This is a genomic window from Arenibaculum sp., assembly GCF_035998295.1.
Classification (GTDB): domain Bacteria; phylum Pseudomonadota; class Alphaproteobacteria; order Azospirillales; family Azospirillaceae; genus DASYHS01.
On record NZ_DASYHS010000173.1, the window covers coordinates 1 to 56507 of the forward strand.

Annotated in this window: 51 protein-coding genes (1 of these 51 running past the window's edge); 17 read left to right on the top strand and 34 right to left on the bottom strand. The window is 69.4% G+C overall.

Features of this window, described 5'->3' with window-relative positions:
- Nucleotides 1-270: 270 nt before the first annotated feature.
- Entirely contained in the window at nucleotides 271-636 is a 366-nt protein-coding gene (locus tag VGO20_RS28625; protein ID WP_414639838.1) for a transposase, read from the bottom strand.
- A 283-nt stretch (nucleotides 637-919) separates the two neighbouring features.
- Between VGO20_RS28625 and VGO20_RS17065 the strand changes: the two genes are divergently transcribed.
- Nucleotides 920-1195, top strand: coding sequence for a hypothetical protein (locus VGO20_RS17065; protein ID WP_327503572.1), 276 nt, complete (start codon nucleotides 920-922; stop codon nucleotides 1193-1195).
- Here VGO20_RS17065 and VGO20_RS28630 read toward each other — a convergent pair.
- The 3 genes from VGO20_RS28630 to VGO20_RS17075 form a co-directional block, all read right to left on the bottom strand.
- Nucleotides 1143-1670, bottom strand: a complete 528-nt coding sequence (locus VGO20_RS28630) for a tyrosine-type recombinase/integrase (protein ID WP_414639839.1) — start codon at nucleotides 1668-1670, stop codon at nucleotides 1143-1145. The two genes, VGO20_RS17065 and VGO20_RS28630, sit on opposite strands and share 53 nt — an antisense overlap.
- Before the next feature lie 34 nt (nucleotides 1671-1704).
- Entirely contained in the window at nucleotides 1705-2922 is a 1218-nt protein-coding gene (locus VGO20_RS17070) for a tyrosine-type recombinase/integrase (protein ID WP_327503573.1), read from the bottom strand.
- A gap of 197 nt (nucleotides 2923-3119) precedes the next feature.
- Nucleotides 3120-4139, bottom strand: a complete 1020-nt coding sequence (locus tag VGO20_RS17075; RefSeq protein WP_327503574.1) for a 1-aminocyclopropane-1-carboxylate deaminase — start codon at nucleotides 4137-4139, stop codon at nucleotides 3120-3122.
- A gap of 140 nt (nucleotides 4140-4279) precedes the next feature.
- Here VGO20_RS17075 and VGO20_RS17080 point away from each other — a divergent pair, with 140 nt between their 5' ends.
- A complete protein-coding gene (locus VGO20_RS17080; protein WP_327503575.1) occupies nucleotides 4280-4756 on the top strand; it encodes an Lrp/AsnC family transcriptional regulator in 477 nt (158 codons plus the stop codon).
- A 414-nt stretch (nucleotides 4757-5170) separates the two neighbouring features.
- Entirely contained in the window at nucleotides 5171-5959 is a 789-nt protein-coding gene (locus VGO20_RS17085) for a hypothetical protein (RefSeq protein WP_327503576.1), read from the top strand.
- Between the two features lie 66 nt (nucleotides 5960-6025).
- Here the strand turns inward: VGO20_RS17085 and VGO20_RS17090 are convergent, their stop codons facing one another.
- The 15 genes from VGO20_RS17090 to VGO20_RS17160 all read right to left on the bottom strand — a co-directional run bounded on the left by VGO20_RS17090 (nucleotide 6026) and on the right by VGO20_RS17160 (nucleotide 23204).
- Nucleotides 6026-7144, bottom strand: coding sequence for a TRAP transporter substrate-binding protein (locus VGO20_RS17090; RefSeq protein WP_327503577.1), 1119 nt, complete (start codon nucleotides 7142-7144; stop codon nucleotides 6026-6028).
- 101 nt (nucleotides 7145-7245) lie between these two features.
- The gene (locus tag VGO20_RS17095; RefSeq protein ID WP_327503621.1) at nucleotides 7246-8820 is read right to left on the bottom strand and encodes a TRAP transporter large permease; all 1575 of its coding nucleotides are present in this window, start codon (nucleotides 8818-8820) and stop codon (nucleotides 7246-7248) included.
- A gap of 16 nt (nucleotides 8821-8836) precedes the next feature.
- A complete protein-coding gene (locus tag VGO20_RS17100) occupies nucleotides 8837-9385 on the bottom strand; it encodes a TRAP transporter small permease subunit (RefSeq protein ID WP_327503578.1) in 549 nt (182 codons plus the stop codon).
- A 175-nt stretch (nucleotides 9386-9560) separates the two neighbouring features.
- Nucleotides 9561-10208, bottom strand: a complete 648-nt coding sequence (gene mctR / locus VGO20_RS17105) for a two-component system response regulator MctR (RefSeq protein ID WP_327503579.1) — start codon at nucleotides 10206-10208, stop codon at nucleotides 9561-9563.
- Nucleotides 10205-11593: a two-component system sensor histidine kinase MctS gene (gene mctS / locus VGO20_RS17110; RefSeq protein ID WP_327503580.1), complete on the bottom strand. Its 1389-nt coding sequence runs from the start codon at nucleotides 11591-11593 to the stop codon at nucleotides 10205-10207. The genes mctR and mctS overlap by 4 nt, the downstream gene beginning before the upstream one ends.
- Nucleotides 11594-11769: 176 nt before the next feature.
- Nucleotides 11770-13785 carry an alpha-glucosidase gene (locus VGO20_RS17115; RefSeq protein ID WP_327503581.1) on the bottom strand — a complete coding sequence of 672 codons (2016 nt, stop codon included), beginning with the start codon at nucleotides 13783-13785 and terminating at the stop codon, nucleotides 11770-11772.
- An 11-nt stretch (nucleotides 13786-13796) separates the two neighbouring features.
- A complete protein-coding gene (locus tag VGO20_RS17120) occupies nucleotides 13797-14561 on the bottom strand; it encodes an SDR family NAD(P)-dependent oxidoreductase (RefSeq protein WP_327503582.1) in 765 nt (254 codons plus the stop codon).
- A gap of 16 nt (nucleotides 14562-14577) precedes the next feature.
- Nucleotides 14578-15468, bottom strand: coding sequence for an SMP-30/gluconolactonase/LRE family protein (locus VGO20_RS17125; RefSeq protein ID WP_327503583.1), 891 nt, complete (start codon nucleotides 15466-15468; stop codon nucleotides 14578-14580).
- Nucleotides 15465-16361: an aldose 1-epimerase gene (locus VGO20_RS17130; protein ID WP_327503584.1), complete on the bottom strand. Its 897-nt coding sequence runs from the start codon at nucleotides 16359-16361 to the stop codon at nucleotides 15465-15467. Before VGO20_RS17130 ends, VGO20_RS17125 begins: the two co-directional genes overlap by 4 nt.
- Nucleotides 16362-16371: 10 nt before the next feature.
- Nucleotides 16372-17178 (bottom strand): HpcH/HpaI aldolase family protein, encoded by an 807-nt coding sequence (locus VGO20_RS17135; RefSeq protein WP_327503585.1) that lies wholly within the window; start codon nucleotides 17176-17178, stop codon nucleotides 16372-16374.
- A 9-nt stretch (nucleotides 17179-17187) separates the two neighbouring features.
- Nucleotides 17188-18921: an L-arabinonate dehydratase gene (gene araD, locus VGO20_RS17140; protein WP_327503586.1), complete on the bottom strand. Its 1734-nt coding sequence runs from the start codon at nucleotides 18919-18921 to the stop codon at nucleotides 17188-17190.
- Nucleotides 18922-18925: 4 nt separating this feature from the next.
- The gene (locus VGO20_RS17145) at nucleotides 18926-19783 is read right to left on the bottom strand and encodes a carbohydrate ABC transporter permease (RefSeq protein ID WP_327503587.1); all 858 of its coding nucleotides are present in this window, start codon (nucleotides 19781-19783) and stop codon (nucleotides 18926-18928) included.
- Between the two features lie 3 nt (nucleotides 19784-19786).
- Nucleotides 19787-20653: a carbohydrate ABC transporter permease gene (locus tag VGO20_RS17150; protein ID WP_327503588.1), complete on the bottom strand. Its 867-nt coding sequence runs from the start codon at nucleotides 20651-20653 to the stop codon at nucleotides 19787-19789.
- 162 nt (nucleotides 20654-20815) lie between these two features.
- Complete coding sequence (locus VGO20_RS17155) at nucleotides 20816-22072, bottom strand: ABC transporter substrate-binding protein (RefSeq protein WP_327503589.1); 1257 nt, start codon at nucleotides 22070-22072, stop codon at nucleotides 20816-20818.
- A gap of 55 nt (nucleotides 22073-22127) precedes the next feature.
- Nucleotides 22128-23204: an ABC transporter ATP-binding protein gene (locus tag VGO20_RS17160; protein ID WP_327503590.1), complete on the bottom strand. Its 1077-nt coding sequence runs from the start codon at nucleotides 23202-23204 to the stop codon at nucleotides 22128-22130.
- A 272-nt stretch (nucleotides 23205-23476) separates the two neighbouring features.
- Between VGO20_RS17160 and VGO20_RS17165 the strand changes: the two genes are divergently transcribed.
- Together VGO20_RS17165 and VGO20_RS17170 are read left to right on the top strand one after the other, a co-directional pair.
- Nucleotides 23477-24529, top strand: a complete 1053-nt coding sequence (locus VGO20_RS17165; protein ID WP_327503591.1) for a LacI family DNA-binding transcriptional regulator — start codon at nucleotides 23477-23479, stop codon at nucleotides 24527-24529.
- A gap of 84 nt (nucleotides 24530-24613) precedes the next feature.
- A complete protein-coding gene (locus VGO20_RS17170) occupies nucleotides 24614-26098 on the top strand; it encodes a protein adenylyltransferase SelO (RefSeq protein ID WP_327503592.1) in 1485 nt (494 codons plus the stop codon).
- 12 nt (nucleotides 26099-26110) lie between these two features.
- Here VGO20_RS17170 and VGO20_RS17175 read toward each other — a convergent pair whose 3' ends face one another.
- The 3 genes from VGO20_RS17175 to VGO20_RS17185 all read right to left on the bottom strand — a co-directional run bounded on the left by VGO20_RS17175 (nucleotide 26111) and on the right by VGO20_RS17185 (nucleotide 28882).
- Complete coding sequence (locus VGO20_RS17175) at nucleotides 26111-27574, bottom strand: cryptochrome/photolyase family protein (protein WP_327503593.1); 1464 nt, start codon at nucleotides 27572-27574, stop codon at nucleotides 26111-26113.
- Nucleotides 27575-27644: 70 nt separating this feature from the next.
- Nucleotides 27645-28298 carry a pyridoxamine 5'-phosphate oxidase family protein gene (locus VGO20_RS17180; protein ID WP_327503594.1) on the bottom strand — a complete coding sequence of 218 codons (654 nt, stop codon included), beginning with the start codon at nucleotides 28296-28298 and terminating at the stop codon, nucleotides 27645-27647.
- Between the two features lie 41 nt (nucleotides 28299-28339).
- Nucleotides 28340-28882 (bottom strand): carboxymuconolactone decarboxylase family protein, encoded by a 543-nt coding sequence (locus VGO20_RS17185; RefSeq protein WP_327503595.1) that lies wholly within the window; start codon nucleotides 28880-28882, stop codon nucleotides 28340-28342.
- Between the two features lie 375 nt (nucleotides 28883-29257).
- Between VGO20_RS17185 and VGO20_RS17190 the strand changes: the two genes are divergently transcribed.
- From VGO20_RS17190 to VGO20_RS17205, 4 genes are all read left to right on the top strand, one after another.
- A complete protein-coding gene (locus tag VGO20_RS17190) occupies nucleotides 29258-29710 on the top strand; it encodes a cache domain-containing protein (protein WP_327503596.1) in 453 nt (150 codons plus the stop codon).
- 71 nt (nucleotides 29711-29781) lie between these two features.
- Nucleotides 29782-31536, top strand: coding sequence for a methyl-accepting chemotaxis protein (locus VGO20_RS17195; protein ID WP_327503597.1), 1755 nt, complete (start codon nucleotides 29782-29784; stop codon nucleotides 31534-31536).
- A gap of 69 nt (nucleotides 31537-31605) precedes the next feature.
- On the top strand, nucleotides 31606-32091 hold the full coding sequence (locus tag VGO20_RS17200; RefSeq protein ID WP_327503598.1) for a GAF domain-containing protein: 486 nt from the start codon (nucleotides 31606-31608) through the stop codon (nucleotides 32089-32091).
- 86 nt (nucleotides 32092-32177) lie between these two features.
- A complete protein-coding gene (locus VGO20_RS17205) occupies nucleotides 32178-33572 on the top strand; it encodes an alkaline phosphatase family protein (protein WP_327503599.1) in 1395 nt (464 codons plus the stop codon).
- Nucleotides 33573-33731: 159 nt separating this feature from the next.
- On the opposite strand, the gene VGO20_RS17210 is transcribed toward VGO20_RS17205, so the two are convergent.
- The 8 genes from VGO20_RS17210 to VGO20_RS17245 all read right to left on the bottom strand — a co-directional run bounded on the left by VGO20_RS17210 (nucleotide 33732) and on the right by VGO20_RS17245 (nucleotide 42467).
- The gene (locus tag VGO20_RS17210; protein ID WP_327503600.1) at nucleotides 33732-34790 is read right to left on the bottom strand and encodes an NAD(P)H-dependent flavin oxidoreductase; all 1059 of its coding nucleotides are present in this window, start codon (nucleotides 34788-34790) and stop codon (nucleotides 33732-33734) included.
- Between the two features lie 93 nt (nucleotides 34791-34883).
- A complete protein-coding gene (locus VGO20_RS17215) occupies nucleotides 34884-35771 on the bottom strand; it encodes a LysR family transcriptional regulator (RefSeq protein ID WP_327503601.1) in 888 nt (295 codons plus the stop codon).
- Nucleotides 35772-35820: 49 nt separating this feature from the next.
- Nucleotides 35821-36738 carry a TatD family hydrolase gene (locus tag VGO20_RS17220; protein WP_327503602.1) on the bottom strand — a complete coding sequence of 306 codons (918 nt, stop codon included), beginning with the start codon at nucleotides 36736-36738 and terminating at the stop codon, nucleotides 35821-35823.
- Nucleotides 36735-37667 (bottom strand): EboA domain-containing protein, encoded by a 933-nt coding sequence (locus VGO20_RS17225; protein WP_327503603.1) that lies wholly within the window; start codon nucleotides 37665-37667, stop codon nucleotides 36735-36737. The genes VGO20_RS17220 and VGO20_RS17225 overlap by 4 nt, the downstream gene beginning before the upstream one ends.
- Before the next feature lie 13 nt (nucleotides 37668-37680).
- Nucleotides 37681-38571, bottom strand: a complete 891-nt coding sequence (locus VGO20_RS17230) for a UbiA family prenyltransferase (protein WP_327503604.1) — start codon at nucleotides 38569-38571, stop codon at nucleotides 37681-37683.
- A complete protein-coding gene (eboE, locus tag VGO20_RS17235; RefSeq protein WP_327503605.1) occupies nucleotides 38544-39776 on the bottom strand; it encodes a metabolite traffic protein EboE in 1233 nt (410 codons plus the stop codon). The genes VGO20_RS17230 and eboE overlap by 28 nt, the downstream gene beginning before the upstream one ends.
- On the bottom strand, nucleotides 39773-41017 hold the full coding sequence (locus VGO20_RS17240) for a 3-dehydroquinate synthase (RefSeq protein WP_327503606.1): 1245 nt from the start codon (nucleotides 41015-41017) through the stop codon (nucleotides 39773-39775). The genes eboE and VGO20_RS17240 overlap by 4 nt, the downstream gene beginning before the upstream one ends.
- Before the next feature lie 229 nt (nucleotides 41018-41246).
- Complete coding sequence (locus VGO20_RS17245) at nucleotides 41247-42467, bottom strand: sensor histidine kinase (RefSeq protein WP_327503607.1); 1221 nt, start codon at nucleotides 42465-42467, stop codon at nucleotides 41247-41249.
- A gap of 120 nt (nucleotides 42468-42587) precedes the next feature.
- On the opposite strand from VGO20_RS17245, the gene VGO20_RS17250 reads away from it, so the two are divergent.
- Complete coding sequence (locus VGO20_RS17250; RefSeq protein ID WP_327503608.1) at nucleotides 42588-42776, top strand: hypothetical protein; 189 nt, start codon at nucleotides 42588-42590, stop codon at nucleotides 42774-42776.
- A gap of 49 nt (nucleotides 42777-42825) precedes the next feature.
- On the opposite strand, the gene VGO20_RS17255 is transcribed toward VGO20_RS17250, so the two are convergent.
- Entirely contained in the window at nucleotides 42826-43746 is a 921-nt protein-coding gene (locus VGO20_RS17255; protein ID WP_327503609.1) for a terminase small subunit, read from the bottom strand.
- Between the two features lie 214 nt (nucleotides 43747-43960).
- A complete protein-coding gene (gene acnA, locus VGO20_RS17260) occupies nucleotides 43961-46660 on the bottom strand; it encodes an aconitate hydratase AcnA (protein ID WP_327503610.1) in 2700 nt (899 codons plus the stop codon).
- 396 nt (nucleotides 46661-47056) lie between these two features.
- Here acnA and VGO20_RS17265 point away from each other — a divergent pair, with 396 nt between their 5' ends.
- The 6 genes from VGO20_RS17265 to VGO20_RS17290 all read left to right on the top strand — a co-directional run bounded on the left by VGO20_RS17265 (nucleotide 47057) and on the right by VGO20_RS17290 (nucleotide 54173).
- The gene (locus VGO20_RS17265; protein ID WP_414639841.1) at nucleotides 47057-47896 is read left to right on the top strand and encodes an ABC transporter ATP-binding protein; all 840 of its coding nucleotides are present in this window, start codon (nucleotides 47057-47059) and stop codon (nucleotides 47894-47896) included.
- Nucleotide 47897: 1 nt separating this feature from the next.
- Nucleotides 47898-49838 (top strand): long-chain fatty acid--CoA ligase, encoded by a 1941-nt coding sequence (locus VGO20_RS17270; RefSeq protein ID WP_327503612.1) that lies wholly within the window; start codon nucleotides 47898-47900, stop codon nucleotides 49836-49838.
- A 103-nt stretch (nucleotides 49839-49941) separates the two neighbouring features.
- Nucleotides 49942-50835, top strand: coding sequence for a branched-chain amino acid ABC transporter permease (locus tag VGO20_RS17275; protein WP_327503613.1), 894 nt, complete (start codon nucleotides 49942-49944; stop codon nucleotides 50833-50835).
- A 10-nt stretch (nucleotides 50836-50845) separates the two neighbouring features.
- Entirely contained in the window at nucleotides 50846-51913 is a 1068-nt protein-coding gene (locus VGO20_RS17280; protein WP_327503614.1) for a branched-chain amino acid ABC transporter permease, read from the top strand.
- A 52-nt stretch (nucleotides 51914-51965) separates the two neighbouring features.
- Nucleotides 51966-53240: an ABC transporter substrate-binding protein gene (locus VGO20_RS17285; protein ID WP_327503615.1), complete on the top strand. Its 1275-nt coding sequence runs from the start codon at nucleotides 51966-51968 to the stop codon at nucleotides 53238-53240.
- Between the two features lie 87 nt (nucleotides 53241-53327).
- On the top strand, nucleotides 53328-54173 hold the full coding sequence (locus VGO20_RS17290; protein ID WP_327503616.1) for an ABC transporter ATP-binding protein: 846 nt from the start codon (nucleotides 53328-53330) through the stop codon (nucleotides 54171-54173).
- Between the two features lie 15 nt (nucleotides 54174-54188).
- Here the strand turns inward: VGO20_RS17290 and VGO20_RS17295 are convergent, their stop codons facing one another.
- The gene (locus tag VGO20_RS17295) at nucleotides 54189-54392 is read right to left on the bottom strand and encodes a hypothetical protein (RefSeq protein WP_327503617.1); all 204 of its coding nucleotides are present in this window, start codon (nucleotides 54390-54392) and stop codon (nucleotides 54189-54191) included.
- A 151-nt stretch (nucleotides 54393-54543) separates the two neighbouring features.
- Between VGO20_RS17295 and VGO20_RS17300 the strand changes: the two genes are divergently transcribed.
- Nucleotides 54544-55782: a phenylacetate--CoA ligase family protein gene (locus VGO20_RS17300; RefSeq protein ID WP_327503622.1), complete on the top strand. Its 1239-nt coding sequence runs from the start codon at nucleotides 54544-54546 to the stop codon at nucleotides 55780-55782.
- Between the two features lie 9 nt (nucleotides 55783-55791).
- Here the strand turns inward: VGO20_RS17300 and VGO20_RS17305 are convergent, their stop codons facing one another.
- Nucleotides 55792-56507: the final stretch of a sensor histidine kinase gene (locus tag VGO20_RS17305; protein ID WP_327503618.1), read on the bottom strand. It continues 754 nt past the right edge of the window; only the last 716 of its 1470 coding nucleotides appear in the window; the start codon falls outside the window, past its right edge — the gene reads right to left on this strand; it ends in the stop codon at nucleotides 55792-55794.

Here is a 56507-nt window from a genome sequence, read left to right on the forward strand (position 1 = left end):
TCTCGTGCGCGACTACGAGGCCCGCCTCGATGTCTCCGAAGGCATGATCTACGTCGCCATGAGCAGCTTGTTGCTCAGGCGAATCACAACCTGAAGGAGATGATCTTCATTTCCAAACAGGCACTTAATGACGCGAACCGCTGTAGGAGTACCTGATGCAAGCGCGTGGGCGTCATGACGCCCACGCGAACTCAGGGCAGGGAGGCATGGGTCGCTGGTCGCGCATCACCACGTTGGTCTCGGGCATCACCGCGGGGACCTGGAGGTCCTTCAAGGTCGACGCCGCGCGCCGGGGACGGCGATGATCTTGGCGACGGACCGGCTCTCGACCACGGGCACCGGGCGCCTGGGTGGCCGTCGGCGGCCGGAGGGATGGGCCGCGGGCACGACCATGGCCTCGTCCGCGGGATAGACCTTCTGCAGTGGGCCGATGCCGACCGCGTAGAGCAGGCCACGCTCCGTCAGCCCGGCGCGGAACGCGGCCGCCTTGCCGTATTCGGCGTCGGCGGCCGCGCCAGCTGAACTCCGCCCCCGCGGCGCGCACGCGGTCGATCTCCTCGAGCGCCAGGCGCCACTTCGGCTGCCCGGTGACGCCGCTCGGCACGCGGGCGAGGAGCCGGCGGGCGCCCTTCGCAAGGTGTCGGAGACGGCCTCCTTCGACGGCTGGAGCGAGCACGGCGAGGCGCGCTATCGCATCGGCCTCGAGGAGGCCGCCGACCTCATGGGCGGGGACGCCGCCGCCATCGGGAGCGGTTCTAGCCGGGACAGCACCCCTGCATCAGATGCCACGAAGCCTATGGGACGCCGAGCCCAACCTGAGGGCGAACTGGGCCAGGAAGAAGGCCGAAGACGCCGATGAGCAACTCTCCCGGCTCCTCGATCAGCTCGGCTTGGGTATCGAAGGGCAGGAGGACCAGCGATGATGAGGTTCGGGTTCACCGCCCGTGGTCGATCTCGGATGCGCCAGCGCAGTTTGCGGGAGGATGACGTCGAGTTCATTCTGCGGCATGGAACGGAAACCGACGATGGCGTGCTCCTCACCGCCCGGGACGTCCAGGAGCTGGTCCGCGGGGCCAAGCGCCTCATCGAGACGGCCGAACGCCTCAGGTGCAAACGGGTCGCGACCCGCGACGGCGCGATCATCACGGCTTTTCACGCCGACCGCCGTCAGCAACATGCGTTGCTGCATCGCTGAGGGCCCGGAACTCAAGGATGTGAATGGACCCTGGTGTCCCCTGTCTTCGGCGCGTCGGACCGGTCGTGCTTCGGCCGGATCGCCCCAAGGCGGCGGAGACCCGCCCCGACACCGCGTCGGCCAGCTGCCGCAGCGGGTCGGCGTCCCGGCCGACGTATCGATCGCTCATTGCGAGTGTCCTGTGGCCCGGGGCCTCACGGACTAGGAACACGTTCGCGCCGGCCTGGCCCGCGCAAGTCCCCAACCCGTGCCTGAGGTCGTGGAGGCGGAGGCCCTCGATCCCGGCCCTCTCCCGGACCTTGCGCCACGCGTGCTCCAGGACGCTCGCCGACAGCGGACGGTCTGGGGCGTCCCTGGCCGGGACGAAGTCGCCGACGCGGGGGAGGGCGGTCATAATGTCCGCCGCCGCGGCGCCGATCACGTGCTCCGGCCAACTGCTGGCGCGCGGTGATCCTGTTCCGCGAAATTGTCGCATCTGCTCGTTTGCGCTCGGCGAGGCCTTGCTCGACCTAGCCCATCATCCCTCCGGTGATCGCAAAAACCGAGCATGACACGCTCCACGCCTCCATCAACTCACGGCGCTTGTCGAACAAGTCCCCCCGACGGTACGCGGCCTCGACCTTGTCCGACACCACGTAGGCCAGCGCCATCTCCGCGACCTCGCGCGGAAAGTTAGTCCGCTCCGCTGCCCAATCGCGGAACGTCGAACGGAAGCCGTGCACCGTCACGTCGTCGCGCCCCATGCGCTCCAGCACCTTGGCCATGGCCATGTTGCTGAGCGGCTTCCTCGCCTTGCCGCCGGGAAAGACGTGCTCGCCCTCGCGCAGATCCAGCATGCGTCGCAGGATCGACATCGCCGCCCCGCTCAGGGGCACGCGATGCTCCCTGCCCGCCTTGATTCGGGTCGACGGTATGGTCCATACCGCCTTGCCCAAGTCGATCTCGTCCCAGGTCGCCCCTATGGTTTCGCTTGTGCGCGTCGCAGTCAGGATCACGAACTCCAGCGCAGACGTTGCGACTCCCTCCTGCGCGCGCAGCCTCGCCATGAAGGCCGGCAACTCGTCGTAGGGCAGCGCGGCATGGTGTTGGACGCGGCGCACCTTGGCCCGTCGGGGCAGCAGGTTCTCCAGATGGCCTTTCCACCGGGCAGGGTTGTCGCCTCGTCGAAGATCTCGGCTCGTGGCCCAGTCCAACACCGCCTCGATGCGTTGGCGCACTCGGGTCGCCGTCTCGGTCTTGGTGTACCAGATCGGCTCCAGCGCCTTCAGCACGAGGTCGACCGTCACCGCCTGGACCGGCAGCGCACCGAACACGGGCGTGACGTAGGCCTTGAGCGTGTTACGGAATTGGTCGGCGTGCTTGGCGTTCCGCCACCCTGCCCGATGAGCGTTGACGTACCTCTCGGCCGCGTGGTCGAACGTGGTTGCGCTCGCCGCCAGCAGCCTTTCGTCGGCTCGTTCCTTCTTGCGTGCCTCGATGGGGTCGATGCCTTCCAAGCGCATCTTGCGGCAGGCCGTCGCCCGGTCACGTGCCTCGGCCAGCGCGATCGTGTGCACGGGACCAAGTCCCATCTCGCGTGCGCGCCCGTCGAGGGTGAATCGGTAGATCCACGACTTCGCGCCGCTCTCGGTCACCTGAAGGTAGAGGCCGCCCCCGTCCGGGTACATGCCTTTCGCTTTCGCCTTCGCGACGGCCAATGCGCTAAGCCGTCCGATCTGCCTCGCCATCTTGAACCCACGGTTCTACCCACATTCAGATCGCGGATTGTGGCGGTTGCGGGCGAACGGGTCCAGCATGATGAAGTCAAGATGCGTAGGCCTTCTGCGGATTTAAGGAATGAGAGCGGACCTGGGCGACACTCAGTTTGGCGGACACCCCGTCCGCCATTTCACTCCTTAGCTGACCACGCAAGCGACCACCGGCCTCAGCCGTCCTTGTAGTAGTAGCTGTATCCGTTGAGGGCCGGCGCGCCGCCGAGATGGGCGTAGAGCACCCGCGATCCCTCGGGAAAGAAGCCCTTGCGCGTCAGGTCGATCATGCCCTGCATCGATTTGCCCTCGTAGACGGGGTCCGTGATCATCGCCTCCGTGCGGGCGGCGAGCCGGATCGCCTCGTTGGTCTCGTCCGAGGGCACGCCATAGGCCGGATAGGCGTAGTCAGGATTGATGACAATCTCGTCCTCGCGCACGGCGCGGCCTAGGCCGACGAGGGTCGCCGTGTCGTCGACGATCCGGCGAACCTGCGCGCGGGTCCGGTCGAGCGTGCCGGATGCGTCGATGCCGATCACCCGATCCGCCCTGTCCTGCGCGGCGAAGCCGACGATCATGCCGGCCTGCGTGGAGCCCGTCACGACGCACACGACCACGTAGTCGAAGGTGAAGCCGAGTTCGGCTTCCTGCTTCGCCACTTCCTCGGCGAAGCCGACATAGCCGAGCGCGCCGAACTTGTGCACCGAGGCCCCGGCGGGAATGGGATAGGGCTTGCCGCCCGCCTCCTCGACCGACCGGATGGCATCCTCCCAGCTCTTGCGGATGCCGATGTCGAAGCCGTCATCGACGAGCCGGCTGTCGGCGCCCATCAGGCGCGTCATCAGGATGTTGCCGACGCGGTCATAGACCGAGTCGTAATGCGGCACCCACTTCTCCTGGATCACGACGCATTTCATGCCGATCTTGGCGGCCGTCGCCGCGACCATGCGGGTGTGGTTCGACTGCACGCCGCCGATCGACACCAGCGTGTCGGCGCCCGAGGCGATCGCGTCCGGCACGATGTATTCGAGCTTCCTGAGCTTGTTGCCGCCCATGGCGAGGCCCGAATTGCAGTCTTCGCGCTTTGCATAGATCCGCACCTTGCCGCCCAGCGCCTCGGTCAGCCGCGGCAGATGCTCGATCGGCGTCGGGCCGAAGGTGAGCGGGTAGCGCTCGAACTTTTCCAGCAGGGACATCGGGCCGGCTCCATGACGTTTCGTGAGCCAACGGTAGGGCAAGGCACGTGAAACGTGCTCTCTAATTTCGCGCCCCTTCTTCCTACTTCATCTACTGGCCAGTACTATCCCGCGGTATCGTCCCGGCGTACAGGCAAGAAATGGAAGATCCTTTCACCCATGCATTCGACCGCGTCGACGTCAAGATACTGCGCGCCCTGCAGGCCGAGGGACGGTTGACGAATGCCGAGCTTGCGGCGCGCGTGAACGTCAGCCCCGCCACCTGCCACCGGCGCACGCAGCGGCTGTTCGACGAGGGCTACATCACCGGGGTTCGCGCCGAGGTCGCCCCCGCGGCGGTCGGGCTCGGCGCGCTCGTGATGGTCGGCGTCGTGCTCGATCGCTCGACGCCCGAGAGCTTCGCCGCGTTCGAGGGGGCCGCGCTCGAGCTGAAGGATGTCCTCGACTGCCACCTGGTGGCCGGCGACTTCGACTACCTGCTGAAAATCCGCGTCCGCGACATGGCGGACTTCAACAAGCTGCACGGGCAGAAGCTGATCGCGCTTCCGGGCGTCAGGCAGACCCGGACCTTCTTCGTCATGAAGGAGGTCAAGGACAATGCGCGCCTGCAGTTCTGAGAGGAGCGGCCCCGGGTCGCCGGATCAAAGAAAAGATTTCCTCGCACCCGCTGCACGCGGCAGTTAGCATGCTCTCATGAAAAAGCAACTCGTTCAGCGCCTCGTCCACACCTTGACCGGGCACTCCTGATGCCGCCGCCGCGGCACGCTCCGCCGCCGGTCCCGGGTGGGTTCGTGCCGCTTGCGGCAGCCACGGGCCCGACCGTCCAGCGCGCAGCCGCGCCGGGACGGATGGCTCCGCCGCCGGTGGCGTGGCCCGGTCCGCGACCGCCGGGGGCCAGCACGGTCCAGGCGGCGATGCCGCCTTCCCGACCAGTGCAGGCGGCGATGCCGCCTTCCCGACCAGTCCAGGCGGCGATGCCGCCCTCCCGATCCGTGCAGACGGCCGCCCCGCCAACCATCCAGCGAGCCGGCGTGGGACTGATGATCGTGGGAAGGGGGCCGGCGCCACCCCGCCCGGCGGCCCGTGCCCCCTCCGGCGCCGGGCGCGGAAGCGTAATCCAGCGCCAGGCTGGGATCCTGACGCTGACGAACCCGCTGGACGAGAATGACCTGGACGCGATCACAGAAGAGCAGATCGACGCCGACATGGTGGTTTACGCCAACGTGAGCAGGCTGAAGAAGCTCCATCCGAGCGCGGTAGCGATCGACGCCGACCTCGGGACTTCCGCTCCGATTCCCGCCGCGCAGCTGGCGGGCCTGACCCGTCTGTTCATCGTCGCCCATGGCAGGCCGGGCAGCGTCGCCGACCTCACTCCCGTGGGCATGGTCATGAAGCTGCTGAAAGACGTCGCCGCCCAGGGATCGGGCATTCAGGACAAGGAAGAGAAGCGCCAGCGCCTGAGGCAGTTCTGGCAGATCGAGGAGATCGTCCTCGTGGCCTGCAGCAGCGACGTATCCGAGGGCCAAGCCCAGAGCTTCGCCAAGCAGATGCATGCCTCGATCATAAGAATGGTCAACCACCTGCTGCCCAAGCCGATCCGGGTCGTCGGGCTGAAGGGTATCGGCATCGTCGACCACCAAGGCCAGATCCGTGTGATCCCACCCGAAAAGAAGGGTGAGTACCGTGCGGCCAAGGCCAAACTGCCACCGGGCGGTGCTGAACGCCGGCAAGCACATGGCCAGTTGCTGGATGCCTTCGCCTATCCCAACGGCAAGGGCACCATGACCTACACCTCGGATCCGACTACCCTGAACTTCTGACGCCGCGCCCTCCCGGGCGGCCGGCGGGTGGCTGGCGCCGAAGCCCCAGCCACCCCGGCACCGGCCTCAGCGGCCGGCGGCCTGCGCACCGTAGACGTAGCTGTCGTAGCTGTACTCGGCGACGCGGAACCATTCGAAGGACTCGTCGCGGAACTTCTTCCACGACGGATAGATCTTGGCCCAGGCCGGGTTGTTGGCGTTGTACTCCTCGTACAGCTCGAAGGTCGCCTTGTAGGCGGCATCCATCACGTCCTTCGGCAGCGGGCGCAGCTGGACACCCTTTCCGACCAGCGAGCGGATGGCCGTGGTGTTCTTGACGTCGTAGAGAGCCTGCATGTTGAGGTTGGCAGCCTTGCAGGCGGTCTGCAGCGCGGCCTTGTAGGCCTCGGGCAGCGCCTCGTACTGGCCCTTGTTGACGAAGAAGTGGATCGTCAGGCCGCCCTCCCAGTAGGCGGGATAGTAGTAGTAGGGCGCGATCTGGTGGAAGCCCAGACGTTCGTCATCATACGGGCCGACCCATTCGGCGGCATCGATGGTGCCGCGCTCGAGCGCGGGATAGATGTCGCCGCCCGGCAGCTGCTGGGGCACGACGCCGAGACGGGACATGACCTCGCCGGCGACGCCCGCGATGCGCATCTTGATGCCGTTCAGGTCGGCGAGGCTCTTGATCTCCTTGCGGAACCAGCCGCCCATCTGGGCGCCGGTGCCACCGCCGGGGATGCCGACGACGCCGTAATCGGTCAGGAACTCGTTATAGAGCTCGTTGCCGCCGCCATGGTAGAGCCAGGCATTCTGCTGGCGGGCGTTGAAGCCGAACGGAATGGTCGAACCGATGGCGAAGGTCGGGTTCTTTCCGGTGAAGTAATAGCCGCAGGTATGGGCGATCTCGACGGTATTGGCCTGGACCGCGTCGATGGCCTGAGGGCCGGGAACCAGTTCGCCGGCCTGGAACACCTGGATCTGGAACTTGCCCTCGGTGATGGCCGAGAGCGCTTCCGCCATCACGACGGCGCCGCCATAGATGGTGTCGAGGTTGTTCGGGAACCCCGAGGTCAGGCGCCAGCGCAGGGTCGGCAGCGTCTGGGCGATGGCCGGGGCGGCAAGCATCGTTCCCGCGGCGGCGGCGCCGGCGCCGGCCAGCGCCCCTTTGGTCAGGAAGCCGCGGCGGTCGAGATTGGTGGTCATGGAAGTCTCCTCCTCTTCTGCGTTGGGCAGCGTCAGGGATTGTTCGATCTCCCGATCGCCGCGGTGAGTAATTGGGTGATTGATCGATGGTTATCGGCTGGTCATTGCGCCGGTTCGGGGTTCGTCCCGAAGCTGGGAGCGGGGGCGCCGAAGCTGGGAGCGGGGCCGCCGAAGCTGGGAGCAGGGACACCGGAGGATGCGTCGGGCGCGCCGAAAGGCGGAGCCGCTGTACCGAACGGATTGGCTCCGCCGGCGTCGGGCAGCGGTACGTTGAGCTGGACGTCCGCGGGATCGAACTCGACCTGTCCGACCTTGTAGTGGGTGACCAGCCCCGGGAACGCGATGACGATCGCGACCATGACGAGCTGGATTCCCAGGAAAGGGATAGCTCCCATGTAAATCTGCCCCGACGTGACCGGCTGTATCGTCGCTCCGGTTATGCGATCCCTGTAGGCGCTCGTGGGCGCGACCGACCGCAGGAAGAAGAGCGAGAAACCGAACGGCGGATGCAGGAACGAGGTCTGCATGTTGATGGCGAGCATCACGCCGAACCAGATCAGGTCGATGCCGAGGCTGTCCGCAACCGGGGCCAGCAGCGGAATGATGATGAAGGCCAACTCGAAGTAGTCGAGGAAGAAAGCAAGAAAGAACACGAGAAAATTAGCTATGATCAGAAAGCCCACCTCGCCGCCGGGAACCGACGTCATCAGATGCTCGACCCAGACATGGCCGTTGATGCCGTAGAAAGTCAGCGAGAAGACGCGTGCACCCAACAGGATGAAGAGCACGAACGACGAGAGCTTCACCGTCGCATAGAGCGCCGACCTGATCATACCCATGTTGAGGCGGCGGTTGAGCGCCGCCAGGGCCAGCGCTCCGACGGCGCCCATTGCCCCACCTTCCGTCGGCGTCGCGAGACCGATGAAGATCGTGCCGAGCACGAGGAAGATGAGGACCAGCGGAGGAACGAGGGAGATCACCACCCTCCGGGCCAGGTGCCAGCCGCGCAGGGACCGGGCTTCGATCGGCAGTGCCGGAACGCCCTGCGGCTGAAGAAAGGACATTGCGATGATGTATCCGGCGTAGGCCGCGACGAGCAGCAGGCCGGGAATCAAGGCCCCCTTGTACATGTCGCCGACGGACCGGCCCAACTGGTCGGCCAGAACGATCAGCACCAGGCTCGGCGGGATGATCTGTGCCAGCGTGCCCGAAGCGGCGATGGCCCCCGACGCGATCCTGCGGTCGTAGCCATATCGCAGCATGATCGGCAGGGAGATCAACCCCATGGAAATGACCGAGGCGGCGACGACACCGGTCGTCGCCGCGAGGATCGCGCCCACGAAGATGACGGCGAAGGCGAGACCGCCGCGCACCGGGCCGAAGAGCTGGCCGATCGTGTCGAGAAGATCCTCGGCCATGCCGCTTCGTTCGAGGATCAGTCCCATGAACGTGAAGAACGGAATGGCCAGCAAGGTCTCGTTCGACATCTGCCCGAAGATGCGGTCGGGAATGGCGCCGAACAGGTTGATCGGCAGCAGGCCCATCTCGATGCCGATGAAACCGAAGACGAAGCCGACGAACGCCAGCGCGAAGGCCACCGGATAGCCCAGCAGGAGCACCACGATCATGGAGACGAACATGATCGGCGCGAGATTCTCGGCGAAGAAAGCAAACATTGATCGTGTTCCGGGGCTAGAGAGGCTTAGCGTCCGCGTCGGCCGGCTCGGCGACGTCGGGCATGTCGCCGCGCAGGATCGCAAATCGCTTGATGAGCTCGGAGAAGCCCTGCAGGGCCAGGAGACTGAAGCCCAACGGGATCAGCGCCCAGGCCGGCCAGAGCATCAAGCCGCCGGTGTTGTTGGAGACTTCACCGCTCAAAAACTTCGAAACGACGATCGGCCAGGACAGGTAGATCGTTATCAGGCAGAACGGCATGAGAAAGAAGACCGTGCCCAGTATCTCGATCCAAATCTGAGCACGCCGCGACAAGCGGCCATACAGCAGGTCTACTTTGACATGCTCTCTATCGAGTAGAGTATAAGCTGCCGCAACCAAAAAGGCGGCAGAGAACAGATACCATTGTGCTTCCAGCCATGCATTCGAACTCAGGCTGAACAGCTTTCGGGTGGTCGCATTGATCGCGCTGATCAGTATGGCCGCCAGGAGCAGCCACGACACCGCTTTTCCAAAAAAGGTGTTGGCCGCGTCGATGGCGCGCGACAGCGCCAAGAAGCCGGACATGACGTGTTTCCCCCCGATGGCCTGTCTTCTGCGAGGCAAATCTTTCGGTGTACGGCACGGTATGGTGACGGCGCAGGTTCGGCAAGACGGGGTTTCAGTCTTTTGCCGATGAATACCTAGTAGTGGGTATGCCCCCGCGCCCCGCCGCCTTCGGGGAGCAAAGGCGGCCCGCGCATCAACGTCTCTTCGAGTGGATCAGGCCATTGTCGATCGCATAGCGGGTAAGCCCCGCCGTGGTGGCGATGCCCAGCTTCTTCTTGATGTTCTTGCGGTGCGTCTCGACCGTATGCACCGAGATGTCGAGGTGGCCGGCGACGTCCCTGTTCGACTTGCCGTCGGCCAGCAGCAGCAGCACCGCCTGCTCGCGGGTCGTCAGCGGCAGGAGGTCCTTGTCGGGGCGGTTCAGCAGGACATCGGTCACGCCCGAGGAAAAATAGGTGCCGCCGGCCGCGACCACGGTGATGGCTTCGATGATCTCGTCGATGGGAACGTCCTTGAGGATGTAGCCGGACGCGCCGTGCAGCACCGAGGTCGAGATGTATTCGCGGCTGTCGTGCATGGAGAGCATCAGAAGCCTCGTTTCGGGCAGTTCGTCCCGGAACAGCTCGATCGCGTCGATGCCGTTGAGCTGGGGCATGTTGATGTCCATCAGCACGACCTTGGGCCTGGTCCGGCGGGCGATCTCCAGGCCGGCATGGGCAAGTCCGGCCACGCCGACCACCTCGATATGGTCGTAGGTTTCCAGGATCGCGCGCAGCCCGTCGATCACCAGCGGATGGTTGTCGACGAGCAGGACCTTGATGGCTTCCCCTCCGTTGCTCATGTCGTCGCCTCCACCGGCCGGCTTTGCCGCAAGGTCGCGGATCTGGGCAGGACGGCCCGCAGCGTCGTGCCGCCGGGAGAGGTGTCGACCAGCAGGAACCCGCCGAAATGGGCCATCCGCTCCTGCATGTTGCGCAGGCCCAACCCACCGACCCGGGGGCTCCCCTCCCGGCCGGCGCCGAAGCCGACGCCGTTGTCCGCCACCGTCATCTGCACCCGCCCGCCGGCTTTGGAAATGCTGATCTCGACCCTGGTCGCTCCGGCATGGCGCTCGACGTTCTGCAGCGCCTCCTGGGCGACGCGGTAGAGAGCCGTGCTGGCGGCGGGGGTCAGCAGGTTCTTGAAGGCCATCGATTCGAGGCTCGCGGCAATGCCCGTGCGCTCGGTGAAGTGGTTGCAGAGGGCCTCCAGCGCCGGGGTCAGCCCGAGATCGTCGAGCACCCGCGGCCGCAGGTCGTGCGACAGGCGCCGAACCTCCTTGATCGCGCCGTTCAGCGCCTCGGCTCCGCGCTCGATCGCGCCGAGCGCGTCGCCGGTCTCGCTGCTGACCTTGCGGCGGGCCAGGTCGATGGCGTAGCGAACCCCGACGAGGTTCTGGGAAATCCCGTCATGCAGCTCGCGCGCGAGGCGCGAGCGCTCCTCCTCCTGGGTGTCGATGATGCGCTGGGTGAGTTGCTTGAGCTTGCCGTCGGCCAGTCGCCGTTGCCGCAGGTTCAGCAGCATGCAGGTGGCGAAGACGACGCAGACGGCCGGCACGGCGACCAGCGCCACGATCATGAAGGTACGGCCGATATTGGCCCGCAGATCGGCCTTGGCGGCGGCGGTGTGCCGGAACACGTCATCGAGATAGACGCCCGTGCCCACCATCCACCGCCATTTGTCCAGCCCGACCGCGAAGGACAGCTTGTCGACCGTGGCGCCGGATGACGGCTTTTCCCATTTGTACTGATGCAGCCCACCTCCCTGCTTGCCCTTCTCGATCAGGTTGGCGATGACGCGGTCGCCGTCCGGGTCGACGAGGTCGAGCCAATTCTGGCCGGGCCGGAACACCTGCCGGGGATGGACGATGTTGTAGCCGTCATAGTCGTAGACGAAGAAATAGCCATCCTCGCCGTAATCCAGCGCGGTCAGAATGGTCCGGACCCGTTCCTTGGCGGCGGCGTCGTCGGGACCGGCGTTCCGGTAGATGCCGTCGATCGCCGACAGGGCGAGATTGGTGAGGTTGAGCAGCTCCGACTGCTTGGCCGCGAGCATGTTCCGCTCGAAGGTGTCGATGCTGCTCTGGACCAGCCTGGTCGACTGCCAGGTGATCAGCGCCGTGACGGCCAGAAGGGCGAAGACGAGCGGAAGGATGGCGAGAGCCAGGATCTGGTATCGTAGATTCAAACCGAACGTCCTCCGCCGTTCGCGCAGCCCGGTTCCGGTCCATGTCCCGGACGAGGCTGCCCGTCGGACGCGAGTTTAGGGCGGCTCGGCACGGCAGAGCAGCGAAAAACATGCAGGGCGCCACTCCGCGCCCGGCTGGGCACCGCTCTCCCGCGGCTGCGACGGGCCCAGGCGGCTCAGAGTTCCCCGAGGCTTCCGAACAGCGCAGAGAACGCGGCCCCTGCGCGATAGAAGACCGGCGGCGCGCCGAGCGGCGCTTCGACGGTCACTTCCCGGCCACCGGCGAAGCGCGCCCCGGACCAGACATGGATCCAGTCGGCGCCGGCCGGCAGGTAGGTGGTCCATGTTTCGTGCGCGGCCCGCCACACCGGCGCCACCAGGAGGTCGGGGCCGTAGAGATAGGCGTCCTGGATCGCGTAGGTCCTCTCGTCTTCCTCGAAATGCAGGAAGAGAGGCCGCTGCACCGGCAGCCCGCGCCGGGCGGCCTCGTCCACGAGCGTCCGCAGATATGGCGCGAGGTGCCGGTGGACGCGCGTCATGCGTGCGAAGTGGGACAGTACCGCCGGGTCCCCGTCGATCTGGAGGTTGCCCTGCGGCCGGTTGCCTTCATGCGTGCGCATGACCGGGGTGAAAGCTGCCATCTCCGCCCAGCGCATCAGCAGCTCGGCCGTTCGTACGTTTGCGTACAGGCTCGTGTAGCCGCCGATATCGGAGTGGTGGTAGGCGTTGCCGAGCAGCCCCGATGACAGCGCGCCGCAGATCACGGTCACGAGCCCGTCATGGCGCGAGAAATCGACGGACTGGTCGCCCGCCCACAGCAGCGGGCAATGTCCCTGCACCCCCGTGAAACCGGCCCGCATGAAGAAGATGGCGTCGCCGGTGCGCCCCTTCTTCGCGACGGCGCGGGCGTTGACCTCCGCCCACAGCGTCGGCCAGGCGTTGTGCATCAGCTTCGCATCGACACCGTTCGCGAGATGCGCATCGATCGGCAGGTACTCGCCGAAATCCGCCATCCAGCCCGATATGCCGAGATCGATCAAGTTGCGGCCGATCACCCGATCCTCGAACCAGTCGCAGGCCTCGGGCGAGGTGAAGTCGACGACGCCGCAGTCGAACTCGCCGAAATCGACGAGATAGGTCCCGCCATCCGCCCGCCTGGCCAGGTGGCCGGCCGCTTCCGCCTCGGGGAACAGCGTGCCGTCGACGCACAGATAGGGATTCACATAGGCGAGGAAGCGGATGCCCCGGGCATCCAGCGCGCGGATGCGGGCGGCAAGGTCGGGATAATGCCCGTCGTTCGCCTTCCAGTCCCAGAAGAGGCGCCTGCCGAACGACGTCTCGCGGATGCCGGCCCAGTCCTCGCACCAGAGCCCGCAGACCTCGACGCCGCCGGCGAGAATCGTCTCGAGCCGCTCGAAGGAGCGCTCGCCGTCCTTCAGGCCGATGATCGCGCCGCCCAGGACCCATTCCGGCAGCGGCGGCTGACGGCCGAAGCGCCCGGACAGCGCCTCGACGAGTTCCGCGAAGCTCGGGCGCGCGAACAGTTCGATGCGCTCCGGGACGGCCCAGACCTCGATCTCGTGAAAGGCGGCATTGCGGAAGTCGAAGGCCGAATAGGCGGTGGTATCGACGTGCAGCGCGTAGCGGCGCGACGACAGGTATGTCGGCTGGGGATAGTTGGTGGTGTAGTAGTCCCCGCCGGCCTTCCCCTCCACGTCCGCCCTGAAGGTGATCTCGCTCGTCTTGTCGCGGCCGACCCCGGGTTCCGACGTCCACAGGGGAAAGCGGCGGCCGCGCATGTCGAAATACGACATCTGCTCGCCGCCGCCCCAGACATGCTCCCCGCCCTCGGCGACGACGCGCAGCCAGACGCGGTCGATCCCGGGATCGTGGGTCTCGAACGCGATGGCCCCACCCTGCCCCGTCCCCGCCACCGACACCGTCATGCGCGGCGGAAGGCCGGGTTCCGCGCACAAGGCGATGCGCCAGCCGTCGCCGGCCTGCTCGATACGGGCGTCGCGGAGCGGCACGCGCTCGACGACATGGTCCTCGATCTCGAAGTTGCCGCGGTACATCTCCATGCGCGCTTCGCCGCGCCCGACATAGAGGCAGGGATCATACGCGCGGTGGCGAAGGATCGGGCGGCCATCGATGACGAGGTCGAAGCCGTCGGCGCAAGGGATAATCCGCATGTCGGGCGCGCTCAGTTCTGGGTGAGGCCGGCATCGACGACGAAGTTGGCGCCGGTGCAGCCGGCGCTCTCGTCGGAGCCGAGGAAAAGGGCGAGACGGGCGACGTGGCTGGCGTCGAGACGGAACTTCAGTGCCTGCTGGTCGATGAACTGCTGGTTCAGTTCGGGGGTCAGCCAAAGCGCCTGCTGGCGTTCGGTGAGGATCGCGCCCGGCACGATGCAGTTGACCCGGATGCCCGAGGGGCCGAGCTCGCGCGCCAGCGTGCGCGTCAACCCGTTGATCGCGGCCTTCGCCGTCGTGTAGCCGACCATGCCGGGGCGGCCCCGCATCCAGGATACCGACCCCAGCATCACGATCGATCCCCGCGCGCGCGCCGCCATGCCCCTGGACACCGTCTGGGACGCGAAGAAGTGATGGTCGAGGTTGAGCGCCAGCATCCGGCGCCAGGCGTCCGGCTCCACCTCGGCCATCGCGTGGCGATCGTCCTTGCCGGCGTTGTTGACGAGAACCTCGATGCCGCCGCGAGCATCCTCGACCTCGGCCAGGACTTTCCGCAGCCCGTCCGCGTCGGTCACGTCGCAGGCATGGAAGGTAGCACCCGTGGCCGAGGCGACCTGCCCGCCCCGGTCGAGGTCGACGTCGAGGAAGTCGACGCGCGCGCGCTGCGCGACGAAGGCCTCCACCATCTCCGCGCCGATGCCCGACGCGCCGCCGGTGATCACCACGCACCGGCCCTCGAGCGAGCGGTAGCGCACGGAACCGTATGTCGCGGTCATCGATGGGAACCCTCGGTCATGCGGTGGCGTCGAACTGGAATTCGGGCAGGCCGGGAACGTCGACGCGCATCGCGAAGAGGCTTCCGGAGTGGGGAAAGGCGGCCAACTCCTCGGCCGGGCGGCCGGCGCGGGCGGAGGTGACGTAGAGGGTCCGCAGGTCGGGGCCCCCGAACGCGGCCATGGTCGGACAGCGCGCCGGGACCGGGTATTCGGCGAGCAGCGTGCCGTCGGGCGCATAGCGCTGCACCCGCCCGCCTTCGTAGAGCGCGGTCCAGTAGCAGCCTTCGGCATCGACCGACGCGCCGTCGGGGCGCCCGCGGTCGGCATCGCTCGGACGGAGGCGGACGAAAAGGGTCTTGTCGGACACCTCCCCGGTCGCCGCGTCGTAGACGTAGCGCCAGATGGTGAAGGTCGGCGTGTCGGAATGGTAGAGGATGCGGCCGTCCGGCGAGAAAGCGAGCCCGTTGGAGGTGAGCAGCCCACCGGCCAGCGCCGTCAGGCCGCGCCGGTCGAGGCGGTAGAGATGGGCTCTGCCGCCGTCCTTCGGCTCGTCGACCGTGCCGGCGAGGAAACGTCCGGCCGGATCGACGCGCCCGTCGTTGAAACGGCTCGTCCCCTGGTCCTCGGGATTGGCGGCGAGCCGCTCGACGGGGCGCCCCTCTCCGTCGAGGCGCCAGACGCCGGAGCGCAGGCCGGCGACGAAGCCGCCGCCCTTGGCGCGCGCGACGCAGCCGATCTCCTCCGGCAGGAGGGTCGCGCGATGCCGGCCTGTCTCCGGGTCGAACCGGTGGAGCGCCCTGCCCTTGATGTCGACGAAGAACAGGCACCGGCTTTCCGCGCACCAGTGCGGGCTTTCGCCGAGCTCGGCCCGGATGTCCAGGGCGACCTCGAAGGCGCGTGCCGTCATGCCGCCCCCTGCAGGCTGAAACGCACGGCGCCGCCCAGGCGCCCACCGGGCTCGAGCGTGACGAGGCCCGCATCGGGCACGTCCCGCCGGTTCACCGCGTCGTTCATGTGGCTCACCGGCTCCACCGCGAAGAAGTCCCGGCCCTCGGGAACGAAGACCACCAGATGCCCGAAGACCTGGTCCGCATCGATGCGGATGGACAGGTTCTCGTTCGGATGACCGATTTCCGCGACATGCGTCCAGCCGGCGAAGCAGTTGTCGATGAAGTCCCAGCCCAGGGGCCTGGAGGAGGAAAAATCCCAGACCGCGGGAATGGCGGTCCGCTTTGCCGGCAGGGAGTCGGCGCCGTTCGCCCAGACGGCCGCCGCCTGGAAACGCAGCGTCGTGCCCGGCCGGCGGATGAAGTACGGGTGCAAGCCGATCCCGGCCGGCATCGGGCGCCGGTCCCGGTTCTCGACAGACAGGGCGATGGTCAGCCCGTCCGGTGCCAGCTCGACACGCTGCTCCGCCCGATAGGCGAAAGGCCAGCCGCTTGCGCCCATGCCGGCGGGGTCGTGCATGAAGGACAGCACGCAGGACGCGGCATCCGCCCGCTCGACCGTCCACGCGGCCTGCCAGGCATTGCCGTGGATGGAATGCGGGTAGTCGCCGAAGTTGGGTGCGAGTTCGAACGTCTCGCCGCCGAAGGCGAAGCGTCCCCGGGCGATGCGGTTCGAGTAGGGGACCAGGGGATAGCACGACGAGAGGCGCACCTCGCCCCCAGCCAGCGCACCGGCCGGCGTCGGGCGCATCAGCGCCAGGTCGCCGAGGCGGAACGATACGACCGCACCACCTATCGAGGGTGCGAGGTCGGCCGCGAGATCGCCGGCGCGCAGGGAGACGATGTCCGCCACCTGCGCGCCCTCAGTACGCGGCGTCGGGAACGGCCGCCTGCGGCGGATCCCGGCGCAGTTCGCCGAGATAGTCGCTCGCGCGGCCCGTCATCATCGCCATGTCGGAGGCGACCGCCGCGAAGCCGTACCCATAGCCGAGGAACCGCTTCACCATGGCCGGGTTCGGCCCGACGATGCCGATCGGCTTGCCGGCCGCACGCGCGTCGCCGGCGGCCCGCTCGATCAACGCCTGCACCTCGGGATGGCCGATCTCGCCGATGCGGCCCATGGCGGCCGAAAGGTCGCCCGGCCCGACGAAGAGCGCGTCGACGCCGGGCACCGCCGCGATCTCGGCGATGCGGCCGACCGCTTCCGGCGTCTCGAGCTGGACAACGACGCAGACCTCGCCGTTGGCCCGCTTGAGGTAGTCGGCGACGCGGCCGAAGCGCGAGGCCCTATGGACGGCGGCGACGCCGCGTATGCCGTCCGGGGGGTACTTGGCGTAAGCGACGGCGGCGCGCGCCTCGTCGGCGGACTGCACGAAGGGCAGCATGATCGTCTCGGCGCCGGCATCGAGGACCCGCTTCACGATCACCTGGTCGTTCCAGGGGAGCCGCACGACGGGAACCGCCGGCGTGCAGCCGACGGCGCGCAGGATATGCGCGAGGTCGGGCGTCTCGATCGGCACGTGCTCCATGTCGACGACCAGGAAGTCGAACCCCGTATGGCCCATCGCCTCCGCGGTCGAGGGCGCCGCGGACATCAGCCAGGTGCCGAACGGCACCCGGTCCCCGGGTGTACGCAGCCAGTGCTTGAAGCGGTTGGCGATGTCGGTCATGGCTAGCCTTCAGAAGATCAGGGGCTCGGGCGTCGGGCCCGGGGCGGCAAGGAAGTCGAAGTCGCAGCCCTCGTCGGCCTGCGACACGTGCTGTTGATAGAGGGCGGCGTAGGAGCGCCGATGGACGGGCGGAGGCGGCGTCCACGCCGCGCGCCGTCGCTCGATCTCCTCGGGCGCGACCCGCATGTCGAGGCGGCCGGCGGGAACGTCGAGCTCGACCAGATCCCCCGTGCGCAGCAGCGCGAGCGGCCCGCCGATGGCCGCCTCGGGCGTCACGTGGAGGATGCAGGTCCCGTAATGGGTGCCGCTCATGCGGCCGTCGCAGATGCGGACCATGTCCCGGACGCCCGCCTCGAGCAGCTTCTTCGGTATCGGCAGGTTGCCCCATTCCGGCATTCCGGGCGCACCGACCGGCCCGGCATTGCGCAGCACGAGCACGGAATCCTCGCAGACGTCGAGGGACGGATCGTTGACCGCCTCGATCATCGCGGCCGGGCCATCGAAGACGATCGCCGGCCCGACATGGCGCAGGAACCGCGGGGATGCCGCCGACGACCGCAGTATCGCGCCGTTCGGAGCGAGGTTTCCCCTGAGGACGGCGAGCGTGCGCCCCTTCTCCAGCGGCACGACCGGGTCGTCGAGGCCGCGGATCACGTCGTCGTTCCAGCATTCGGCCCCGGCGACCACGTCGCCGATCGTCCGCCCATCGACTGTCGGCGCCGACAGGTCGAGCTCGGATGCGAGCTTTCTGAGGAGCGCGGGCAGGCCGCCGGCGAAGTAGAAATCCTCCATCAGGTACTGACCGGATGGGAACAGGTTGGCCAGCACCGGGATGCGCGCCGCCGTCGCCGCCATGTCGTCGAGCGTCAGGGGCACGCCGGCCCGGCGCGCCAGTGCGATCATATGGACGGCGGCGTTGGTCGAGCCGCCGAGCGCCATGTAGGCGACGAGGCCGTTGCGGAAGCTTCCCGGCGACAGGAGCCGGGAAGGCCTCAGGTCCTCCCACACCATCTCGACGGCGCGCACGCCGCACAGCGACGCCATGCGGACGTGGCCGCTGTCGACCGCGGGGATCGACGACGCCCCTGGCAGGGTCAGCCCCATCGCATCGGCGATCGAGGTCATGGTCGATGCCGTTCCCATGGTGTTGCAGGTGCCGATGGACCGGGTCATGCGGCTTTCGAGATCGACCCAGTCGGCCGGGGTGATGTTGCCGGCGCGCAGCTCGTCCCAATACTTCTTCGTGTGGGTGCCGGCCCCGGTCTTCTGGCCGCGCCATTGGCCGTTCGCCATCGGCCCCGCCGGACAGTGGATGACCGGCAGGTCCATCGAGATCGCGCCCATCAGCAGGCCCGGCGTCGACTTATCGCAACCGCCGAGCAGCACGGCGCCGTCGACGGGGTGGGAGCGCAGCAGTTCCTCCGTCTCCATCGCCAGGAAGTTGCGGTAGAGCATGGTGGTCGGCTTGACCATCACCTCGCCGACCGACATCGCCGGGATCTCGACGGGATAGCCGCCGGCCTGCCAGACACCCCGCTTCACCGCCTCCGCGCGGTCGCGCAAGTGGGAGTGGCAGGGGCTGAGATCGCTCCACGTGTTGACGACGGCGATCACGGGGCGGCCCATGAACTCCTCGCGGCGCAGGCCCGTCTGCTGCGTGCGCTGGCGGTGGGCGAAGCCGCGCATGTCGTCGGAGGCGTACCAGCGCTGGCTGCGCAGGCTTTCGAGAGATCGACGGGTCACCGCTTCATCCTTTGATGCCGCCGGAGGTCAGGCCGGACACGACCCGCTCCTGGAAGAGAACGATCAGCACCGCGACCGGCACGATGCCGACGACGAGCGCCGCCGAGATCACCGGCCAGGGGAAGGCGAACTCCCCCTGGTAGAGGGTGATGCCGACCGGCAGCGTGCGGAGCTGCGGGCTGGAATTGAAGGACAGGGCGAGCAGGAACTCGTCCCAGGCGTTCACGAAGGCGAGGATGCCGGCCGTGAAGACACCGGGAGCCGACAGCGGCACCACCACCCGGAACAGCGAGCCGATGCGCGTGCATCCGTCCACCATCGCCGCGTTTTCCAGGTCGCGCGGGATGGCCTCGAAGAAGGATACGAGGACCAGCGTGCACACCGGCAGGCTGAGCACCGTATAGGGCAGGATCAGGGCCAGCCAGGTGTTCAGCAGCCCGAGCGAGCGCATGATCTCGAAGAGCGGCACGAGCAGCGTCACGAGCGGGAAGGTCGAGACGGCGATGATCGCCGAGAGGATGAGGTCGCGGCCCCGCAGCGACAGGCGCGCCAGCGCGTAGGCCGCGAACGTCGAAACCAGCAGCGTGGCGGCGGTGGACAGAAGCGCGACCATGAACGAGTTGAAGAGGAACAGCAGCAGCGGCTGGTCCGTGAACGCCTGGACGTAGTTCTGGAACGTCGGGTCGTCGGGGACCCAGGTGATGGGCTTGCGGGTCAGCTCCGCCTCGGTCTTGAGGGACGTGAACAGGATCCAGAGCGCCGGGAACATGCCGTTGACGACGAGGATCAGCCCGACGATCAGGCGAAGCGGCATGCCGGACAGGAACGGCAGACCGGGAAAGGCGGTGGCGCGGGCGGACATCGGTCACCCCTTCGTGCGGATCATGCGCAGATAGACCGCCGTCACGCCCATCGAGAGCGCGAACATCACGACGGCCAGCGCGGAGCCGTAGCCGAGATCGAGGAAGTCGACCGTGCTCTGGTGGATGTACATCGCGAGCGTGGCCGTGGACGTGCCCGGTCCGCCGCGCGTCATCGTGTAGGGAATGTCGAAGGTCTGGAGCGCCGTGATGGTCCGGAAGATGAGCGCCACGACGATGGCCGGCTTGAGGAGCGGCAAGGTGATATCGAAGAACTGCCTGACGCGGCCGGCGCCGTCGACCTCCGCCGCTTCGTAGAGCGACCGCGGGATCGTCTGAAGCCCGGCGAGGATGATGAGCGCCATGAACGACGACGTCTTCCAGACGACGGTCAGGCAGATGGCCGCGAACGCCCAGTTCGCGGAGTTGAACCAGATCACGCCGTCCACCCCGAACCGTGCGAGGACGTCGTTCACGACGCCGTATTCGGAGTGGAAGAACCAGGCCGAGATCAGCCCGGCGAAGGACAGGGGCAGCGCCCAGGGAATGAGGAGCGACAGCCGGATCGGCCACTTGGCGCGGAAAGGCAGGTTGGCGGCCAGGGCGAGCGCGAGGCCGACGAAGAGGGCGCCCGGCACCGTGATCAGCGTGATCAGCACGGTGTTCCACGTCGTCTCCCAGAACACCGGGTCGTCGAGCATGAGCCGGTAGTTCTCGAGCCCGACGAACTCCGCAGGCAGCCCCGACGTGAGGGACAGGTTGAAGAAGCTCGTCCAGACGAGCCGGCCGACCGGGTAGACGATGACCAGCGCCAGCAGCGCGGCCGTCGGCATCAGCAGCAGCAGGCCGAGCACGCCTTCGCTCGGATCCATCAGCCGCGCCAAGCGGCCGGCCCGATGCTCGGACCGGGCGCCGGAAGGGGCAACGGACGGGGTGGGAACGGTCGTCATCGCGGGAGGCTTCTTCTCGGGAACGGAGGCCGGGACGGGAGGTCGGGCGGAGGCATGCGCCCCCGCCCGATCTCCCGTTTCCCGTCAGCGAAGGACGCGCCGCAGCCGGCTCTCCATCTGCGCGGCGCCCTCCTCCGGCGTCGCCGCGCCCGCGAGCACGGCATTGACCGTGGTGCGGATGATCTCGCTCACCTCGTTGTAGCGTGGCGTCACCGGGCGCGCCTTGGCCTTCTCGACGACGGCGCGGGCATCGGCGAACCAGGGCACGGCCTTCACGACGTCCGGGTCCGTGTAGACCTCGGGAAAGGCCGGGAGCAGCGAGGCGTTGATGGCCATGAACTCCGACACCTCGGGCCCGGACAGCCACTCGACGAATTCCTGCGCCTCCTCCCCGTGTTCGGAGAAGGCGGAGACGCCCCACTGCCAGCCGCCGAGACAGGTCGCGTTCTCGCCGCCCGCGACCGCCGGAAGCACCGCGACGCCGACCTTGTCCTTCACGGCGGAGTCCTCGCCCTGGAACCTGTCCCAGGCATAGGACCAGTTGACCGCGAAGACGACGTCGCCGGCCTGGAACTCCTTGCGCGTGTCGTCGGTCGCGACTTCGGCGATGTTCTTCTTCGCGACACCCTGGTCGACGAAGCCTTTCCAGAGGGCCAGGGCGCGCGTCGCCGCCTCGCGATCGAAGGAGAGCTTGCCATCCTCGACGAGCTGCCTGCCTTCGCTCCAGTAGGGCAGAAGGAAGGTGCATACCGCGCCTTCGATGGCCTTGCCCTGGAAGGAGAGGCCCTGGAGGTCGCCATCCCCCTCGGCTGCCGTGATCTTCTGCGCGGCGGCGACCAGTTCGTCCCAGGTCTTCGGCGGCTCGACGCCGTGCTTCTCGAGCAGGTCCTTGCGGTAGTAGAGGAACATCGCGTCGGCGAAGGCCGGCAGCGCGACGATCTTGCCGTCGACCTGGTCGGCCTCGGCGTAGGCAGGCAGATATCGGCCCATGAACGCCGCCGGATCGTCGACGGTATCGTTGAAGGGAACGGTCCAGCCGGCCGCCGCGAACTGCGCCGGCCGGATCACGTCGAGGATCATGACGTCCAGCGACGGGTCCTTCGCCGTCATGACCGTGTTGAGATACTGCGCCTGAAGCTCCGACGTGTTGCCGCCCGTCTCGATGACGAGCTTCACGTCGGGGTTCTGCTGCTCGTACATGTCGAAGGCCTGGCGCCAGACTTCCGGACGATGCTGGCTGGAGATGTAGACGCGCAACTCGGTCTGCGCATGGGCGGCACCGGCCGGCAGTGCCAGAACGGCTCCGGCGAGGCATGCCTTGATGGATCTGCTCAGGGTCATTTGGGGTTTCCTCCGGTGGGGCACCGGCTTTCAGCCGGTTTTTGGGCGCGACGCGTCAGTGCAGGGCCTTCTCGGTGGCCGGGTCGAACAGGTGGATGCGGGCCGGATCGACGCCGATCCGGATCGTCTCGCCGACCGCCGGCCTGAACTCGGGCGGGAGCCGCGCCGTCAGCATCCCGTCCCCAAGACCGAAATGGACGAGCGTGTCGGAGCCGAGCGGCTCGACGACCTGCACGCGTCCGGACAATGTGTGCTCCCCCGCGGGACCCGGGGCGAAATGCTCGGGACGGACGCCGACGATCACCTCCCGGCCCCGGAAACCGCCGAGGCCGGCGACCCGGCCGGCCGGCAGCGCGAGCCGGTCCCCGCCCGCAAACACCAGATCCGACCCGTCGAGGAGCGCGCGGACGAAGTTCATCGTCGGCGAGCCCACGAAGCCGGCCACGAAGACGCTCGCGGGGGTGTTGTAGACATCGTCCGGAGCCCCGACCTGCTCGATCTCGCCGCCCTTCAGGATGACGATGCGGTCGGCAAGGGTCATCGCCTCGACCTGATCATGGGTCACGTAGATGATCGTCGTTCCCATCTGCTGGTGCAGCCGCTTGATCTCGGTCCGGACCTGGCCGCGCAGCTTGGCGTCGAGGTTGGACAGCGGCTCGTCGAACAGGAAGACCTTCGGCCGGCGGACGATCGCGCGCCCCATCGCGACGCGCTGGCGCTGGCCGCCGGAAAGCTGGCTCGGCTTGCGGTCGAGAAGCTGCGCGATGCCGAGCATCTCGGCCGCTTCCGAGATACGCGCCCCGATCTCGGACTTGGGAACGCCCCTCACCTTCAGGCTGAAGGCCATGTTCTCGTAGACGGTCTTGTGGGGATAGAGCGCATAGTCCTGGAAGACCATGGCGATGTCGCGCTCGCGGGGCGGGAGCTTGTTCACCACCGCGCCGCCGATCCGGATCTCGCCGCCGGAGATCGGCTCGAGGCCGGCGAGCATGCGCAACGTCGTGGACTTGCCGCAGCCCGACGGGCCGACGAGGACGACGAACTCGCGATCCGCGATCTCAAGGTCGATCCCCTTCACGATGCGGTGCACGCCATAGTTCTTCTGGAGCGCGCGGAAGCTCACCGACGCCATGATTCCCCCCTCGCCCGAGCGCGGGCGTTCGGGTTTCCGGCTGCCGCGCAGAAGCTGCCCGTCATCATAGCGCTACGATTTCGATGATCAATGAATTTCCACGACATCCTCTTGGAACGGTTCGCCCGATGCAGGCGGCTGCCGGACGACCGGCCGTTCGCGCCCAACATTCCTCGACAGACAGTGCTGCGGCTCGTGGTTGACGAAACGGGTGCCGGGTCTGATATTCGATGCCGCAGGCGAATCGCAGCGCTGCGAACACGAGGATTTCCATGACGCTCGAGAAGGCCGCTGCGGCCGGGGCCACCCGCAGCCGGAAGCGGCGCAAGATGCAGCAGGTGACGATGACCGAGGTCGCCGTCCTCGCCGGCGTCTCGCCGTCCACGGTATCCCTCTTCCTGCGCAAGCCCGCCTCGGTGTCGGCCGCCGCCGGCCAGGAGATCGCCCGTGCGATCGATCGGCTGGGCTACGTGCCGAACCTGGTCGCCGGCGGGCTCGCCGCGGCGGGATCACGGGCCGTCGGCATCGTCGTCCCGTCGATCCAGAACGCCTTCTTCGCCGAAACGGTCTCCACCATCCAGGAGCAGTTCGCCGAGGAAGGCCTGCAGATCCTTCTCGGCCATTCCGAGTACTCGGAACGGCAGGAGGAGGCGCTGGTGCGCACGGCCCTCTCATGGGCGCCGGCCGCCATCGTCCTGACCGGGCTTTCGCATAGCCGCGCCACGCGCGACCTCCTGAAGAAGAGCGGCGTCCCCGTGGTCGAGATGTGGGAACTGGGGGCGGCTGCGATCGACATGGCGGTCGGCTTCTCGCACCGCGAGGCCGGCGCGACGGCCCTGCGGCATCTGGCGTCGAAAGGGCGGCGGCGCGTCGCCTTCCTGGGTGCGCGCACGCAGGAGGACCGCCGCGCCGCGGCGCGTGCCGAAGGCTTCGCGGCCGCGGCCCAGGGGCAGGCGACGGCCGTCGTGATCAATCATCCCGCGCCGGCGAGCGCTGAAGCCGGGGCGCTCCTGATCGCCCGCGCCCTTCAGCAGGTCGAGGGATTGGACGGAATCGCCTGCTCCAACGACATGGTGGCGCTCGGGGTCGTGTTCGAATGCCAGCGCCGCGCGATCGCGATCCCCGACCGGCTAGCCGTCGTGGGTTTCGGCGACCTGGGCTTCGCGGCTTCCTGCAATCCGCCGCTGACGACCATCCGCCCCTCCGGCGACATCATCGGGCGGGAGGTCGCCCGGCTGGTCCTGGAACGGCTGCGTGGCGCCGCGCGGGATCGCGAGAAGACGGTCGACACCGGCCATCTCCTGGTCGAGCGCCGGAGCGCCTGAACGACCGGTTGCGCTTGCAGTGGCCGGCCGGCGGCCCGACATAGGGTCTTCCACGCCTTCCGGAGCTGCGACGGGACCATGCCAATGGGCAATGCATTCGCCTTCCGCTTCGACAACAGCTATGCGCACCTGCCCGACCGCTTCCACGTCCGCCTGCCGCCCACGCCGGTCCGCGCGCCCCGGCTGATCAGGCTGAACGTACCGCTGGCCGAGGAGCTGGGCCTCGACCCCGCCTCGATCGATGCCGAGGCGGCGGCGGCCGTCTTCTCCGGCAGCCGCGTGCCCGAGGGCGCCGACCCGATCGCGATGGCCTATGCCGGGCACCAGTTCGGCCATTTCGTGCCGCAGCTCGGGGACGGCCGGGCGATCCTGCTGGGCGAGGTGGTCGACCGGGAAGGCCGGCGCCGCGACGTCCAGCTGAAGGGAGCCGGGCGGACCCCGTTCTCGCGCGGAGGGGACGGGCGCGCGGCGCTCGGGCCGGTGCTGCGCGAATACCTCGTCAGCGAGGCGATGCACGCGCTGGGCATCCCGACGACGCGCACGCTCGCCGCGGCGACCACCGGCGAGCAGGTCTATCGCGAGGACGCCCTGCCGGGCGCGGTCCTGACGCGCGTCGCCGCCAGCCACATCCGGGTCGGGACCTTCGAATACTTCGCCGTGCGGGGCGACGTCGACGCCGTCCGGCAGCTCGCCGACCACGTCATCGAGCGCCACTATCCCGACCTGCGCCAAGCCGAGCGGCCCTACCTCGCGCTGCTGGAGGCGGTGGTGGAGCGGCAGGCGGCACTGGTCGCCCGCTGGCTGCAGGTCGGCTTCATCCACGGCGTCATGAACACCGACAACACCTCGGTCTCCGGCGAGACGATCGACTACGGCCCCTGCGCGTTCATGGACGCCTACGATCCGGCGACGGTGTTCAGCTCGATCGACCGGGGCGGCCGGTACGCCTTCGCGAACCAGCCGCCGGTCGCCCAGTGGAACCTCGCCCGCCTCGCCGAGGCGCTGCTGTCGCTGATCGACCCGGAGCCGGAGCGCGCGCTGGAGCCGGCGCGCGCCGCGATCGACGCGTTCCCGGGGCATTTCGAACGCCACTGGTTGGCCGGCATGCGCCGCAAGCTGGGCCTGGCCATGGACGAGGCCGGCGACCGCGCGCTCGTCGACGGCCTGCTCGACGCGATGCACGCGGGGACGGCCGACTTCACGCTGACCTTCCGCCGGCTGTGCGACGCCGCCGCGGCCCCCGAAGCCCTCGCCGGCGTGCGCAGCCTGTTCTCGGCTCCCGGCGCGTTCGACGCCTGGGCCGCAGCCTGGCGGGACCGGCTCGAGCGGGACCCTCAGTCGCCCGGCGAGCGCGCGGACGCGATGCGCCGGGTCAACCCAGCCTTCATCCCGCGCAACCACCGGGTCGAGCGAGCACTGGCGGCGGCCGTGGAACGCGACGACTTCGCCCCGTTCGAGGAGCTGCTGCAGGTCCTGTCGACCCCCTACGAGGACCAGCCCGGCCGCGCCGAGTACGCCGAGCCGCCCCAGCCCGGGGAGCGGGTGCTCCAGACCTTCTGCGGCACCTAGACCGCGTCCTAGCTAGACCGCGTCCGCAGCACAACCCTTCTTCACCCGGGCGAACGCGGCGAGGGCCCGGCCGCGGGCGGCGGCGTGGTCGACCACCGGCGTCGGGTAGGTCCGGCCGAGCACGACGCCCGCGGCCCGCAGCTCGCCCTCGGGCGCCTCCCAGGGCCGGTGGACGTGGCGGGCCGGCAGCCCGCGCAACTCCGGGACCCAGCGCCGCACGTAGTCGCCCTCCGGGTCGAACTTCATCCCCTGCAGGACGGGGTTGAAGATGCGGAAATAGGGCGCGGCGTCGGCGCCGCAGCCGGCGATCCATTGCCAGTTCGCGGCGTTGCTGGCGAGGTCCGCGTCGACGAGCGTGTCCCAGAACCACGCCTCGCCGGTCTGCCACGGGATCAGCAGGTGCTTCACCAGGAAGGACGCCGCGATCATCCTGACCCGGTTGTGCATCCAGCCGGTCGACCACAGCTCGCGCATGCCTGCGTCGACCAGGGGATAGCCGGTGGCGCCGCGCTGCCACGCACGCAGCGCCTCCGGGTCCTCGCGCCAGGGAAAGTCCGCGAATTCCGGCCGCAGCGGCACCGCGGGCAGGCCGCGGTGGTGATAGAGGAGGTGGTAGGAGAACTCGCGCCGTCCCAGCTCCGCCAGGAACTTCGCGGCGCCGCCCCGACCGCCGCGGACACCGGACGCCGTCAGCACCGCGTGCCAGACCTGGCGCGGCCCGACCTCGCCGAAGCGCAGATGGGGTGACAGGCGCGAGGTGGCCTCCAGGCCGGGCTGGTCGCGCCGTGCCGCGTAGCCTTCGAGCGCCCCGTCCAGGAAATCGGTGAGACGCTGTCTCGCTCCGGCCTCGCCCGGCGTCCAGGCCGCGCGCAGGCCGCCGGCCCAGTCCGGCGCGTCGGGCAGCAACCTCCAGGCATCCAGGGTATCGCCGGGAAGTGCCGCCCCGAGGAGCTTTCGCGGCGCCGGCAGCGGCGGCGGCGGATCACCCTTGGCCAGGCAGGCGCGCCAGAAGGCGGAATGGACGCGGCACGGCCCGCCCGCCCTGGTGGTCACGGTCCAGGGCTCGTGCAGCAGGGCGGCGTTGAAGCTGCGGACGGTGAAGCCGACGGCCTTCAGGGACGCCTTGACCGCTTCGTCGCGGGCGATCGCGAAGGGCTCGTAGCGGCGGTTCCAGAACACCGTGTCGGCACCGGCCTCGCGGATCAATGCCGGCAGGACCGCACGCGGATCGCCCCGGCGCAGCACGAGGGCGCATCCCAGCGCGGCCAGGTCCCGGCCCAGCGCCGCGAGACTGTGATGCAGCCACCAGCGCGCGGCACCGCCCATCCGCCATGTACCGGGCGTGTCGTCGTCCAGGACGTACACCGGCAGCACCGGCCGGCCGGTCCGCGCCGCCTCCGCCAAGGCGGGGTTGTCGGCGAGGCGAAGGTCCTGCCGGAACCAGACGATGATCGGCGTGGAGGAGGCGTCAGCCATGGCGGCGGTGCGTCTTTCGGCCGTTGCACGGTCGCGTGCCGCACGCAAAGCCCCGGCACGCCGCAACGACTTAGGTCGAATGCGACGCTTTCAAGCCGCGCAGGGCCGCGACCTCCGCCTCCAGTTCGGTGATGCGGGCTTGCAGCGGCGCCACGACCGCCGCCGTCTCCGCGGCGGTGAAGCGCGGCGTGATGTGCTGCGGGCAGTTCCAGTCGAAGGCCTCGACCGTGACCACGACGGCGCGCTCGACCCGCGCCCGGTAGTCGGGCAGTTCCAGCCGCCGCATCAGGGCGGCGTCCCCGTCGGCGCCCCCGTCGGCGCCCCCGTCGGCGGCGACGACGCGGGCGCGGCCGAGGAGTTTCAGCCGGCGCCGGTTCGCATAGTCCATCAGGATCAGTACCACCCGGTCGTCCGGCACGAGGTTGCCGACGCTGACATATTGCCGGTTGCCGCGGAAGTCGGCGAAGGCGATGCACCGCTCGTCCAGCACCCGCAGGAAGCCCGGCGGGCCTCCCCGGTGCTGCACGTAGGGCCAGCCGGTCTGCGACACCGTCGCCATGTAGAAGGCGTCGCGCGCCGAAATGAAGGCCGCCTCGGCGGGGCCGAGCCGGTCGTGGTGGGCCTCGCCCTCCTCGAACCGCACGTAGCCGGCGCGGCTGCCCTGCGCCTCCTGCACGGCCTTCACCGCGGGAGTGAAGGCGATCTCGGCGAATCTGTGTCCCATTCCACCCTCCTTCGCCGGACCGGCCCGGCTCCGCTTCGTCATCAGGCCGCCAGCAGCGCCACCTTGGGGAAGTCGATCTCGACCTGCGTCGCCTTGCCGAGCATGTTGGTCAGGACGTTCAGGGCGACGTTCACGATGATCTCGACGATCTCTCCGTCGGTGTAGCCGGCCTCGCGCACGGCCCCGAACTCCGCCGCGGTCACCTCGCCGCCATGGGCGGCCAGCGCCTTGGCGAAGGCGACGGCCGCCGCGGCCTTGGCGTCGCGCGAACCGCCGGCGCGGGCGGCGGCGATCTCGCCGTCGTCGAGGCCGGCGGCGCGCCCGATCGCGGCATGGGCCGAGACGCAGTACTGGCAGGCGTTCTCCTCGGCGACGGCCAGCGCGATGCGCTCGCGCGTCCGGAGATCGAGCGCCCCCTCGCCGGTACCGCCGTACAGGCCGAGGAAGCCCTTCAGCGCCGGCGCGGAGTTCGCCAGCACCCGGATGAAGTTCGGGGTGACGCCGAGCTGGGACTGCACGGCCGCCAGCAGCACCGCCGCCTCGCCGGTCGCGGCGGCCGGATCGATCATGGGAATGCGGGACATCGGTCTCTCCTGTCTATTATGCCGGTTGTGCGCCGGCACCCGGCCGGAACGGGCGGACAGTGCGCCATTACGCTGCGGGGCAGAATGGCCGCTACCCGCAATGGATCATTGCGGCCGGCGAAACGCCGAGGAGAACCCCAGGCGGGCATCTTCCGGGCACGCCGCACGAAACAGGTACTACACAGGCCGGAAACGCCGGCGGAGATTCGAAATTCGGTAATATTCCTGTGATTGTCGCAATAATTACTCTCGTTAACGAAGTAAATCAACAATTAACCAGACGCAGACTCACAAAATTTTAACGACTTCCGACCACCATGCTCCTCGTGAGAAGGAATTTCTCCATACGATAGTCTCAGAAGGAGCAGTCAATAGATGTTCTCGCGTTTCATCCTGCCGATCGCAGCACTCGCCGCCCTTTCGATGCCCGCCCTGGCCGCCAACGGGACCGCGGACGAGGCCAAGGCCCTCATGGAGCGCGCGGCGGCGCATTTCGAGAAGGCCGGCGCCGAGCAGGCGCTCAAGGACTTCACCAATACCGGGGGCGAGTTCGTCGACCGCGATCTCTACGTATTCTGCTTCAACCTCGACGCGGTAACGACGGCCCATGGCGGCAATCCCGCGCTGATGGGCAAGGACATTTCCAAGCTGAAGGACGCGGACGGCAAGTCCTTCACCCTGGAGATCCGCGACGTCGCGATGAAGAGCGGAACCGGCCAGGTCGACTACAAGTGGGTCAATCCGACCTCCAAGAAGATCGAGCAGAAATCGACTTACGTCCAGCGGCTGGGCGACAACGCCTGCGGCGTCGGCTTCTACAAGACCTGAAGCCGGCCGACCATTCGCAAGCATAACGCGGGGCGGGCCGGTTGCCGGCCCGCCCCGCAGGGGAGGACGACGTGACCAAGGGAATGCTGCGCCTGTCGGACTGGCGCATCTCCACGAAAGTGCTGCTGGCGCCCGCGACGGCCATCACCCTGCTCGCGGGCATCGTCGGGCTCGGCGTCACCGTGCTGACGGTGCAGGAAAGGCAACTCCTGCTCCTGACCGAGGACGTCTTCGCCGACCACCGGCAGATCACGGAAGCGATCGAGATGGTGGCGGCGGCCGACACCGACCTCTACCGCATCATCGGCATCGCCGTGAACGAGACCGACGCCGCCAAGCTGCAGGCCAAGATGGAAGAGACCGGCGACCTGCTCGAGAAGGCGCGGGCCGCGGTCGCCGGCATCCGCGCCGTGTCGCTCGACCCCGCGATCGCCGGCGCGTTCGGGTCCGCGGAACTGGAGGCCGGCACGAAGTCGCCGGAGGAGGCACGCAAGGAACTGGAGGCCAGCTACGCGACCTTCCTGGAACTGGCGCAGCAGGTCATCGACATGGCGGCGGTCGATACCGCGACCGCGAGCCTGTTCATGGTCGGCGCCGACGAGGAAGCCGAGAAGACCCGGATGCTGCTCCACGAACTCGAGGAGCGCAGCGGCGCGCTGACGTCCGCGGCCGGCGACGCGGCCGCCCAGGACCTGAGGCAGGCGATCATCACCTTCGTGTCCATCGCCGCCGTCGCCGCGCTCCTGGCGGTGGCCGTCAGCCTGCTGGTTGCCCGCGCCATCGGCCGGCCTGTCGTGCGGCTGACCGCCGCCATGGAGGCGCTCGCCGGCGGGACGATCGACGTCGAGGTGCCCTATGCCGGGCAGAAGGACGAGATCGGGGCCATGGCACGGACGCTGGGCGTGTTCCGGGACAACGCCGCGGAGCGCCGGCGGCTCGAGGAGGCGCAGGCCGAGGAGCACGCGGCGCGCAGCCGGCGCGCCGAGCGCATCGAGGCCCTGATCCGGGAGTTCGACGGCAAGGTCGCGGCGGCACTGGCCGAGGTGTCGGCCGCGGGCGGCCAGATGCGCGGTGCCGCGGAGCGGATGACGGCGCTCGCCGACCGCACCAGCCAGCAGGCCGGCGCCACGGCGTCCGCCGCCGACGAGACCTCGGCCAACGTGCAGACCGTCGCGGCCGCGACCGAGGAGATGGCGGCCTCCATCCAGGAGATCGGCCGGCAGGTGAGCCGCTCGACCGACATCGCGAGTCAGGCCGTGCGCGAGGTCCGGGACACCGGCCAGACGGTCCGCGGGCTCGCCGAGGCGGCGCAGAAGATCGGCGAGGTCGTCCAGCTGATCTCCGACATCGCGAGCCAGACCAACCTGCTGGCGCTGAACGCCACCATCGAGGCGGCGCGCGCCGGCGAGGCCGGCAAGGGCTTCGCCGTCGTGGCGAGCGAGGTCAAGGCGCTGGCCAACCAGACCGCGCGCGCCACCGACGAGATCGCATCCCAGATCGGCACCGTCCAGACGGCGACGGGCGGCACCGTCACCGCGATCGAGGCGGTCGACCGCACGATCTCGTCGATCAGCGAAATCGCCTCGGCCATCGCCGCGGCGATCGAGCAGCAGAACGCGACCACGGGCGAGATCACCCGCAACGTGCAGCAGGCCGCCCTGGGGACCCAGGAGGTCAGCAGCAATGTCGGCGAGGTGAACGACGCGGCCGGCGAGACCGGCGTGGCGGCGTCCCAGGTGCTCGGCGCGTCCGAAGGGCTCGGCCGCCAGTCCGAGATCCTCAAGCGCGAGATCGAGGCCTTCCTGGTCGGCATCCGCGCCGCCTGATCCGCCGAAGCCCTGGAACCCCGGCGCGCGCAACCCCATAATGGAGGAAACCACAACCCCGGCCGAGCCATGTTCCAACAGCACACCGTCGATTTCGCCGACAAGCCCGCAGCCTACCGGGAGTTGGCGGGCCAGTTGGAGGCGCTGCTCGCCGGGGAGCGCGACCTGGTCGCGAACGCCGCCAATACGGCGTCCCTGATCTGGCACGGGCTGCCCGACCTCAACTGGGCGGGCTTCTATTTCCTGAAGGAAGGCGAGCTCGTCCTCGGCCCGTTCCAGGGCAAGCCCGCCTGCGTGCGCATCGCGCTCGGCCGCGGCGTCTGCGGCACCGCGGCCGACCGGCGCGAAAGCCTGCTGGTCGAGGACGTCCACGCCTTCCCCGGCCACATCGCCTGCGACGTCGCCTCGCGCTCGGAGCTCGTCGTGCCGCTGGTGCGCGGGGACGCGCTGCTGGGCGTCCTCGACCTCGACAGCCCGGTCCCGAGCCGCTTCGACGAGACGGACCGCGCGGGATGCGAGCAGTTGGCGCGCATCTTCCTCGCATCGCTTTCCTGATCCAGCAGCCGGAAATTTCGGCGAGGCCGTGAACGCACGGCCCGGTACGGGTTTTCTCTCCGCAGATCGAACGCGGAGGCGAAGCGATGAGGCCGACCCTCGTCCTGGACGTCGTCGGGCTGACGCCGTCGCTGCTCGGCCGCTACACGCCCAACCTGAACCGCCTCGCCGAACGCGGCGGCCGGCGTGCGCTCAAGACGGTGACGCCGGCCGTCACCTGCACCGTGCAGACGACGATGCTGACCGGCCTGGCGCCGCGCGACCACGGCATCGTCGCCAACGGATGGTATTTCCGCGACCTCGCCGAGGTCTGGTTCTGGCGCCAGTCGAACCGGCTGGTCGCCGGCGAGCGGGTCTGGGACGCCGCGCGCCGGATCGATCCCGGCTTCACCTGCGCCAACCTGTTCTGGTGGTACAACATGTATTCCGGGGCCGACATCGGCGTGACGCCGCGGCCCATGTACCCCGCCGACGGGCGCAAGATCCCGGATTGCTACGCCGAGCCGCCGGAGCTGCGCGACGAGCTGACCGGCCTGCTCGGCCGTTTCCCGCTGTTCCAGTTCTGGGGCCCGGCGACCGACATCGCGTCCAGCGCCTGGATCGCCCGGGCCGCCCGCCACGTGATGGCGACCCGCAAGCCGACGCTGACGCTGGTCTACCTGCCCCATCTCGACTACTGCCTCCAGCGGCTCGGCCCCCGGCACCCGCAGGTGGTCAAGGACCTCGCCGAGGTCGACAGGCTGTGCGGGGAGCTGATCGCCGAGGCCGACGCCGTCGGCGGGGCCGTGATCGCCCTGTCGGAATACGCGGTCGCCCCCGTCCGGCGGCCCGTTCACGTCAACCGCGCCCTGAGGGAGGCGGGCCTGATCCGCGTGCGCGAGGAGCTCGGCCGCGAGCTGCTCGACCCCGGCGCCTCGGCCGCCTTCGCGGTCGCGGACCATCAGGTCGCCCATGTCTACGTCCGCGACCCGGCACGGATCGGCGAGGTCGCGCGCCTGATCGAGGCGCTGCCCGGCGTCGAGCGGGTCCTCGACGAGGACGGCAAGCGCGCCTTCGGGCTCGACCACCCGCGCTCGGGCGAACTGGTGGCGCTGGCCGAGCCGGACGCCTGGTTCACCTACTACTACTGGCTCGACGACGCGCGCGCGCCCGATTTCGCGCGCATGGTCGAGATCCACCGCAAGCCCGGCTACGACCCCGTCGAGCTGTTCCTCGATCCTGCCCTGCGCTGGCCGAAGGGCGCGGTCGGCTGGCGGCTGCTGAAGCGCGCACTCGGCCTGCGCACGCTGCTGGACGTCATCCCGCTGGACGCGACGCTGGTCAGGGGCTCGCACGGGCGGCCGACCGACGATCCCGAGGAGGGGCCGGTGATCCTCAGCTCGGAGCCCGGGCTGCTGCCCGACCGCCCGGTCGCCGCCGCCGAGGTCAAGGACCTGATGCTCGCCCACGTGTTCGGCAAGGCGGCCGTTCCGGTGGGGTAGCGCGCACCGGCGGATCGGGCGAAGGTCCGGCCACCGTCCCAGCATATGCATGGGCCCCGAACCGGATAATGGACCTATTATCCCGCGATAATAGGCTATTTTTCCGGAAAGATCAATACCCGAGGGGACCGAGCTGCCCGGCGAAACCCGGGCCGCGCGCTAAAGCCGGCCTGCCACCTCGTCCGCCTCGCGCATCAGGCGGGCGATCAGGTCGGCGGCACCCTGGCGCCGCGCCATGCGCAGCCCCTGCCCCGCCCACAGGGACAGCATGTCCGCCCGCCCCTGCCCGGCCGCCGCCGTGCGCATCGGCCGGGTCAGCGCGTTCTGGAGCGGATAGGGCAGTGCCGCGTCCTCCATCTCCGTCATGAAGCGGTTGACGATGCCGCGCGCCGGCCGGCCGGAGAAGGCCCGGGTCACGCGCGTGCCGTGTTCCTCGCCCTCTAGGATCGCCGACTTGTGGGCTTCCGGTATCCCCGCCTCGTCGCAGGTGAGGAAGGCCGTGCCCATCTGCACCGCCTCGGCGCCGAGCGCCAGCGCGGCCACGATGCCGCGGCCGTCCATGATCCCGCCGGACGCGATCACCGGCACGCGCACGGCGTCGGCGACCTGGGGAACGAGCGCCATGGTCCCGACCATCGACGCCTCGAACCCGGCGGCGAAGGTGCCGCGATGCGCCCCCGCCTCGCTGCCCTGGGCCACGACGGCGTCGACCCCGGCCTTCTCCAGCAGCACCGCCTCGGCCACCGTCGTCGCGGTGCCGACAACGGCCAGGCCGCGCGAGCGGGCGGCATCCAGGGCGGCGGCCGGAGGGATGCCGAAGGTGAAGCTGAACACGGACGCGCCGCTGTCCAGCACCGCCGCGAGCTGGTCGTCGAAGAGGTCGCCGGCGCGGGACGGCGCGGCCGGCGGCGGCAGGCCGAGTTCGGCGTGGAACGGCGCCATGCGGGCGAGCGCCGGGCCGGCATCGGGCTCCGGGTCCGGGGCCGGCACCGAGGCGAACAGGTTGATCCCGAAAGGCCCCGGCGTCAGCGCGCGGACGGCGCGCGCGGCGTCGAGGATCTGCGCCGGCGTCAGGTAGGCGGCACCTATGAAGCCCAGCGCCCCCGCGTTCGAAGCCGCGGCCACCAGCGCCGGCGTGCTGGCGCCGCCGGCCATGGGCGCCTGGATGATGGGATGGGCCAGCCCGAGCCTACCGGTCAACCTCGTCTCGAATCGCATGCGCCACCTCCTTGCTCGCCACGAGCCTAGGTCATGGCGCCGGCCATGAAAAACGAATTGAAGTGAGCGGTCCCATCTGGAAACCAGATGCCCTCAGTCGGCGGCGTCGGCCCGCGCGGACCGGGGACGGGCGCAGTCGAGGAAGGCGGCGAGCGCGCTGGAGACGAAGCCGTCCCGCCGCCGCACGAAGACGGTCTCGACCCCGGCTTCGGCAGGCGGGAGCGCATGGAGCGCCACCCGCCCGTCGCGCGCGGCCGGCGCCGCCACGCCCCTGGGCAGCAGCGTGACGCCGACCCCGCCCGCGACGCAGGCGAGGATGCCGTCGAGCGAGCCGAACTCCAGCAGGCGCGGGCCGACCGCGCCGCGCGCGGCGAGCACCGCCTCCAGGCGCTGGCGGTAGGAGCAGCCCGCGCGGAAGACGACGATCTTCGGCGTGCCGGCGCGCAGCAGCGCGTCGAGGCTCCGCACGCCGCCGGCGGTCACGAGGACGAGCTCCTCCTCCCACACCGTCATGGCCTCCAGCTCGGGATGGCCGACCGGCCCGCAGACGAAGGCCCCTTCGATCCGATGTTCCAGCACGGCGGCGACGAGCTCGCAGGTGGTGCCGGTGCGCAGAACGAGGTCGACGGCGGGATGGGCGGCGGCATAGTCCGCGAGCACGCGCGGCAGGCGCAGCGCGGTGGTCGTCTCCAGCGAGCCGACGGCGAGCGAGCCCTTCGGGCACCCGTCGTCGGCGACCGCCCGGCGCGCCTCGTCCAGGAGACGGGCGGCACGCGCGGCATAGGGCAGCAGGCGGCGCCCGGCGTCGGTCGGGACGGCCCCGCGGCTGTGGCGGTGGAACAGCGGCACGCCCAGCTCGCGCTCCAGCAGGCGGATGCGCGCGGTCACGTTCGACTGGACGGTGTTCAGCTCGGCCGCCGCCCTGCCCATCGTGCCGAGCCGCGCCACCGCCTCGAAAACCCTGAGATCCCCGGCATCCATGGCCTCTCCCCCGCCGCGAGCGCGCACGATGCTACCACGGCGGCGGCGCTCACTCGATCGTCAGCGTCTCCTCGCGGCCTCCCGGCAGCGCGGCCCGCGGCTGCTGGCCGCGGAGGACGGAGTTGCCCTCGTACAGCATGCGCTGGTCGACGGCCGGCGGGTCGGTCCAGTCCTCCTCGCGGATCTGGCCGGAGCGGCCATAGGCGGCGAGCGCGTTGGCGTAGGTCAGCCGCTCGACGTCGGCCGCCGGTATGCCGCGCTCCAGCATCAGGCGCGCGGTCTTCGGCACGGCCAGCGGGTCCGAGACGCCCCAGTCGGCCGAGCTGTCGACGAACATGCGCTCGGAGCCGTAGCGCCGCGCGATCGCGACCATGCGCTCGCTGCCCATCTTGGTCCTGGGATAGAGCGTGAAGGCCGCCCAGAAGCCGCGGTCCAGGACCTCGTCCACCGTCTCCTCGTTGTTGTGGTCGATCACGACCCGCGCCGGCTCGATCCCGTGCTCGGCGATCACGTCCATGGTGCGCGAGGTGCCGCGCTTCTTGTCCCGGTGGGGGGTGTGGATGCAGACCGGCAGGTCGAACTCCCGCGCCAGCTCGAGCTGGGCGCGCAGGGCCCGGTCCTCGGCCTCGGTCTGCTCGTCGTAGCCGATCTCGCCGACCGCGACGACGCCCTCCTTCGCCAGGAAGCGGGGCAGGACCTCCAGCACCTGCTCGGCCAGGGCCTCGTCGTTGGCCTCCTTGCTGTTGAGGCCGATCATGCAGTAGTGGCGGATGCCGAACTGGGCGGCGCGGAACCGCTCCCAGCCGACCAGGGTCGACAGGTAGTCGGCGTAACTGCCGACGCTGGTCCGCGGCTGGCCGGTCCAGAACGCCGGCTCGATCACCGCGACAACGCCGGCGGCGGCCATCGCCTCGTAGTCGTCGGTCGTGCGGGCGAGCATGTGGATATGCGGGTCGATCAGCATCATCGGGCTTCCCCTTCGGTCGATCCGGGAACCAGGCCGTCCCAGGTGATCCGGCCGGTGGCGACGGCCCCGGCCAGGTCCGGCACGCCGGCGAGCAGGGCCGGCGCGTCCGGGTGCGGGCAGGCGGCGAGCGCCAGGGCCGCCGCCGCGCGCTCCTGCGGGTCGCCGGTCCGCAGCAGGTCCGCCAGTTCCGCCAGCGCAGCGTCGTCGGCATGCGGGCCGACGCAGCGCCACAGATCCACCGGGACCGGGCGGCGCGCCGCCCTGCGCTCGCGGGCGTAGTCGACGAGCATGCGTGCGAGATCGGGGTTGGCGCGCCGGTCGAGCCCGTGGACCGGCGCCAGCGGCACCCCGACGAACAGCGCCTTCAGGATCATGTGGTTCCAGGTCGCCTCGGAGAAGCGTTCGGCCGGATAGGGGTTGTCGTGCGCGACCGCCCGGAACACCGCGGTCATGTTCGAGCGCACGCCCTCGGCCGCCCGCGCGACGTGCCGCGCGGGATCGGGGTAGAGCGGCAGGCCGCGCAGGAAGGCGACCAGCTCGCCGACATCCGCGGTCGCCCACAGGCGCTCCAGCCGCCGCACAAAGCCCGCTTCATCCTGGCCGGCGGAGCCAGCGTCGTCGGGAACGGTCGCGAGCACGAACAGCAGGCGGGCCGCCTGATCGCAGCTCAGGTCGCGCGGGTCCCAGCCCGGGCGCGCCCGGTCCGCCTCGGCGAGGTCCGCGGGGTCGAGCGACAGGTCCCGCTTGCCGGCGCGCCGGCTCGCCAGCCCGACCGCGAGGTCGAGGGCGCGCACCAGCTCCGGCTCGGACGCCGCGGCGGCGAGCCGCGCCAGCGACGCGGCCACCCAGTCCCGGCCATCGGCCTCCAGACGGCGGTCGAGCCATCGCCGCAGCAGGGCGCGGATCGCGGGGACGTCGGGCTCGGCCATGGTCCAGCCTCCTTCAGGTCCCGGGAATCCGGCGCTGCAGCGCCAGCGTCAGCACGAACGCCGCGACGGCGGCGAGTGCGGGCCCGGGATGCCCCCAGGCCGCGAGGACCACCGCGTCGAACAGGCAGATCCCCGCGATCAGGTGGCCGACCGCCTTGGGCACGCGCAGGCGGCCCGGCACCAGCAGGAAGGAGAGCGACCAGGCGGTCCAGCCCAGGAACAGCAGCCAGAACGCGCACGCCACCGGGTCGGGGAGAGCCGCCGCCAGCCCATAGACGACCGGCACCGCGAGGAGGAGGAGCGGCCACGGGCTGGCGAGCCGGTCCGACGCCTCCTGCCGGGCGGCGTAGGTCAGGCCGACGAGGTAGCACAGCAGCGCCGCCGCCCCGGCCAGCAGGTCGATCCGCGCCGTGCCCGCGAGCGCCGCCCCGGTGCCGACATAGACCAGCACCCGGCACACCCCCATCACCACCGGGCTCAAAGGGTTGGCCTTGTGGTTCCAGTCGTAGACCACGATGGCCCCGGCGAGCGTCGCCGCCGCGAGCCCGGCCGCCCAGCCGGTCCCGGCCGCGTATCCGGTCCAGGCGAGCAGCAGCGCGCCCGCGCCCAGCATCGCCGCCCCGGCGGCGAGCACCGCGTCCGGCCGCGCCTCTCCCGACGGGATCGGCCGGCCCGGGCGCTCGGCCGCGTCGAGCGCCCGGTCGAACCAGTCGTTCAGGTACATGCCGGCGACGTAGGAGAGCGAGAACGCGGCGAGCAGGGCCGGCAGCCAGGGCGAAGCGGGCGACGCGCCGGCCAGGACGGCGCCGGCGAGCACGTTGGTCCAGACCGTGGGCAGGTTCGAGACCCGGCCGAGGCGCAGCGCCGCGGACCAGGTCAGGGGGCGAGCTGCTGCGTGACCCAAGTGAGCTCCCTCGCGATGGCGGCGTCGGTCTCGATGGCCCGAAGGTCTTCGGGCAGCACGTCCCAGGTATAGGTCTCGACCTCGAGATGGGCCGACACCGGGGCTTCTCGGTGCAGCGCCAGGACGTCGGCGACGAAGCGGCGGGTCGAGCCGAGGCCGCCGAAGCCGTCGGCGAACAGCGGCACGTGGAAATGCACCCGCCACTCCCTGTCGCCGCTTGCCCCCTCGCCGCTTGCCCCCTCGCCGCTTGCCTTGTCGCCGGCGCCCGGCAGGGTCGCGAACGCCTCCTCCAGGTCCGCGAAGCGGCGCAGGCCGCCGGCCCCGCGCTCGACCACCTGGTGCAGGTAGACCGCGTCGGCGAAGGGGGCCAGCAGGTCCCGGGCGCCGGGACCGACTGGGGCCAGCCGGAGCCCGGCCGTGAGCTGGAGCTTCGCGATGCGGATGCCCGCCCGCCTCAGCTCCGAGACGGCGAGCCGCGGCTCCTCGTACTCGACGGCGGCGTGGCACAGGTCGAGGCAGACCCCGAGATGTCGGTGCAGCGCCTCGGCGGCCGCAGCCGGGGCGAGGCCGGTCTCGGCGGCGAGCCGGGCCGCCGCCACCGAGGAATGGAGATGATGCCCGAAGAAGGCGACGGTCTCGGCGACCGTCTCCAGGAAGCAGCACGGCTCCGGCTCCAGCGCCAGCACGATCGTGCGCCCGGTCTCCTCGCGCAGGCGGACCAGCCCGGCCACGTGGCGGATCATCAGCCCCGCCATGCGCTCGGCCGCCCCATGGGCGGCGGCCCAGGGCTTGAAGCTGCCGGGCACGGTGCTGACGCTGCCCTCCATCCCGTCCGGAAGCAGGCGGGCGAGCAGCGCCGCCAGGCCGTCGGTGTAGTCGAGCCGGGCCTCGTCCTGCCAGTCCGGGAGATAGACGCCTTCCTTGACCGGGCGGCCGTGGAAAGGACCGTAGGGAAAGCCGTTGATCGTGAACACGTAGAGGCCGGACGCCGCCAGGAAGTCGGCGAACGCCTCCAGGACGCCCGGCCGCGCCAGCTCCGCCGCGGCGACCGCCGAAAGCCGCAGGCCGACCCCGAACGGCCGGTCCGGCGCGACCCGGCGCTTGACCAGCGGGACCCAGCGGCGCACCTGGGCCGAGATCTCGGCCCAGGTTTCGCCGGGATGGATGTTGGTGCAGTAGGTGAGATGTCCGCCCGGCACCTTCATCGCGATGCTTCTCCGGTCTCGCCGGCCTCCCGGTGGGCCTCCCGGGCCTCCAGCCAGCCGACCGCCGAGCAGACCAGCCCCTCGTCGATCGCGTGGACCTCGACCCCGCGGCCGATATCCGCGAGCAGGGTCACCGTCAGCTCGCCGCCGAGATGCTCGCGGAAATCGCGCAGGCCCGACAGCAGCGCCGGCCTGCCGTCCGGACCGGCAAGGCGGAGCGCCGGGTGCCACGGACGCAGGCCCAGGCGGTCGAGCAGCGCGCACACGCGCGTTTCCGCACCGGGCGCCAGCAGGCCCGCCAGCACCGAGTAGCGGGCGTCGAGCGCGATGCCGACCGCGACCGCCTCGCCGTGGCGCAGCGCGTGTCGGGTCAGCATCTCGAGCCGGTGGGCCGCCCAATGCCCGAAGTCCAGCGGCCGGGCGCTGCCGGCCTCGAACGGGTCGCCGCCCGACGCGATGTGGCGCATGTGCAGTTCCGCGCAGCGGCGGATCATCGCCTGGGCCGGGCCGGGCTCGAAACGGGCCAGCGCGCCGGCCTCGTCCTCGAGCCAGCGGAAGAAGCCGGCGTCGCGGATCAGCGCCACCTTGACCGCCTCGGCAAGGCCGGCAACGCGCTCGCGCCGGGGCAGCGAGGCCAGCAGGTCGAAGTCGTTCAGCACCGCGTGGGGCGGAGCGAAGGTGCCGAGGAAGTTCTTCACGCCGAAGGCGTTCACCGCGTTCTTGACGCCGACCCCGCTGTCGTTCTGCGCCAGCACCGTCGTCGGCACCCGCACCAGCCGCACGCCGCGATGGGCCGTCGCGGCGGCGTACCCGACCAGGTCGAGCAACGCCCCGCCGCCGATCGCCACGACATAGGAGTGCCGGTCGATCCCCAGGGCATGCAGCCGGCGCTGGAGCGTCTCGACCAGGGCCGGATCGTTCTTCGCCGCCTCGCCGCCGGGCACGATCTCCGGCGGGGCGACGGCCTCGATGCGCCCGGCATGGTGGGCGGCATAGGCGGTTATGGCGTCCGGCAGGTCGGGCCGGCAGGCCGCCAGCCCTTCCTCGAGAACGGCCAGGAAGCGGTGCCGGCGGTGCGGTTCGCGGCCGGCCAGCGCGTCGGCCAGGGCAGGGTTGGCGGGCCGGAACAGGCCGCGCGTGAAGTGGACGGCGTATTCGTAGGCGACGGCGAAGCGCTGGACATGCACGTCGCCGCTGCCGGTTCCCGGCGATGCGGATGGACGGACCGTGATCCCCGGCATGCTGCCTCCCAGAGGCGGCGTCGCGCCACCCGGACGTCCCAGTCCTCGGAAGCGCGAACTTCCCTCGATCCGGAAGGAACCGGCCGCTTCCCGGGCAGGACTTGGTTGCCAAGATATGTTAACAGCCGATCGCCGACGGCGACCACTTCAAACAGCCCGAAAAAGACTGTTCGTGCCGTGTAATACTTCTTGGCGGCCCAAGCGCGAATTCTACTTTAGAACGGGGAATTCAGCCCAGAACACGTGATGCCGGGAAAACCAGGGCCGCCCTGGTGCCGATGCCGGGACGGCTGTCGATCTCGATCGCGCCGCCGTGGAGTTCCACCAGCCGCTTCGTCAGGGGCAGGCCCAGGCCGGTGCCGTTGTGGCGCCGGGTCAAGGCGTTGTCGACCTGCCCGAACGGCTCCATCGCCTTGCGCCGCTCCTCCGGGGACATCCCGATCCCGGTGTCGCATACCGTCACGGCGAGGTCGCCGTCGGCGCGCAGGCCCGCCGACAGCGTCACGATCCCGCCCGCGAGGGTGTACTTGACCGCGTTGGAGAGCAGGTTCAGCACCATCTGGCGCAGCTTGCGCTCGTCGGCTTGCAGATCCGGCAGCCCGTCCGGCAGCATCGTGCGCAGCGTCACGCCGGCGGTCGCGGCCTGCTGCCCGACGAAGCGCAGGCCGTTGTCCAGCAGGCGCCGCAGCTCGACCCGCGCTTCCACGAGGGACAGGTGCCCCGCCTCGGCCTTGCTGAGGTCGAGAAGGTCGCTGATGAGGTCGAGAAGGTGGCGCCCGCTCGCGTGGATGTCGGAAGCGTAGTCGCGGTAGCGCCGGTCGCCGAGCGGCCCCAGCATCTCCGATTCGATGATCTCGGCGAAGCCGATCACGGCGTTGAGCGGCGTGCGCAGCTCATGGCTCATGTTGGCGAGGAAGCTGCTCTTGGCCTGGCTCGCGAGCTCGGCGGCGCGGCGCGCCTCGTCGAGCTCGCGCGCCCGTCGCTTGGCCTGCTCCACCGAGCGCGCCATCAGGTCGAGCGTGGTGCCGATGCCGCGGTAGAGGCCCCGGTCGACGACGACGAAGCCGGTGGCGAGCGCATGCGGCTTCTCGTGGGCGATGCGATGGCTCACCTCGTCCAGGCCGAGGCGGGCATCGACGACGAGCGGCACCGGGTCGGCCAGCAGCGCGATCGGGCGGCGGTCGTAGAGGTCGCGCAGGAGCGGCTTCGCAAACGTCGTCATCAGCGCCGCCCGGCCGATCATGCCGGCGACGCGCCCGTTCCGGACCAGGGCCAGGGCCGGCCAGGCATCGTTGCCGAGCAGAAGCTCGAACGCGCGCGCGCACGGCGCGTCGGGATCGACCGGCGGCACGTCGAGGGCGAGGTCGGCCGCCGTGCATTCGCGGCCGGCCGGCCGGGTCTCGGCAGGATCGCTGCTCTGCGTCGCCGCGACGGATACCGCGATGGACATGGGAGGCTCCGATGGCCGGCACTTTCGAAGGACTTAGCACGCCCACGTGACAAACGGGTTACCGGACGGTTCCCAGCATCGGATGCCCAGCATCGAACGCCACGAGACAGGAGGCACGCCATGTCCCGCACGCCGGAAAATCCCGGGCCGACCGGAACCGACGCCGATACCGGCGCCGCGAAGCTCCGCCAGCAGCAGCACACCGGCAACCACGAGGAACGCCCGCAGAACGAGAAGGAGGGCAACGAGAAATACGGCGGCACGCGCAAGGGCGCCGAGAACATGGAGCACGGCGACCGCAAGCCCTAGCGCCGGGTCGCGGAAGACGGATACGGCCGCGCCCGCGCAGGTCCAGCGCTCAGTCGTCCTCGATGCCGGACGAGGGCAGCCGGACGACCATGGTGCGGCCGATCTCGCGCAGCCTGGCGTCGAGGGCGCTGAGCGGCCGGCCGTCCTCGTCATCGTGGGGGTCGTCGCGGGTGTCGCCGCGGGCGGCGTGGACGGCGTGGAGGGCGGCCTCCAAGGCGGCATCGTCGGCGTCGGTGGCGGCCAGCAAGGCCTCGATCTCGTCCAGTTCGTGACGCAATGACACGGGACGCCCGAGGGCAGCCGGCTTCGGGGACGCGGAAACCCGTCCGGCGTCATGGTTTGTCATGGAAAGTCCGGGGGTGGCAGGGCTCGGGGACGCGGAAACCCCTCCGGCGTCATGGTTTGTCATGGAACGTCCGGGGGTGGCAGGGCTCGGGGACGCGGAAACCCCTCCGGCGTCACGGTTTGTCATGGTTTGTACCGGACCCGCCTGCGCCCTGGCCTGCGCGCGCAGCTCGGCCCCGATCTCCTCGCGCATTTCGGCGCGCAGTTCCTCGGCGATCTCGGGGCGCATCTGCTCGCGCAGGTCGTCGCGGACCTCGTCGTGCAGGCGCTCGCGCTCGCGCGGGGTCACGGTGCGCTGGGCGCGGACGTCCTTCTCGAAGCGCCACCACTGGGCCATCGTGCGGCTGGCGGCATCGAGCTTGCCGTTCTTCCAGAAGACATCGAGCATCCGCTCGTACTTGCCGCGCATGCTGCCGATCATGGCCTGCTCGCGGTTCTCCTCCGCCTCGCGCAGCGCGCCGATTCGGGCCTGGACGTCGTCGCGCACCCACAGCTCCGCGGCGTGCCGGCGGGCGGCGACGGGCGGGTAGCCGGCGCGGCGCGCGGCCTCGGCCAGGGGCTCGCCGCGCGCGGCGGCGCGGCAGAACTGCTCGACGCGCGGCGGCAGGGGGGCGGGGGTGTCCATGGCGGGCTCTCCTCGTTCCGGTTGAACGGACAAGGAGAGAACAAAATAGGATAATAGTCAAGAGAACATCCCCTCTCCCGTGCAACGGGAGAGGGGGGGGACCCAGCCGGAGGCTGGGAGGGTGAGGGAAAATGCTCGAAAACCCTCACCCTCCCACCGCTTCGCGGCGGGCCCCTCCCTCTCCCGCGTTGCGGGAGAGGGACAATTGTCCTAGCTAGGCGGCTTGGCGCATCATGTTGCGCAGGACGTATTGCAGGATGCCGCCGTTGCGGTAGTAGTCGAGCTCGTCCAGCGTGTCGATGCGGCACAGCGCCTTGATCGTCTCGCTGCTGCCGTCGGCCCGGCGGATCACCACGTCCAGGTCGGCGCGCGGCTTGAGGCCCGCCTCGACGCCCAGCACGTCGAAGGTCTCGGTGCCGTCCAGCTTCAGCGTCTGGCGGTTCTGGCCGTCCTTGAACTGGAGCGCGAGCACGCCCATGCCGATCAGGTTGGACCGGTGGATGCGCTCGAAGCTCTCGGCGATCACCGCCTTGACGCCCAGCAGGCGCGTGCCCTTGGCCGCCCAGTCGCGCGACGAGCCGGTGCCGTACTCCTTGCCGGCGACGATCACCAGGGGCACGCCCTCGTCCTGGTAGCGCATCGCCGCGGTGTAGATCGGCATCACCTCGCCCGAGGGCTGGTGCCGGGTCACGCCGCCCTCGATGCCGGCCACCATCTCGTTGCGGATGCGGATGTTGGCGAAGGTGCCCCGCATCATCACTTCGTGGTTGCCGCGCCGCGCGCCGTAGGAGTTGAAGTCGGTCGGACGGACCTGATAGCCCAGCAGGTACTCGCCCGCCGGGCCGTCCTTCTTGATCGAGCCGGCCGGCGAGATGTGGTCGGTCGTGATGCTGTCGCCCAGGATCGCCAGCGGCCGCGCGCCGCGGACGTCGTGAACGGGCTCGGGCTCGGGCTTCATGTCCTCGAACAGCGGCGGCAGCTTGACGTAGGTCGAGCCTTCCGTCCACGCGTAGGTGGCGCCGGTCGCGGTCTCGATCTCCCGCCACTCCTCCGGCCCCTCGAAGACGTTGGAGTAGCGCTGGCGGTACATCTCCGGCGTCAGCGCGCGGCGCATCGTCTCGTCGATCTCGTGGGCGCTCGGCCAGATGTCGCGCAGGTAGACGGGCTGGCCGTCGCGGCCGGTGCCGATCGGGTCGTTGACGAGGTCGATCTTGACGTTGCCGGCGAGCGCGTAGGCGACGCACAGCGGCGGCGAGGCCAGGTAGTTGGCGCGCGTGTGCGGGTTGACGCGGCCCTCGAAGTTGCGGTTGCCGGACAGCACCGCGGCGACGACGAGGTCGCCCTCCTCGACCGCGGCCGAAATCGGCTCGGGCAGCGGGCCGGAGTTGCCGATGCAGGTCGTGCAGCCGTAGCCGACGAGGTTGAAGCCGAGCTGGTCGAGATAGTCCTGCAGGCCGGCCGCCACGAGATAGTCGGTCACGACCTGGCTGCCGGGGGCGAGCGAGGTCTTTACCCAGGGCTTCGAGAGCAGGCCCTTCTCGACCGCCTTCCTGGCGAGCAGGCCGGCGCCGATCAGGACGCTGGGGTTGGAGGTGTTGGTGCACGACGTGATCGCCGCGATCACGACGTCGCCCTGCTTCAGGCGGTAGTCCGCGCCCTTGACCGGGGCCGATGCCTCGGCGTCGGGGCATTTGAAGGTGTCGACGAGGTCGCGCTTGAAGGCGCCGGACAGCGCCGACAGCGCCACCCGGTCCTGCGGGCGGCGCGGCCCGGCCAGCGACGGCTCGACCTGGGAGAGGTCGAGCTCGAGCGTGTCGGTGAAGACCGGCTCGGGCGAGGCGTCGTCGCGCCACATGCCCTGCGCCTTCGCGTAGGCCTCGACCAGCGCCACGCGCTCGGGGTCGCGGCCGGTGAAGGTCAGGAACTTGATCGTCTCGGCGTCGATCGGGAAGATGCCGCAGGTGGCGCCGTATTCGGGCGCCATGTTCGCGATCGTGGCACGGTCGGCCAGCGGCAGGGCGGCGAGGCCCGGCCCGAAGAACTCCACGAACTTGCCGACGACGCCCTTCTTGCGCAGCATCTGCGTCACGGTCAGCACGAGGTCGGTCGCGGTCGTCCCCTCCCTGAGGCGGCCGGTCAGCTTGAAGCCGACGACCTCGGGGATCAGCATCGAGATCGGCTGGCCCAGCATCGCCGCCTCGGCCTCGATGCCGCCGACGCCCCAGCCCAGCACGCCCAGGCCGTTGACCATGGTCGTGTGGCTGTCGGTGCCGACCAGCGTGTCGGGATAGGCGACCGTGCTGCCCGACGCGTCCGCGTCCGTCCATACGGTCTGGGCGAGGTATTCGACGTTCACCTGGTGGCAGATGCCGGTGCCGGGCGGCACGACGCGGAAATTGTCGAACGCCGTCTGGCCCCAGCGCAGGAACGCGTAGCGCTCCTGGTTGCGCTCGAACTCCAGTGCCACGTTGCGGCCGAAGGCGCCGGCATTGCCGAAGTCGTCGACCATGACCGAATGGTCGATCACGAGGTCCACCGGGCACAGCGGGTTGATCCGCGACACCTCGCCGCCGAGCGCACGCACCGCCTCGCGCATCGCGGCGAGGTCGGCCACCGCCGGCACGCCCGTGAAGTCCTGCATCAGGACGCGGGCCGGGCGGTAGGCGATCTCGGTGTCGCTCCTGCGGGTCTTCAGCCAGGCGGCCACCGCCTTCACGTCGTCGACGCTCACCGTGCGCCCGTCCTCGAAGCGCAGCAGGTTCTCCAGCAGGACCTTCAGCGAGAACGGCAGGCGCGAGACGTCGCCCAGGCCGGCCCCCTCGGCGGCCGCGATGCTGTAGTAGTCGTAGGACCTGCCGCCGACCTGGAGGGTCCGGCGGGTCTTCAGGGTGTCGTGACCGGTGAACGTCGTCACTGGGGATCCTCCATCGCTTCGGGTAAGCGGAGGTTTGATCGGGTGGTGACCGAACCTTTCTTGGGCCGGTGATGTAGCGCAGTTTCCGGGAGAGTTCAAATGCCGCAGGATGCATGCGCGAAGCCGCGCAAGCCGCGGTTTCCGGGCCCCTACCCGACCGGACTGCCCCATCCGGCGGGGGTATGCGGCATGGTGTCCCAGCCGCCGGCCGCGGCCCCCGCGCGACCGCGCCCGAAAACGCCGCATGCGCATGCGTATCGTTGCCGATGAAACGAAAAGCCGTTGCCCAGCCTAGGCCTTGACTTTAATGTTCGTCAGCCATCAGTCTGGCGCAATTCTGACATACCGGGCAGTATGGTCCGGGACCAAAAAAGAATGCGTGGGGAGGACAGGGTCTTGAAAGCCGACACGCCCATCTTCGAGGCAAGGCAGGTGTCGTTGCGCTTCGGCGGCGTCCGCGCGCTGACCGACGTCAGCTTCGCGATCAACAAGGGCGAGCTGTTCTCGATCATCGGCCCGAACGGGGCCGGCAAGACCTCCATGGTCAACTGCATCTCCGGCCGCTACAAGCCGACCGAAGGCAAGGTCTTCTACAAGGGCGAGGACATCACGTCCCGGACCCCGAACCAGCGCGCCACCAGGGGCATCGGCCGCACCTTCCAGAACCTGGCGCTGTTCCACCACATGACCGTGCTCGACAACATCATGGTCGGGCGCCACCACCTGCTGCGGAACAACTTCCTGACCGGCGCGCTCTACTGGTTCACCGGCGCCCAGAAGGAGGAGCTGGCGCACCGGCGCGACATCGAGGAGATCATCGATTTCCTGGAGCTGCAGAACGTCCGCAAGGCCGTCGCCGGCACGCTGTCCTACGGGGTGCGCAAGCGGGTGGAGCTCGCCCGCGCCATGGCGCTGAAGCCGGACATCATTCTTCTCGACGAGCCGATGGCCGGCATGAACCTCGAAGAGAAGGAGGACATGGCGCGTTACATCATCGATCTCAACGAGGAGTTCGGCATGACCGTGGTCATGATCGAGCACGACATGGGGGTGGTGATGGACATCTCCCACCGGGTCATGGTGCTCGACTTCGGCCGCAAGATCGCCGAAGGGGACCCGGACGAGGTCCTGGCCAACGAGCACGTCAAGCGCGCCTATCTCGGCGAGGCGGACGAGGTGCTGATGGACGAGGACGACGTCCGCGAAGGGGCCCGCGGCGAAGGGAAGGTTGCCTGAGATGACGCTGCCCGACATCAGCCGGTTCGACACGCTGCCCAAGCTGCTGGCCCACAACGCGCGCGAGCACGGCGGCGAGGTGGCGCTGCGCGAGAAGGACTTCGGCATCTGGCGGTCCTTCACCTGGGCGCAGTACCACGAGCGGGTCCGGACCTTCGCGCTCGGACTGGCCTATTACGGCGTCGGCCGGGGCGACGTGGTCGCCCTGATCGGCGACAACCGCCCCGACTGGGCCTGCGGCGAGATCGCGACCCACGCCGTCGGCGCGATGAGCCTCGGCATCTACCGCGACGCGATGGAGGACGAGGTCGCCTATCTCGTCAACTATGCCGACGTGAAGCTGGTCTTCGCCGAGGACGAGGAGCAGATCGACAAGCTGCTGAACCTCGGCGACCGCATCCCCTCGGTCGAGCGGATCGTGTATTCCGACCCGCGCGGCATGCGCAAATACGACGACCCGCGCCTCGTGAACGTCGACGAGGTGATCCGCCACGCCCGCGCCATCGCGGTGGCGGAGCCGAGCCGCTACGACGAGATGATGGCGGCGACGAAGGGCGAGGACGTCGCGATCCTGTGCACCACCTCGGGCACGACCGCGAACCCGAAGCTGGCGATGCTGACGGCCGGTCGGCTGCTGCGCCACTGCGCCAACTACCTGGCCGCCGACCCGCGCAAGCCCGGCGACGAATACGTGTCCGTGCTGCCGATGCCGTGGATCATGGAGCAGGTCTACATCATGGGCATGGCGCCCCTGTCGCGGATGATCGTGAACTTCGTCGAGGAACCCGAGACGATGATGCACGACTTCCGCGAGGTCGGGCCGAACTTCGTGCTGTTCGCGCCGCGCGTCTGGGAGCAGATCGCCGCCGACGTCCGCTCCAAGGTGATGGACGCCTCGCCGCTCAAGCAGAAGCTCTACGACATCGGCATGCGGATGGGGCTGAAGGCGCTGGAGGACGGGCGGCGCTCGCGCATCGCCGACCTGATCCTGTTCCGCGCGCTGCGCGACCGGCTCGGCTTCAGCAATCTCGACAGCGCGGCGACCGGCGGCGCCGCGCTCGGGCCGGACACGTTCAAGTTCTTCCAGGCCATGGGCGTGCCGCTGCGCCAGATCTACGGCCAGACCGAGACGATGGGCATCTATACCGTCCACGCGGCGGACGAGGTCGATTTCGACACGGTCGGCCGCGGATTGACGAAGGACATCGAGATCCGGATCGAAAACCCCGACCAGAACGGCGTCGGCGAGATCGTCACCCGGCACCCGAACATGTTCCTGGGCTATTTCCGCAGCGAGGAGGCGACGGCGGCCGACCTGCGCGACGGCTGGATGCACACCGGCGACGCCGGCTTCTTCGACAAGAAGGGCCACCTCGTCGTCATCGACCGCATCAAGGACATCGCGACGACCAGCCAGGGCGACCGCTTCTCGCCGCAATACGTCGAGAACAAGCTGAAGTTCAGCCCCTACGTCGCGGAGGCGGTGATCCTCGGCGATCAGCGCGAGCACCTGGCGGCGATGGTGTGCATCCGCTTCCCGATCGTCTCGAAATGGGCGGAGAAGAACCGCATCACCTTCACGACCTACACCGACCTGTCGAGCCGGCCGGAGGTGTACGACCTGCTCAGGCGCGAGGTCGAGGCCGTGAACGCGACGCTGCCCGACTTCCAGCGCATCCGGAAGTTCCTGCTGCTCTACAAGGAGCTGGACCCGGACGACGGCGAGTTGACCCGCACCCGCAAGGTCCGGCGCGGCGTCATCGGCGAGAAGTACGGCGACATCATCGAGGCGATCTATTCCGGCCGCGACGCGATCGACGTCGACACGACGATCACGTTCCAGGACGGCACTCGGCAGCGCATCCGCACGACGCTGAAGGTGGTCGACCTGGAACCCGCGCCGGCGGCCGGCAGGAAGGCCAAGGCCGCGGCGGCGGCATGACGGAGAGAGAAGAAGCGGGAGCGCCGCGGGTGGCCGGCGGGGGGCGCAGCAGCCTTCCGCCCCGCCCTGCGGCGACACCGGACGGGGAACGGGGAGGCCTCACTTGAACACCAGCCTGCTGCTGCAGCTTCTCATCAACGGCGTCATCGTCGGCGCGCTCTACGGCGTCGTCGCGATGTCCTTCGTCCTGATCTACAAGGCGAGCCAGGTCGTCAACTTCGCCCAGGGCGAGTTCCTGCTGATCGGCGCCTGGGTGTGCTGGTGGCTGCTGACGACGTGGCAGATCCCCTTCATATGGGGCTTCCTGCTGACGCTCGCCTTCATGCTGATATTCGGGGTGGCGCTCCAGGTCATCGTGCTGCGGCCGATGATCGGCGAGCCGATCATCTCGGTCATCATGGTGACGATCGGGCTGGCCACCTTCTTCCAGGCGCTGATGAAGTGGATGTTCGGCGTCTTCGCCCAGCCCTTCCCGCCGATCTTCGAGCGCAGCACGATCAACCTGCTCGGGCTGCAGGTCCAGACCGTCTACATCATGAGCCTGCTGATCTCGATCGTGATCATGGTCGGCTTCGGCTGGTTCTTCAAATTCTCGCGCATGGGACTCGCGATGCGCGCGACCGCGTTCAACCAGCAGGTCGCCCAGTCGCTCGGCATCTCGGTGCGCCAGGTCTTCGCGATGAGCTGGGCGATCTCGGCCATGGTGTCCGCGGTCGCCGGCATCGTGGTCGGCGTCGTCAACGGCGTCTCCTCCGCCCTGTCCTTCTTCGGGATCAAGGTGTTCCCGGCGGTGATCCTGGGCGGGCTAGACAGCATCGTCGGCGCCGTGCTGGGCGGGCTGATCGTCGGGCTGCTCGAGAACTTCGCCCACTACATCGACAGCCAGTACCTGCATTGGGGCAACATGTACCAGGTCGCCCCCTTCTACGTCCTGATCATCATCCTGATGATCAAGCCCTACGGGCTGTTCGGGACCAAGGACATCGAGCGCGTGTGAGGGCCCGAGCATGACCGCCATGACCCCGAGCGGGGATTTCAAGACCACCTACCGGGCCGACACGACGATCTTCCCGACCGTCACCAGCCGCAACTTCGCGATCGTGGGGATCGTGCTGCTGCTGCTGTGCCCGACGTTCATGGACCGCTACTGGCTGTCGATCCTGATCCAGATCGGCTATCTCTCGATCGCGGCGCTGGGCCTCAACATCCTGGTCGGCTTCACGGGCCAGATCTCGATCGGCCACGCCGCCTTCTTCGGCTTCGGCGCCTTCGCCTCGGCGTGGTTCTCCAACTCCTTCGGCGTGCCGGTCTTCTTCGCCGTGCCGCTGGCCGGGCTGCTGACGACCGCGGTCGGCATGATCTTCGGGCTGCCGGCGGCGCGCCTGAAGGGGCTGTACCTCGCGATCGCGACCCTGGCGGCGCAGTTCATCATCGAGGACTTCCTGGCCCGGGCCGAGTGGTTCACGGGCGGGGTCGCCGGGACGATGGCCGAGCCCTTCTCGATCTTCGGCTTCGTGTTCAACACGGACACCCGGTACTTCTACGTCGTCCTGGCCTACATGGTCGTGATGTACGTGCTGGCGACCAACCTGATGCGCTCGCGCGACGGGCGGGCGCTGGTGGCCGTGCGCGACCACTACCTGTCGGCCGAGATGATGGGCATCAACCTGACCAAGTACAGGACGATGTCCTTCGGCATCAGCTCCTTCTACGCCGGCATCGGCGGCGCGCTGTACGCGCACTACCTTCAGTTCGTCTCGGTCGAAAGCGTGACGATCCTGTTCTCGATCCAGTTCCTGGGCATGATCATCATCGGCGGCCTCGGCTCGATCATGGGCTCCCTGATGGGGACCGTCTTCATGGTCATGCTGCCCGAGATGATGACGACGATCACCCAGGCGCTGTCGGGCAGCTCCATTGACCTGGCGCTCGGTCTCCAGGACAACATCGCCTTCCTGCGGGAAATGGCGATCGGCCTGGTCATCATCCTGTTCCTGATCTTCGAACCCGACGGGCTCGCCCACCGGTGGAAGCAGATCAAGGCCTACTGGAAACTCTACCCGTTCTCCCACTGAACGGGCGGAGAGGACGACCAACCACAACAACGGAACTCGGAGGAAGCGTTCGATGAAACTCAAGTTGGTTCTCGCGGCCAGCGCGGCGGCCGTGGCGCTGAGCACCCCGGCGCTGGCGCAGGAAATCCCCGTCGGCCACCTCGCCGACTACAGCGGCGCGACCTCCGACATCGGCGTGCCCTTCGGACAGGGCGTCGCCGACGCGGTCGCCTACCTGAACAGCCAGGGCGGCGTGAACGGCAAGAAGATCGACATGGACACGGTCGACTACGGCTATCAGGTGCCGCGCGCCGTCAGCCAGTACAAGAAGTGGTCCGGCGGGGACAAGGTCGCCGCCATCCAGGGCTGGGGCACCGCCGACACCGAAGCGCTGATCACCTTCGTCGCCCGGGATGAGATCCCGTACTTCTCCGGCTCCTACGCCGGCGCGCTGACCGACCCGAACGGCAAGGGCGAGAGGTCGACCAAGGCGGCGCCCTACAACTTCTTCTACGGCCCCTCCTACTCCGACGCGCTGCGCGCCATGCTGATGTGGGCGGCCGAGGACTGGAAGGCCAAGGGCGGCCAGGGCGCGCCCAAATACGTCCATATGGGCGCCAACCACCCCTATCCGAACGCACCCAAGGAGGCCGGCGAGGAACTGGCCAAGGAACTCGGCTTCGAAGTGCTGCCGGCGGTCCAGTTCGCGCTCACCCCCGGCGACTACACGGCCCAGTGCCTGACCCTCAAGGACAGCGGCGCCAACTACGCCTATCTCGGCAACACGGCGGGCTCCAACATCTCCGTGCTGAAGGCCTGCGACACGGTCGGCGCCGACGTGCAGTTCCTCGGCAACGTCTGGGGCATGGGCGAGGACGCCATGAAGGCGGTCGGCTCGGCGGCCGACGGCGTGGTGTTCCCGGTGCGCACGGGCGCCGTCTGGGGCGACGAAGCCCCCGGCATGCAGACGGTGCAGGCGATCAGCCAGTCCTCGTCCCAGCCGCAGGACTACCGCTCGGTGCACTACATCACCGGCATCTGCTCGGCCTACTACATGGCCGAGGCGATGGCGTGGGCCGACCAGAACGGCGGCGTCACCGGCCCGAACATCAAGGAAGGCATGTACCAGAAGAAGGACTGGGTCCCGGCCGGCCTCGAAGGCGTGTGCCTGCCGTCGACCTGGACCGCCGAAGACCACCGCGGCACCACGACGGTCAACCTCTACCGGGCGCGCGTCAACGGCCCGACGGAGGGCGCGGTCGCGGAACTGATGTCGTCCGATGCGATGAACCTGGAGAAGGTCACGACCATCGACGTCCCGCGCAAGCCGGAGTGGCTGGGCTGGTAAATCCGGCCGAGACCGACCTGCCCGCAGTCCAGCCCCCCCTCCCCCGCCACGCGGGGGAGGGGTCTCTCCCGACGAGGTGACCCCCGCATGGCCGCCACCGCCGCATCCGCCCCGCCCGCACCTGCCGCCGCCGCCGCGACCAAGCCGCCGCTGCTGTCGGTCAACAACATCGAGGTCGTCTACAACGACGTGATCCTCGTGCTGCGCGGGCTCAGCCTCGAAGTCCCGGAAGGCGAGATCGTGGCCCTGCTGGGCGCCAACGGCGCCGGCAAGTCGACGACCCTGAAGGCGATCTCCGGGCTGCTGAAGACCGAGGACGGCGAGGTCACGCGCGGCGACATCTCGTTCGCGGGCGAGCGCATCAACGGCGTCGACCCGGACCGCATCGTGCGCAAGGGCATCTTCCAGGTGATGGAAGGCCGCCGAATCGTCGCCGACATGACCTGCACCGAGAACCTGCGGCTCGGCGCCTTCACGCGCCGCGACGGCGGCGTGAAGCAGGACATGGAGATGGTGTTCGAGTATTTCCCCCGCCTGAAGGAGCGGACCGGCCTGGCCGGCTACCTCTCGGGCGGCGAGCAGCAGATGCTCGCGATCGGGCGCGCGCTGATGGCGCGGCCCAAGCTGATCTTGATGGACGAGCCGTCCATGGGCCTGTCGCCGCTGCTGGTCAAGGAGGTGTTCGGCATCATCCGCCAGATCAACCGCGACCTCGGCGTCACGATCCTGCTGGTCGAGCAGAACGCGCGCATGGCGCTGCAGGCCGCCTCCTACGGCTACATCATGGAGAACGGCAAGGTCGTGCTCGACGGCACCGCGGCGGAGCTGCAGGACAACGAGGACGTCAAGGAGTTCTACCTCGGCGGCGGCACCGAGGAGCGGCGGAGCTTCAAGAACCTGAAGAGCTTCAAGCGGCGCAAGCGCTGGCTGTGAGCCGGCGAGGCCCCGCTACGACGCCAGCCAGCGGCGGCGGAAGCATTGCGCGTCGTCGGGCCGCTGGAACTGGAAGCCGTAGGCGCGCCGCCCCCAACCGTCGGTCGTGTTGAAATGCAGGCAACGTCCGGCCATCATTTCCTCCACCCAGGCGAGGATGGCCCGGCGGGTGTCGATGTCCGGTAGGTCCGGGAACTGAACGATCGTCCATTCGCTCATGACCGCCTCACGAGAAAGCGTTACCTCCCAATAAAGGGTACGTCGCCGCCGGAGGGAAGGCAAAGGATTTCCATTCGTCAAGGGACAAATGGGAGACCTGGACCAGAACCGGCAAAGCATCGCAAGTTTATATAAAATACGGGGCATGCCGATGGAGCGCGAGTACTACGACGACCTGGAAACCCGCTCGACCGACGAGCGCGAGGCCGCGCACATGGCGGCCCTGCCCGAGACGATCGCGCTGGCCCAGCGCCGTGCGCCGGCCCTGGGCCGGAGCCTGGCGGACGTCGACCCGATGGAGGTCCGCGACCGCGCCGCCCTGGCCCGCCTGCCGGTGACGCGCAAGGCCGACCTCCTGGAGCGCCAGGCGGAGGAACCGCCCTTCGGCGGCTTCGCGGCGGTGGCGCCCGGCGAGCTTTCCCGGATCTTCATGTCGCCCGGGCCGATCTTCGATCCCGAGGGCGGGCAGCCGGACTACTGGCGCTTCGCGCGGGCACTGTGGGCGACCGGCCTCAGGCCGGGCCATGTCGTGCACAACTGCTTCGCCTACCACTTCACGCCGGCGGGATCGATGTTCGAGACCTCCGCGCACGCGATCGGCGCGGCCGTGTTCCCCGCCGGGACGGGGCAGACGGAGCTGCAGGTCCAGGCGATCGCCGGCGTGCGGCCGGACTGCTATTGCGGCACGCCCGACTTCCTGAAGGTGATCATCGAGAAAGCGGAGGAGATGGGGCGCGACATCTCCTCGATCCGCATGGCCCACGTCACCGCCGCCGCGTTCATGCCGGACGTGAAGGCCTTCTACGCCGCGCGCGGGCTGAACGTGCTCCAGAGCTACGGGACCGCCGACCTGGGCATGGTCGCCTATGAGAGCACGGCGCGCGACGGCATGATCCTCGACGAGCGCGTGATCGTCGAGATCGTCCGGCCGGGCACCGGCGACCCGGTCCCGGAGGGCGAGGTCGGCGAGATCGTCGTGACCGTCCTCAACCGCACCTACCCGCTGATCCGCTACGCGACCGGCGACCTGACCGCGGTCCTGCCCGGCGCCAGCCCGTGCGGGCGCACCAACACGCGCATCCGCGGCTGGATGGGCCGCGCCGACCAGACCACCAAGGTCAAGGGCATGTTCGTCCATCCCAGCCAGGTCGCCGAGGTGCTGCGCCGCCACCAGATCGCCGGCCGCGGCCGCCTCGTGGTCGACCGCGCCGAAGGCGCCGACGTCATGACCTTGCAGGTGGAGGCGCCGGCCGCCGGCGGGGGCCTCGCCGAAGCGGTCGCCGAGACGCTGCGCGCCGTCACCAAGCTGCGCGGCGAGGTCGAGGTCGTCGCCCCGGGAACCCTGCCGAACGACGGCAAGGTCATCGACGACAGGCGCAAATACGACTAGCCCAAGGCCTCAGGGAGCGGACGGCGGCGTCGCGGGAAAGACGAGGACGACGCGCGTCCCGCCGTCGGCCTGCGTGCTCATCGTCGCTGAGATCTGGCGCGAGAGATGGCTGACGAGCACGCCGCCGAGGCCGGAGCCCTGCGGCCTCGGCACCCGCATGTCCGGACCGGCCGCGCCCGAGGCGGTCAGGCCGACGCCGTCGTCGGCGACCGCGAGCCGGATGAAGGCGCCGTCCCGGTCGAGCTCGACGCGGACGCGGCCTCCGGTCCCTGCCGGGAACGCGTGCCGGGCGGCGTTCGTCACCAGCTCGTTCACGATCAGCCCGACCGGGACCGCGCGGTCGAGGTCGGTTTCGACCGCATCCCCCCGCGTCTCGACCGACATCTCTATCCGGGAGGCGTCCGTTCCCAGCGATTCCGCCAGGTCGGCGCACAGGCCGCGCAGATACGAGCCGAGGTCGACGCGCCCCGGATCGCCCCCCTGGGTCAGGCTGGCATGGGCGCGCGCGATCGCCATCACGCGCTCGTGCGCGGCCAGGATGTGGCGCCGCCCGGACGCGTCGCCGAGACGGTCCGCCTGGAGCCGGAGCAGCGCCGCCACGACCTGGAGGTTGTTCTTGACCCTGTGGTTCAGCTCCTGCTGCAGGACCCGCTCGTGCCGGACCGCGTCGCGCAGCGAGGACTCGAGCACCTTGCGCGCGGTCACGTCGATGATGGTGCCGACGT

Bases quoted from the DNA above. Each gene is read 5' to 3' on its own strand.
- VGO20_RS17065 (WP_327503572.1), top strand. From the start codon at position 920: ATGATGAGGTTCGGGTTCACCGCCCGTGGTCGATCTCGGATGCGCCAG.
- VGO20_RS28630 (WP_414639839.1), bottom strand. From the start codon at position 1,670: ATGCGACAATTTCGCGGAACAGGATCACCGCGCGCCAGCAGTTGGCCG.
- VGO20_RS17070 (WP_327503573.1), bottom strand. From the start codon at position 2,922: ATGGCGAGGCAGATCGGACGGCTTAGCGCATTGGCCGTCGCGAAGGCG.
- VGO20_RS17075 (WP_327503574.1), bottom strand. From the start codon at position 4,139: ATGTCCCTGCTGGAAAAGTTCGAGCGCTACCCGCTCACCTTCGGCCCG.
- VGO20_RS17080 (WP_327503575.1), top strand. From the start codon at position 4,280: ATGGAAGATCCTTTCACCCATGCATTCGACCGCGTCGACGTCAAGATA.
- VGO20_RS17090 (WP_327503577.1), bottom strand. From the start codon at position 7,144: ATGACCACCAATCTCGACCGCCGCGGCTTCCTGACCAAAGGGGCGCTG.
- VGO20_RS17095 (WP_327503621.1), bottom strand. From the start codon at position 8,820: ATGTTTGCTTTCTTCGCCGAGAATCTCGCGCCGATCATGTTCGTCTCC.
- VGO20_RS17100 (WP_327503578.1), bottom strand. From the start codon at position 9,385: ATGTCCGGCTTCTTGGCGCTGTCGCGCGCCATCGACGCGGCCAACACC.
- mctR (WP_327503579.1), bottom strand. From the start codon at position 10,208: ATGAGCAACGGAGGGGAAGCCATCAAGGTCCTGCTCGTCGACAACCAT.
- VGO20_RS17115 (WP_327503581.1), bottom strand. From the start codon at position 13,785: ATGCGGATTATCCCTTGCGCCGACGGCTTCGACCTCGTCATCGATGGC.
- VGO20_RS17120 (WP_327503582.1), bottom strand. From the start codon at position 14,561: ATGACCGCGACATACGGTTCCGTGCGCTACCGCTCGCTCGAGGGCCGG.
- VGO20_RS17125 (WP_327503583.1), bottom strand. From the start codon at position 15,468: ATGACGGCACGCGCCTTCGAGGTCGCCCTGGACATCCGGGCCGAGCTC.
- VGO20_RS17135 (WP_327503585.1), bottom strand. From the start codon at position 17,178: ATGACCGACATCGCCAACCGCTTCAAGCACTGGCTGCGTACACCCGGG.
- VGO20_RS17145 (WP_327503587.1), bottom strand. From the start codon at position 19,783: ATGTCCGCCCGCGCCACCGCCTTTCCCGGTCTGCCGTTCCTGTCCGGC.
- VGO20_RS17150 (WP_327503588.1), bottom strand. From the start codon at position 20,653: ATGGATCCGAGCGAAGGCGTGCTCGGCCTGCTGCTGCTGATGCCGACG.
- VGO20_RS17155 (WP_327503589.1), bottom strand. From the start codon at position 22,072: ATGACCCTGAGCAGATCCATCAAGGCATGCCTCGCCGGAGCCGTTCTG.
- VGO20_RS17160 (WP_327503590.1), bottom strand. From the start codon at position 23,204: ATGGCGTCGGTGAGCTTCCGCGCGCTCCAGAAGAACTATGGCGTGCAC.
- VGO20_RS17165 (WP_327503591.1), top strand. From the start codon at position 23,477: ATGACGCTCGAGAAGGCCGCTGCGGCCGGGGCCACCCGCAGCCGGAAG.
- VGO20_RS17170 (WP_327503592.1), top strand. From the start codon at position 24,614: ATGGGCAATGCATTCGCCTTCCGCTTCGACAACAGCTATGCGCACCTG.
- VGO20_RS17175 (WP_327503593.1), bottom strand. From the start codon at position 27,574: ATGGCTGACGCCTCCTCCACGCCGATCATCGTCTGGTTCCGGCAGGAC.
- VGO20_RS17180 (WP_327503594.1), bottom strand. From the start codon at position 28,298: ATGGGACACAGATTCGCCGAGATCGCCTTCACTCCCGCGGTGAAGGCC.
- VGO20_RS17185 (WP_327503595.1), bottom strand. From the start codon at position 28,882: ATGTCCCGCATTCCCATGATCGATCCGGCCGCCGCGACCGGCGAGGCG.
- VGO20_RS17190 (WP_327503596.1), top strand. From the start codon at position 29,258: ATGTTCTCGCGTTTCATCCTGCCGATCGCAGCACTCGCCGCCCTTTCG.
- VGO20_RS17200 (WP_327503598.1), top strand. From the start codon at position 31,606: ATGTTCCAACAGCACACCGTCGATTTCGCCGACAAGCCCGCAGCCTAC.
- VGO20_RS17205 (WP_327503599.1), top strand. From the start codon at position 32,178: ATGAGGCCGACCCTCGTCCTGGACGTCGTCGGGCTGACGCCGTCGCTG.
- VGO20_RS17210 (WP_327503600.1), bottom strand. From the start codon at position 34,790: ATGCGATTCGAGACGAGGTTGACCGGTAGGCTCGGGCTGGCCCATCCC.
- VGO20_RS17215 (WP_327503601.1), bottom strand. From the start codon at position 35,771: ATGGATGCCGGGGATCTCAGGGTTTTCGAGGCGGTGGCGCGGCTCGGC.
- VGO20_RS17220 (WP_327503602.1), bottom strand. From the start codon at position 36,738: ATGATGCTGATCGACCCGCATATCCACATGCTCGCCCGCACGACCGAC.
- VGO20_RS17225 (WP_327503603.1), bottom strand. From the start codon at position 37,667: ATGGCCGAGCCCGACGTCCCCGCGATCCGCGCCCTGCTGCGGCGATGG.
- eboE (WP_327503605.1), bottom strand. From the start codon at position 39,776: ATGAAGGTGCCGGGCGGACATCTCACCTACTGCACCAACATCCATCCC.
- VGO20_RS17240 (WP_327503606.1), bottom strand. From the start codon at position 41,017: ATGCCGGGGATCACGGTCCGTCCATCCGCATCGCCGGGAACCGGCAGC.
- VGO20_RS17245 (WP_327503607.1), bottom strand. From the start codon at position 42,467: ATGTCCATCGCGGTATCCGTCGCGGCGACGCAGAGCAGCGATCCTGCC.
- VGO20_RS17250 (WP_327503608.1), top strand. From the start codon at position 42,588: ATGTCCCGCACGCCGGAAAATCCCGGGCCGACCGGAACCGACGCCGAT.
- VGO20_RS17255 (WP_327503609.1), bottom strand. From the start codon at position 43,746: ATGGACACCCCCGCCCCCCTGCCGCCGCGCGTCGAGCAGTTCTGCCGC.
- VGO20_RS17270 (WP_327503612.1), top strand. From the start codon at position 47,898: ATGACGCTGCCCGACATCAGCCGGTTCGACACGCTGCCCAAGCTGCTG.
- VGO20_RS17280 (WP_327503614.1), top strand. From the start codon at position 50,846: ATGACCGCCATGACCCCGAGCGGGGATTTCAAGACCACCTACCGGGCC.
- VGO20_RS17285 (WP_327503615.1), top strand. From the start codon at position 51,966: ATGAAACTCAAGTTGGTTCTCGCGGCCAGCGCGGCGGCCGTGGCGCTG.
- VGO20_RS17290 (WP_327503616.1), top strand. From the start codon at position 53,328: ATGGCCGCCACCGCCGCATCCGCCCCGCCCGCACCTGCCGCCGCCGCC.
- VGO20_RS17295 (WP_327503617.1), bottom strand. From the start codon at position 54,392: ATGAGCGAATGGACGATCGTTCAGTTCCCGGACCTACCGGACATCGAC.
- VGO20_RS17300 (WP_327503622.1), top strand. From the start codon at position 54,544: ATGGAGCGCGAGTACTACGACGACCTGGAAACCCGCTCGACCGACGAG.